This is a genomic window from Vasconcelosia minhoensis LEGE 07310 (assembly GCF_015207255.1).
In the GTDB taxonomy this organism is placed as follows: domain Bacteria; phylum Cyanobacteriota; class Cyanobacteriia; order Phormidesmidales; family Phormidesmidaceae; genus Vasconcelosia; species Vasconcelosia minhoensis.
Map to the genome: position 1 here is coordinate 1 of NZ_JADEXG010000023.1, position 55,010 is coordinate 55,010.

58 protein-coding genes and 4 pseudogenes are annotated in these 55,010 nt (G+C 55.7%); 36 read left to right on the forward strand and 26 right to left on the reverse strand.

What is annotated here, in order from left to right; all coding sequences use genetic code 11:
• The first annotated feature begins 160 nt into the window (after positions 1-160).
• The 3 genes and pseudogenes from IQ241_RS11255 to IQ241_RS26495 all read left to right on the forward strand — a co-directional run.
• Entirely contained in the window at positions 161-1,534 is a 1,374-nt protein-coding gene (locus IQ241_RS11255) for a WD40 repeat domain-containing protein (RefSeq protein ID WP_193907098.1), read from the forward strand.
• 131 nt (positions 1,535-1,665) lie between these two features.
• On the forward strand, positions 1,666-1,932 hold the full coding sequence (locus IQ241_RS26490; protein ID WP_193907100.1) for a WD40 repeat domain-containing protein: 267 nt from the start codon (positions 1,666-1,668) through the stop codon (positions 1,930-1,932).
• Positions 1,933-2,056: 124 nt separating this feature from the next.
• Positions 2,057-2,386 (forward strand): annotated as a pseudogene (locus tag IQ241_RS26495) (GNAT family N-acetyltransferase); the annotation flags it as partial.
• Positions 2,387-2,430: 44 nt separating this feature from the next.
• Here the strand turns inward: IQ241_RS26495 and IQ241_RS26500 are convergent.
• The 3 genes and pseudogenes from IQ241_RS26500 to IQ241_RS11275 all read right to left on the reverse strand — a co-directional run.
• Positions 2,431-2,700: pseudogene (locus IQ241_RS26500) on the reverse strand (ACP S-malonyltransferase); the annotation flags it as partial.
• A complete protein-coding gene (locus tag IQ241_RS11270) occupies positions 2,697-3,074 on the reverse strand; it encodes a DUF433 domain-containing protein (RefSeq protein WP_193907104.1) in 378 nt (125 codons plus the stop codon). The gene IQ241_RS11270 and the pseudogene IQ241_RS26500, both read right to left, overlap by 4 nt.
• Positions 3,075-3,100: 26 nt before the next feature.
• On the reverse strand, positions 3,101-3,853 hold the full coding sequence (locus tag IQ241_RS11275; RefSeq protein WP_193907106.1) for a DUF4336 domain-containing protein: 753 nt from the start codon (positions 3,851-3,853) through the stop codon (positions 3,101-3,103).
• A gap of 127 nt (positions 3,854-3,980) precedes the next feature.
• Between IQ241_RS11275 and IQ241_RS11280 the strand changes: the two genes are divergently transcribed.
• The gene (locus IQ241_RS11280; RefSeq protein WP_193907108.1) at positions 3,981-4,301 is read left to right on the forward strand and encodes a hypothetical protein; all 321 of its coding nucleotides are present in this window, start codon (positions 3,981-3,983) and stop codon (positions 4,299-4,301) included.
• A gap of 72 nt (positions 4,302-4,373) precedes the next feature.
• On the opposite strand, the gene IQ241_RS11285 is transcribed toward IQ241_RS11280, so the two are convergent.
• Complete coding sequence (locus tag IQ241_RS11285; RefSeq protein WP_193907110.1) at positions 4,374-4,742, reverse strand: winged helix-turn-helix transcriptional regulator; 369 nt, start codon at positions 4,740-4,742, stop codon at positions 4,374-4,376.
• Between the two features lie 122 nt (positions 4,743-4,864).
• Here IQ241_RS11285 and IQ241_RS11290 point away from each other — a divergent pair, with 122 nt between their 5' ends.
• Positions 4,865-5,776 carry an NAD-dependent epimerase/dehydratase family protein gene (locus IQ241_RS11290; RefSeq protein ID WP_193907112.1) on the forward strand — a complete coding sequence of 304 codons (912 nt, stop codon included), beginning with the start codon at positions 4,865-4,867 and terminating at the stop codon, positions 5,774-5,776.
• Positions 5,777-5,786: 10 nt separating this feature from the next.
• On the opposite strand, the gene pdxR is transcribed toward IQ241_RS11290, so the two are convergent.
• Positions 5,787-7,253 carry a MocR-like pyridoxine biosynthesis transcription factor PdxR gene (gene pdxR / locus IQ241_RS11295; RefSeq protein WP_193907114.1) on the reverse strand — a complete coding sequence of 489 codons (1,467 nt, stop codon included), beginning with the start codon at positions 7,251-7,253 and terminating at the stop codon, positions 5,787-5,789.
• A gap of 196 nt (positions 7,254-7,449) precedes the next feature.
• Between pdxR and IQ241_RS11300 the strand changes: the two genes are divergently transcribed.
• From IQ241_RS11300 to IQ241_RS11330, 7 genes are all read left to right on the forward strand, one after another.
• The gene (locus IQ241_RS11300) at positions 7,450-7,848 is read left to right on the forward strand and encodes a GNAT family N-acetyltransferase (RefSeq protein WP_228021605.1); all 399 of its coding nucleotides are present in this window, start codon (positions 7,450-7,452) and stop codon (positions 7,846-7,848) included.
• Between the two features lie 9 nt (positions 7,849-7,857).
• Positions 7,858-8,484: a transglutaminase-like domain-containing protein gene (locus IQ241_RS11305; protein WP_193907118.1), complete on the forward strand. Its 627-nt coding sequence runs from the start codon at positions 7,858-7,860 to the stop codon at positions 8,482-8,484.
• Between the two features lie 21 nt (positions 8,485-8,505).
• Entirely contained in the window at positions 8,506-9,213 is a 708-nt protein-coding gene (locus tag IQ241_RS11310; RefSeq protein ID WP_193907120.1) for a pyridoxamine 5'-phosphate oxidase family protein, read from the forward strand.
• Positions 9,214-9,332: 119 nt separating this feature from the next.
• The gene (locus IQ241_RS11315) at positions 9,333-9,725 is read left to right on the forward strand and encodes a hypothetical protein (protein ID WP_193907122.1); all 393 of its coding nucleotides are present in this window, start codon (positions 9,333-9,335) and stop codon (positions 9,723-9,725) included.
• Between the two features lie 114 nt (positions 9,726-9,839).
• Entirely contained in the window at positions 9,840-11,936 is a 2,097-nt protein-coding gene (argZ, locus tag IQ241_RS11320) for a bifunctional arginine dihydrolase/ornithine cyclodeaminase (protein WP_193907124.1), read from the forward strand.
• A 155-nt stretch (positions 11,937-12,091) separates the two neighbouring features.
• Entirely contained in the window at positions 12,092-12,937 is an 846-nt protein-coding gene (locus IQ241_RS11325) for a FecR family protein (protein ID WP_228021606.1), read from the forward strand.
• A complete protein-coding gene (locus tag IQ241_RS11330; protein ID WP_193907126.1) occupies positions 12,918-15,605 on the forward strand; it encodes a CHASE2 domain-containing protein in 2,688 nt (895 codons plus the stop codon). The genes IQ241_RS11325 and IQ241_RS11330 overlap by 20 nt, the downstream gene beginning before the upstream one ends.
• A 32-nt stretch (positions 15,606-15,637) precedes the next feature.
• On the opposite strand, the gene IQ241_RS11335 is transcribed toward IQ241_RS11330, so the two are convergent.
• From IQ241_RS11335 to IQ241_RS11345, 3 genes are all read right to left on the reverse strand, one after another.
• Positions 15,638-16,687, reverse strand: coding sequence for a M42 family metallopeptidase (locus IQ241_RS11335; RefSeq protein WP_193907128.1), 1,050 nt, complete (start codon positions 16,685-16,687; stop codon positions 15,638-15,640).
• 15 nt (positions 16,688-16,702) lie between these two features.
• Positions 16,703-17,056 (reverse strand): hypothetical protein, encoded by a 354-nt coding sequence (locus tag IQ241_RS25520; RefSeq protein WP_228021607.1) that lies wholly within the window; start codon positions 17,054-17,056, stop codon positions 16,703-16,705.
• Positions 17,057-17,148: 92 nt separating this feature from the next.
• Positions 17,149-17,295, reverse strand: a complete 147-nt coding sequence (locus tag IQ241_RS11345; RefSeq protein ID WP_193907130.1) for a hypothetical protein — start codon at positions 17,293-17,295, stop codon at positions 17,149-17,151.
• 310 nt (positions 17,296-17,605) lie between these two features.
• Between IQ241_RS11345 and IQ241_RS11350 the strand changes: the two genes are divergently transcribed.
• From IQ241_RS11350 to IQ241_RS26505, 5 genes and pseudogenes are all read left to right on the forward strand, one after another.
• On the forward strand, positions 17,606-18,241 hold the full coding sequence (locus IQ241_RS11350; protein ID WP_193907132.1) for a transposase: 636 nt from the start codon (positions 17,606-17,608) through the stop codon (positions 18,239-18,241).
• A 41-nt stretch (positions 18,242-18,282) separates the two neighbouring features.
• A pseudogene (locus tag IQ241_RS11355) lies at positions 18,283-18,480 on the forward strand (ParA family protein); the annotation flags it as partial.
• Between the two features lie 219 nt (positions 18,481-18,699).
• Positions 18,700-19,161 (forward strand): DUF29 domain-containing protein, encoded by a 462-nt coding sequence (locus IQ241_RS11360; RefSeq protein ID WP_193907134.1) that lies wholly within the window; start codon positions 18,700-18,702, stop codon positions 19,159-19,161.
• Positions 19,162-19,193: 32 nt separating this feature from the next.
• Positions 19,194-20,432, forward strand: coding sequence for a BaiN/RdsA family NAD(P)/FAD-dependent oxidoreductase (locus IQ241_RS11365; RefSeq protein ID WP_193907136.1), 1,239 nt, complete (start codon positions 19,194-19,196; stop codon positions 20,430-20,432).
• A gap of 35 nt (positions 20,433-20,467) precedes the next feature.
• Complete coding sequence (locus IQ241_RS26505) at positions 20,468-20,734, forward strand: element excision factor XisI family protein (RefSeq protein ID WP_193907138.1); 267 nt, start codon at positions 20,468-20,470, stop codon at positions 20,732-20,734.
• Here the strand turns inward: IQ241_RS26505 and IQ241_RS11375 are convergent.
• Positions 20,671-21,504, reverse strand: coding sequence for a TylF/MycF/NovP-related O-methyltransferase (locus IQ241_RS11375; protein ID WP_193907140.1), 834 nt, complete (start codon positions 21,502-21,504; stop codon positions 20,671-20,673). The two genes, IQ241_RS26505 and IQ241_RS11375, sit on opposite strands and share 64 nt — an antisense overlap.
• A 197-nt stretch (positions 21,505-21,701) precedes the next feature.
• Here IQ241_RS11375 and IQ241_RS11380 point away from each other — a divergent pair, with 197 nt between their 5' ends.
• The gene (locus IQ241_RS11380; protein ID WP_193907141.1) at positions 21,702-23,465 is read left to right on the forward strand and encodes an ABC transporter ATP-binding protein; all 1,764 of its coding nucleotides are present in this window, start codon (positions 21,702-21,704) and stop codon (positions 23,463-23,465) included.
• A gap of 61 nt (positions 23,466-23,526) precedes the next feature.
• Here IQ241_RS11380 and IQ241_RS11385 read toward each other — a convergent pair whose 3' ends face one another.
• A complete protein-coding gene (locus IQ241_RS11385; RefSeq protein WP_193907143.1) occupies positions 23,527-24,219 on the reverse strand; it encodes a fasciclin domain-containing protein in 693 nt (230 codons plus the stop codon).
• 108 nt (positions 24,220-24,327) lie between these two features.
• On the opposite strand from IQ241_RS11385, the gene IQ241_RS11390 reads away from it, so the two are divergent.
• Positions 24,328-24,927, forward strand: coding sequence for a nucleotidyltransferase family protein (locus tag IQ241_RS11390; protein WP_193907145.1), 600 nt, complete (start codon positions 24,328-24,330; stop codon positions 24,925-24,927).
• A gap of 29 nt (positions 24,928-24,956) precedes the next feature.
• Complete coding sequence (gene uraH / locus IQ241_RS11395; RefSeq protein WP_193907153.1) at positions 24,957-25,319, forward strand: hydroxyisourate hydrolase; 363 nt, start codon at positions 24,957-24,959, stop codon at positions 25,317-25,319.
• Here the strand turns inward: uraH and IQ241_RS11400 are convergent.
• On the reverse strand, positions 25,316-26,983 hold the full coding sequence (locus IQ241_RS11400; RefSeq protein WP_193907155.1) for a glycosyltransferase family 39 protein: 1,668 nt from the start codon (positions 26,981-26,983) through the stop codon (positions 25,316-25,318). The two genes, uraH and IQ241_RS11400, sit on opposite strands and share 4 nt — an antisense overlap.
• Before the next feature lie 119 nt (positions 26,984-27,102).
• Here IQ241_RS11400 and IQ241_RS11405 point away from each other — a divergent pair, with 119 nt between their 5' ends.
• The 5 genes and pseudogenes from IQ241_RS11405 (at position 27,103) to IQ241_RS11425 (ending at position 31,503) form a co-directional block, all read left to right on the forward strand.
• Positions 27,103-28,968 (forward strand): PAS domain S-box protein, encoded by a 1,866-nt coding sequence (locus tag IQ241_RS11405; protein WP_193907157.1) that lies wholly within the window; start codon positions 27,103-27,105, stop codon positions 28,966-28,968.
• A 24-nt stretch (positions 28,969-28,992) separates the two neighbouring features.
• A pseudogene (locus IQ241_RS26510) lies at positions 28,993-29,286 on the forward strand (BrnT family toxin).
• Positions 29,283-29,477, forward strand: coding sequence for a hypothetical protein (locus IQ241_RS11415; protein WP_193907159.1), 195 nt, complete (start codon positions 29,283-29,285; stop codon positions 29,475-29,477). The pseudogene IQ241_RS26510 and the gene IQ241_RS11415 overlap by 4 nt, the downstream one beginning before the upstream one ends.
• A gap of 22 nt (positions 29,478-29,499) precedes the next feature.
• Positions 29,500-30,510: a tryptophan--tRNA ligase gene (gene trpS, locus IQ241_RS11420; protein WP_193907162.1), complete on the forward strand. Its 1,011-nt coding sequence runs from the start codon at positions 29,500-29,502 to the stop codon at positions 30,508-30,510.
• Between the two features lie 78 nt (positions 30,511-30,588).
• The gene (locus IQ241_RS11425; RefSeq protein WP_193907164.1) at positions 30,589-31,503 is read left to right on the forward strand and encodes a methylenetetrahydrofolate reductase; all 915 of its coding nucleotides are present in this window, start codon (positions 30,589-30,591) and stop codon (positions 31,501-31,503) included.
• 47 nt (positions 31,504-31,550) lie between these two features.
• On the opposite strand, the gene IQ241_RS11430 is transcribed toward IQ241_RS11425, so the two are convergent.
• Together IQ241_RS11430 and IQ241_RS11435 are read right to left on the reverse strand one after the other, a co-directional pair.
• Positions 31,551-32,135: a hypothetical protein gene (locus tag IQ241_RS11430; protein WP_193907166.1), complete on the reverse strand. Its 585-nt coding sequence runs from the start codon at positions 32,133-32,135 to the stop codon at positions 31,551-31,553.
• Positions 32,136-32,286: 151 nt separating this feature from the next.
• Positions 32,287-32,946, reverse strand: coding sequence for a rhomboid family intramembrane serine protease (locus IQ241_RS11435; protein ID WP_193907174.1), 660 nt, complete (start codon positions 32,944-32,946; stop codon positions 32,287-32,289).
• Positions 32,947-33,052: 106 nt separating this feature from the next.
• Between IQ241_RS11435 and IQ241_RS11440 the strand changes: the two genes are divergently transcribed.
• Complete coding sequence (locus IQ241_RS11440) at positions 33,053-33,616, forward strand: pentapeptide repeat-containing protein (protein ID WP_193907176.1); 564 nt, start codon at positions 33,053-33,055, stop codon at positions 33,614-33,616.
• A 31-nt stretch (positions 33,617-33,647) separates the two neighbouring features.
• Here IQ241_RS11440 and IQ241_RS11445 read toward each other — a convergent pair whose 3' ends face one another.
• A complete protein-coding gene (locus IQ241_RS11445; protein WP_193907243.1) occupies positions 33,648-34,460 on the reverse strand; it encodes a cyanophycinase in 813 nt (270 codons plus the stop codon).
• A gap of 194 nt (positions 34,461-34,654) precedes the next feature.
• On the reverse strand, positions 34,655-35,686 hold the full coding sequence (locus tag IQ241_RS11450) for an RNA polymerase sigma factor, RpoD/SigA family (RefSeq protein ID WP_193907178.1): 1,032 nt from the start codon (positions 35,684-35,686) through the stop codon (positions 34,655-34,657).
• 988 nt (positions 35,687-36,674) lie between these two features.
• Here IQ241_RS11450 and IQ241_RS11455 point away from each other — a divergent pair.
• Both IQ241_RS11455 and IQ241_RS11460 read left to right on the forward strand, forming a co-directional pair.
• Complete coding sequence (locus tag IQ241_RS11455; RefSeq protein ID WP_193907180.1) at positions 36,675-36,872, forward strand: hypothetical protein; 198 nt, start codon at positions 36,675-36,677, stop codon at positions 36,870-36,872.
• A gap of 99 nt (positions 36,873-36,971) precedes the next feature.
• Positions 36,972-37,547, forward strand: a complete 576-nt coding sequence (locus tag IQ241_RS11460) for a GAF domain-containing protein (RefSeq protein ID WP_193907182.1) — start codon at positions 36,972-36,974, stop codon at positions 37,545-37,547.
• Between the two features lie 33 nt (positions 37,548-37,580).
• On the opposite strand, the gene IQ241_RS11465 is transcribed toward IQ241_RS11460, so the two are convergent.
• Positions 37,581-39,107 carry a TrkH family potassium uptake protein gene (locus IQ241_RS11465; RefSeq protein WP_322743633.1) on the reverse strand — a complete coding sequence of 509 codons (1,527 nt, stop codon included), beginning with the start codon at positions 39,105-39,107 and terminating at the stop codon, positions 37,581-37,583.
• Positions 39,108-39,150: 43 nt separating this feature from the next.
• Positions 39,151-39,579, reverse strand: a complete 429-nt coding sequence (locus IQ241_RS11470) for a potassium channel family protein (protein WP_193907184.1) — start codon at positions 39,577-39,579, stop codon at positions 39,151-39,153.
• A 190-nt stretch (positions 39,580-39,769) separates the two neighbouring features.
• Between IQ241_RS11470 and IQ241_RS11475 the strand changes: the two genes are divergently transcribed.
• Entirely contained in the window at positions 39,770-40,639 is an 870-nt protein-coding gene (locus tag IQ241_RS11475) for an SDR family oxidoreductase (RefSeq protein WP_193907186.1), read from the forward strand.
• Positions 40,640-40,776: 137 nt separating this feature from the next.
• Positions 40,777-41,259, forward strand: a complete 483-nt coding sequence (locus tag IQ241_RS11480) for an orange carotenoid protein N-terminal domain-containing protein (RefSeq protein WP_193907188.1) — start codon at positions 40,777-40,779, stop codon at positions 41,257-41,259.
• 68 nt (positions 41,260-41,327) lie between these two features.
• On the opposite strand, the gene psb35 is transcribed toward IQ241_RS11480, so the two are convergent.
• A complete protein-coding gene (gene psb35, locus IQ241_RS11485; protein ID WP_193907190.1) occupies positions 41,328-41,516 on the reverse strand; it encodes a photosystem II assembly protein Psb35 in 189 nt (62 codons plus the stop codon).
• A 296-nt stretch (positions 41,517-41,812) separates the two neighbouring features.
• Here psb35 and IQ241_RS11490 point away from each other — a divergent pair, with 296 nt between their 5' ends.
• Complete coding sequence (locus tag IQ241_RS11490; protein ID WP_193907192.1) at positions 41,813-42,142, forward strand: hypothetical protein; 330 nt, start codon at positions 41,813-41,815, stop codon at positions 42,140-42,142.
• A 31-nt stretch (positions 42,143-42,173) separates the two neighbouring features.
• Here the strand turns inward: IQ241_RS11490 and IQ241_RS11495 are convergent, their stop codons facing one another.
• Complete coding sequence (locus tag IQ241_RS11495) at positions 42,174-42,848, reverse strand: cyclase family protein (RefSeq protein WP_193907194.1); 675 nt, start codon at positions 42,846-42,848, stop codon at positions 42,174-42,176.
• 245 nt (positions 42,849-43,093) lie between these two features.
• On the opposite strand from IQ241_RS11495, the gene IQ241_RS11500 reads away from it, so the two are divergent.
• Together IQ241_RS11500 and rpmF are read left to right on the forward strand one after the other, a co-directional pair.
• Complete coding sequence (locus IQ241_RS11500) at positions 43,094-44,095, forward strand: DNA topoisomerase IB (RefSeq protein WP_390622455.1); 1,002 nt, start codon at positions 43,094-43,096, stop codon at positions 44,093-44,095.
• Between the two features lie 87 nt (positions 44,096-44,182).
• The gene (rpmF, locus tag IQ241_RS11505) at positions 44,183-44,359 is read left to right on the forward strand and encodes a 50S ribosomal protein L32 (protein ID WP_193907196.1); all 177 of its coding nucleotides are present in this window, start codon (positions 44,183-44,185) and stop codon (positions 44,357-44,359) included.
• Positions 44,360-44,602: 243 nt separating this feature from the next.
• Here the strand turns inward: rpmF and IQ241_RS11510 are convergent, their stop codons facing one another.
• Entirely contained in the window at positions 44,603-44,959 is a 357-nt protein-coding gene (locus tag IQ241_RS11510; protein ID WP_193907197.1) for an STAS domain-containing protein, read from the reverse strand.
• Between the two features lie 132 nt (positions 44,960-45,091).
• Entirely contained in the window at positions 45,092-46,120 is a 1,029-nt protein-coding gene (gene hemF, locus IQ241_RS11515) for an oxygen-dependent coproporphyrinogen oxidase (RefSeq protein WP_193907199.1), read from the reverse strand.
• Positions 46,121-46,398: 278 nt separating this feature from the next.
• On the opposite strand from hemF, the gene IQ241_RS11520 reads away from it, so the two are divergent.
• The 3 genes from IQ241_RS11520 (at position 46,399) to rodA (ending at position 49,485) form a co-directional block, all read left to right on the forward strand.
• Entirely contained in the window at positions 46,399-46,998 is a 600-nt protein-coding gene (locus IQ241_RS11520; RefSeq protein ID WP_193907201.1) for an SRPBCC family protein, read from the forward strand.
• Between the two features lie 99 nt (positions 46,999-47,097).
• A complete protein-coding gene (locus IQ241_RS11525) occupies positions 47,098-48,168 on the forward strand; it encodes an Mrp/NBP35 family ATP-binding protein (RefSeq protein WP_193907203.1) in 1,071 nt (356 codons plus the stop codon).
• 36 nt (positions 48,169-48,204) lie between these two features.
• Positions 48,205-49,485, forward strand: a complete 1,281-nt coding sequence (gene rodA, locus IQ241_RS11530; RefSeq protein ID WP_228021610.1) for a rod shape-determining protein RodA — start codon at positions 48,205-48,207, stop codon at positions 49,483-49,485.
• A gap of 47 nt (positions 49,486-49,532) precedes the next feature.
• Here the strand turns inward: rodA and IQ241_RS11535 are convergent, their stop codons facing one another.
• The 5 genes from IQ241_RS11535 to IQ241_RS11555 form a co-directional block, all read right to left on the reverse strand.
• Positions 49,533-50,666 (reverse strand): cob(I)yrinic acid a,c-diamide adenosyltransferase, encoded by a 1,134-nt coding sequence (locus tag IQ241_RS11535; protein ID WP_193907207.1) that lies wholly within the window; start codon positions 50,664-50,666, stop codon positions 49,533-49,535.
• A 161-nt stretch (positions 50,667-50,827) separates the two neighbouring features.
• Positions 50,828-52,048, reverse strand: coding sequence for an esterase-like activity of phytase family protein (locus IQ241_RS11540; RefSeq protein ID WP_228021611.1), 1,221 nt, complete (start codon positions 52,046-52,048; stop codon positions 50,828-50,830).
• Positions 52,026-52,880 (reverse strand): Crp/Fnr family transcriptional regulator, encoded by an 855-nt coding sequence (locus IQ241_RS11545; protein ID WP_193907209.1) that lies wholly within the window; start codon positions 52,878-52,880, stop codon positions 52,026-52,028. The genes IQ241_RS11540 and IQ241_RS11545 overlap by 23 nt, the downstream gene beginning before the upstream one ends.
• A 161-nt stretch (positions 52,881-53,041) precedes the next feature.
• Complete coding sequence (locus IQ241_RS11550; RefSeq protein ID WP_193907212.1) at positions 53,042-53,854, reverse strand: SDR family NAD(P)-dependent oxidoreductase; 813 nt, start codon at positions 53,852-53,854, stop codon at positions 53,042-53,044.
• A 937-nt stretch (positions 53,855-54,791) separates the two neighbouring features.
• Positions 54,792-54,947, reverse strand: coding sequence for a hypothetical protein (locus IQ241_RS11555; RefSeq protein WP_193907214.1), 156 nt, complete (start codon positions 54,945-54,947; stop codon positions 54,792-54,794).
• Between the last annotated feature and the right edge of the window lie 63 nt (positions 54,948-55,010).

Sequence of the window (55,010 nt, forward strand, 5' to 3'; positions counted from 1 at the left end):
GGGGATGTACCGACTCAAAACCGTTTTCACAGGTGAGGTGTGTGCCAGAAAGATAGCAGCTCAAACCACCGAGTTGATGATTGAATGTAAGGCGCTCAACCGGATGACGCAGCTCGGAATGCCTGATAGCTACCGCGTTGCAGCCTAGAAAACGACCGAGATGGGAAACCCCTGTCCCTTTCTCAATTCATGCAACAAAGCCGTTCGCTCTATTACCTTTACGCCTGACGGGAAAACCGTGGTGAGCGGCGGAGACGATCAGCTGCTCAAACTGTGGGACGTGCAAACGGGACAGTGCCGTCGCCAGCTACATAACCCCGATGGCACTGTTTGGGCCGTCACCGTGAGCCCTAATGGCGAAACTATTGCTATGACAGATGGCACCATTAAGCTCTGGCATCTCCTCACCGACGAATATCTTCCATTAGTAGATTATCTGGACTGGACCACTACGGTTCGCTTCAGTCCCGATGACCAGCTGCTTGCGGCGAGCTGTAATGACGGTACGATTAAGCTGTGGAACGTTCACACCCGCCAATGTTTCCATACCTTGTCTGCTCATCAGGCTCGGCCCTTAATATTTCTGCGCTTTAGCCCAGACGGACAAAGCCTGACCAGCGGTGCTATGGACAAACAGGTGAAGTGGTGGAATGTAAATACGGGGAAACTTGTGCGATCGCAGGTGCATCAGGGCTGGGTCTGGTGGGTTGATTGCAGCCCTGATGGGCAGATGGTCGCAAGCTGTAGCGCTGACCAAACGATTAAGCTGTGGGACTATCACACGGGTCAGTTAATCAAAACGTTTCAGGGCCATGAGTACGGGGTGCGAATTGTCTTATTTGGCTCAAATCATACTTTGGTCAGCAGTGACGAAGGCCAAACGATGAAGCTGTGGGATATTCCAACCGGGAGATGTCTGAAGACCTGGCGAGGATATGGCGGTAATATTTGGGCAATTGCTTTTAGCCCCGATGGTCGAACGTTGATTAGCAGTGGAGAAGAGCAAACGGCAAAGCTATGGGATGTGCAGACGGAGCGGTGCCTCAAGCTTTTGCGTGGGCATAGAGTGTGGGTGCGCTCGGTGGATTTTAGCCCAGATGGTGAAACTGTAGTTACCTGTGGTGTAGACTGCGTCGTCAAAATCTGGCAGGCTGCAACGGGTGAATGTTTGCGAACGATTCAGGGGCATACGAGCTTTGTCTGGTCAGTAGACTATAGCCCCGATAGCCGAACGATCGCGACCTGTAGCGTGGACTATACCGTACGGCTGTGGGACGTTGATACTGGATCATGCTTGAATATCTTAAATCACGGTAGTCCGGTGATTACCGTGATCTACAGTCCCAACGGTCAAACCCTAGCGAGCTATGGTGTTGATCAGAGCATTAAACTATGGAATGCCGCTACTGGCGACTGCCTCCAGTCTTTGCAAACCCATGGCGAATGGCATTTCTCAGCTACGTTTGATTGGGGCGGCGCGATCGCCTTTCATCCCAATGGGCAAACGCTCGCAAGCAACTGTGATACCGGCTAAATTCAGCTTTGGACTGTAGCCGATGGACAGCCGCTGCGAAAGTTTCAGGCCCACAGTAGCCCGGTAGTCGCGATCGCTTATAGCCAGATGGGCGACGATGGGTTACGGCTGGACTAGATCAGGCTATTAAAGTGTGGGATAGCGAAACAGGCGACTGTCTTGGCGTATTGCAGGGCCATGCTCAGTGGATCTATACTCTGACCTTCACCTATCTTCAGATAGAGAATTCATCAGAGAGTAAACTCGTGTTGGCCAGCAGCGGCGACGATCGCACCATTCGCTTCTGGGACATTGAAACGGGTAAATGCCTTAAAACTTTAAGGAGTGAACGCCCCTATGGAAGGCATGGACATCACGAATGCAAGAGGCTTGTCGGCGCTTCAAGTTTCTACACTTAAAGCATTAGGAGCAGTTGAGCATACCCCTTGAAGTTCAGCTTAGCAAGAAGGACAAATCATAAAGCCGGATGAGACTTTTAGCTCGTTTCCCCGCTTGGAAACGGCAAATTTGATCCTGCGAGAAATGGGACCAGCCGATGCAGAGGCGATATTTCGGATTTTCGCGGACGATCAGGTGACGCAGTATACCGACATGGATTCTGCCACTCAGCTGAGCCAGGTGGAATGGCTGATTCAGCGTCGGACTGAGCTGTTTCGGCAAAAAAAGCGGATCCGCTGGGGGATTGCCCGCAAGCAAGACAATGTCATCATTGGCTCCTGCGGCTACACCCAGTGGCATCAGCAGTCTCGCCGGGCTGAAATTGGCTATGAGCTAGCCAGGGCCTACTGGCACCAGGGGATCATGACCGAAGCCGCAAAAGCGGTGATTGACTTTGGCTTTCAGGCGATGGAGTTGAATCGAATTGAAGCCATGGTGATGCTAGAGAATCAGGCGTCGATGAAGCTGAACGAACCTGTCAGATTTTCCTTACGCAAAACCTGTTCTAGCGAGTCTTTGCCTTTCATACTTCGATTAGCTGTAAGCAGAGCCATCTGGCCTTCCTGGGCAATTTTCCAAACAGCGCGATCGCTAATATCGACTGATAAATTCATGTCTATGAAGGTTACAAACCGAATCGGTAGCAGCTCCAACCAACCTTGGTTAGCAATAGTACCCAATAAAATTTCTGCATGTCCCTCCAGATTGTGATCAACGAGAAGGATCATGCTTCTAATTCATGTTTGGCCTTTTGATCTTGGAGTTTTGCCCAAAGTAATTCTCGTCCTGGCATAGGTGGCATCGTTGCAATACGGGCAAAGTGCTCTCGATTACGCTCTTCCCAATACTGCTGACTTTCCTTAGCCTGCCTCAGAACAGTCTGATAGTCTGCCTCCACTTCAGTGCGATGAGTCTCAATGTAGGCAAGCGCTGCACTAATTTGTTCATCAGTGAGGTTAAAAAGTGCCTGAATAAACTTTGCCGGATATTGGGACACCACATAATCCATCACATCATAAAGCGTGATGCGTGTACCCGAAATGGTTAATCCCCGCTCTGTACGGATAATAGTCGTCTTCCCATTGGACATTGAAGTCGTCATGATATACAGTCTCCAAAACCTTAGAACTATTCTAACCAGCGAAAGGCGCGGCGTAGCTCAGCGGTTCCATTATTTTCGTACCAGCGACCGTGAGCCAAGATAACTTTTTCAGGGTTCCACTGAAGCATTTGTTTCAAACAGCTTTGGGACCGACGCTTTTGTCCCCAGAACGTCATTCGCAAATCTAGCGGGGCTTTGCCATCGGGGTCGGCACTCCCTGCTAGCTTCAGCAGCCAGCGAAACCACCTGCTCACCTTGTCGGGTTCAAAGTTTTCAATCAGGTCGGCAAGAATAAGAGTGGCACTTTTACGATGGAAAAAGACAACTTCATCCATGAAACGGCTGCCGCGAAAGATCAGCTGATCTAGGTCTGCGGCCCACTGAGACGGTGGGTTGTCTTCTAAATCAGCATCGAAGCTCACAGCGATCTTTTGCTGTGCTGAGCGATCGCGCACACCTGGTGAAGCCCATGCCATCGCTTCTGGATAAGCCCTGGCCCAGGTACCGATATGAGCATAGTGAATTTTGTTGGGCGAAATCAGGTAACGGAGCGGGCCAAGCGAATTAATTTGAGCTTTCAATTCTGGGGTCAGTTCTGTTGGTGAGTGGCACCATAGCTCGCCGCTGCTCAGGCGCACTATGGTCATGCGAGTTGGAAAAGGAATCTCTGTCCCATACATGGCCATAGAGACGATTGGGCCATCGACAATCCAGATATCTTCATCTACCGGCTTGAGGGTATTGATGGGTTCGTATAGCGCGATCGCAGCGTTACTCATAGCTCTATGTCTAGGTAATAGCCCGCTCCCACAATATTAGCGTCAGACCTTAGGAGCTGGGCCAATCTAACGTCCGATATAGATACTACCTCGTCATAAAGGTTTACATTGAATTTCAGTCGTATCTTTGGCAGGGCAGATATCTCAATCAAATGAGCTAGAGGCGAAGGAAGCCACATTATTTGATCGCACCTTTCGCGACAGTGAAGGCAATATCGTGATTGCCCAACCGCCTAACCTGCCGGTTTTAGTTGGAGTCGCGGCGACCTTCCTACAGTTTGTCCTCCCAAGTGGCAACATCCAGACCGCAGCGGGTTTAATTGCATTCGGTGCTTTATTCACCTGGGCCTGGCAGGAGCTGTTTGAGGGAGTCAACTACTTCCGTCGATCGCTGGGCCTAATTGGGCTGATGAGCCTGATCGGGTTGGGGCTTGTTTTCGTGAAGTAAATGGGTTTAATTGTTTCCAACTAGGCGTTGCTTAGTTTTGATTTTTAAATTATTTGAAATTATCGAAAAAACTTACTGTTCGACTGCTTTCTCGGAAACAATTTTTGAACGTTTTGTTACTTCAACACATTTTAGTCCCCAGTCTTCAAGCGATTCCAATGTTGGCTTCAGTAATTCGCCTAAATCTGTCAATGAATACTCGACTTTTGGCGGTATCTCGGGATAAACTTTTCGATTGATTACTCCATCGCCTTCTAACTCCCTTAACTGTCTTGTCAGAATTCGCTGCGACAGTTCAGGGAACGTACGCTTAAGCTGGTTAAATCTCTTAGGCCCATCAAGCAAGTGATAAAGAATCACGCCTTTCCATTTATCTGAAATTGCATCTAAGGCTGCTTCAACGTAGCAGCCTTTCGTTCCATCGTAAGATACGTGTCTCATCGGCCTCATCATTGACTCCTTTCTGAAATAGCGGTTAGTGACATATTTGTTACTAACGCACAAAAATATCCGTTCTTACATAATTCTAACTAATTTTGCATAATCGGAATGTAATTTGAGGCATGGATCAGCAAATGAAAATTTTTCTAACAGGGACATCCGGTTATATCGGTGGTTCAATTGCTGCTGCATTGGTGGCTTCTGAACATACAGTATCAGGCCTATGTCGTTCAGCAGAAAAGGCTAAGTTACTGAAGCAACGGGGAATTGAGCCTGTTATTGGGACTCTGAGCGATGAGAAGCTACTCTTTGAAGCCGCTAAATCAGCAGATGCCGTTGTAAATGCCGCAGATGCTGATGATCCCTTTGCCGCTGAGATATTGCTTCAGGCACTTGAAGGTTCAGAAAAAAAACTGATTCACACCAGTGGATCGAGTATCGTTGGCGATCGAGCGGCGGGTGAATATAGTTCTCGTACTTTTCAGGAAGATATTCCACGCCCAATTCGATTTGAAAAAATTGGGCGGGTGGCAGTTGATACCCACGTAATCGAAGGGGTTAATCGGGGTGTTCACTCTGTGGTTATGTGTCCCTGCCTTATCTACGGATATGGAGCGGGATTGCATAGAGAAAGTATTCAGGTTCCTTGGATGATTGCAGTTGCCAAGAAATATCAACAAGCGAGGTACATTGGCAAAGGAGAAAACATCTGGTCAACCGTTCATATTGATGATCTCGTAAATGCTTACCTGCTTGCACTTGAGAAAGCGCCTGCAGAATCATTCTTTTTTCTAGAAAACGGTGAAGCCAGCCTCAAAGCGTTATCTGAGACAATCCATCGTGAACTTAATTTTAATGGCACACCACAAACCTGGACGATTGAGGAAGCGGTTCAAGAATGGGGGCAAGAGGCAGCACATTTCGCTTTTGGTTCCAACAGCCGCGTTCGTTCAGATAAGGCTAAAAATTTGCTTAGATGGATACCCAATCACCCATCAGTGATTGATTGGTTGAAGAAGACACTGAATTTATAGAAGGTATGGCTTACAATCTAGCAGGTTTTAGAAAGTAAGCAATTCGCTCGATGCCTGTTTGGATTTTTTCCTCACTGAGTTCGCTGTAGCTGAAGATAAATTCGTGCCCTTCGCCTCCAGCCAGATAGTGAGACTGCGCTGAGATCAGGCCCACACCAGCCTGGGCGGCGCGGGCAATCAGCTCTGCATCCTGTAGCTCGGTTTGGAAGCGCACCATCAGATGCAGGCCGGCGTTTTCACCCAGGATAGTGACGCGATCGCAAAAAACTTCCTTTAGCGCCGCAACCAAGGTCTGACGTCGCTGATCATAGCGCGATCGCATTCGCCGAATATGCCGCTCCAGATGTCCCTCGGCGATGAAATCTGCCAGCACTGCCTGCTCTAGCGCCGGCGTCTGCCGATCGGCTAGCCATTTGGCTCGGCTGAAAACCTCTACCAGAGCAAGCGGCAGCACGATATAGCCAATCCGCAGCGCTGGAAACAACACCTTTGAGAAGGTGCCCATATACAGCACCGACTGGCCCAGTCCTAAGCCTTGTAATGCCGGAATAGGCCGTCCCTCATAGCGATATTCGCTGTCATAGTCGTCTTCTACAATCAGGCTGCCCGTCCGCTCTGCCCAAGCCAGGAGAGCTAGCCGACGGGCCAAAGACAGCACGGCTCCGGTCGGAAACTGGTGGGAGGGCGTGACGTAGACCAGCCGGACCGCTTCTGAAACTTCTTCCAGATGACTCACTTGAAAACCTGCCCCATCGACTGTAATGGGTAGCAGCCGAGCTCCCTGAGATTCAAAAATGCGGCGGGCGCTGAGATAGCCCGGATCTTCAAAGGCGACCCGCTCCCCTGGTTCCAGCAGCAGCCGAGCTGTCAGATAAATGGCCTGCTGCGTCCCGTTGGTAATCAGGATTTGCTCGGGATTGCAGTGAACAGCGCGAGCTTGGGAGAGGTAATGCGCGATCGCGCTTCTCAGCGGTCCATACCCCATCGGGTCGGCGGCATAGTCCAACCAGTCATGATGGCGGCAATGGAGAGATAGCAGCTTGCGCCACTGCTCCAGGGGAAACTGGTCGAGGGCCGGACGGCCATAGCGAAAGCTAATTTCAGCTGCTGGCTCGGCTGTAGCCGGATGGGCCAGATCGGCCAGGCTTGCGCCGTAGGAAGATAGTTGAATGGAAGTAGGGGCGGGCTTGGAAGCTGTCGGGACGGACTGCGATCGCAGTAAATCATCCGGCAGCTGGTCACACACGTAGGTGCCTGAACCGACTACCGTTTGCAGATAGCCCTCGCTCAGCAGCTGCTCGTAGCTCTGAGTCACGGTGGAGCGGGCAATGCTCAACGCTTTTGCTAGGGCGCGGGTAGACGGCAGCCGCTGTTGGGGGGCCAGACGTCCCGTCAGAATGGCCTGCCGCAGGGCATCGTAGAGCTGTCGGTGGAGGGAAGTTGAGCTGTGGGGGGTGAGCGCGATCGCAAATTCCATCGGCCAGTGGGGGCAAAGTGGACTGGCAGAGTTAATTAAAATTGGCTCTTGCAGGAGTCCATTGTTAAGCCTATGCTAAGCGAATAGAGGTTCTTCTGTCCAAGCTTTATCAATTCCAATGGTGACCCAAATATCCATTCAATTTAGAGCTGCCTATGCACAAGAAGGTGTTCTCGTTGCGGAACATTTCTATCGCATGTGGCGAGACATTGGCGTTGCTGAAAAAGATATTCAGCCGGACTGGCAGAAGATTACACAAGCGTTTATGCAGCAGGCTCGTCAAGGCTTGGGCTATCAGGCGTTTGTCGCAGAGGTCGAAGGCGCAGTCGTCGGCTCAGCCAGCTGTCAGCTCTACGCCGGGCTCTATCCCGCAATTCTATCGGAACAGTATCGAAAGTATGGCTACATCTGGGGCGTCTATGTCGAACCTGCCGATCGAAAACGGGGCATTGCCACTCGGCTCACTCAGATGAGCGTGGATTACTTGAAGTCGCTTGGCTGCACGCGAGTTTTGTTGAATGCGGCTCCCAAAGGACGTTCGGTCTATCAAAATTTGGGATTCGCTGATGGCAATACGATGGGGTTAGACCTTTAGGAGAATATTATGGTTGCCGCTGCTCCCGCTATTTTTTTGCCTGAAACTCAGGATGTGAGAGCTTTTCTAACCGCTTCTGAGATTGTTGATTTCGAACATCCGGCGATCCAGACGGTTTCTAAGACATTTCATGAGCGTTCTCAAACTGAAGTAAAACGAGCCCAGGTTATTTATGACTGGGTGCGCGATCGCATTCCCCATTCTTTTGACATCGAAGGCAAAATTGTGACTTGCAAAGCTTCGGAAGTCCTCCAGCATAGGGAAGGCATTTGCTTTGCTAAAGCTCATCTGCTAGCAGCCCTGCTCCGCAGTGTTGGCATACCTGCGGGCTTTTGCTATCAGCGACTGGTTTTTGACGATGCCCAGCCCGGCTATCTGACCCTGCATGGTCTAAACGCCGTTTATCTACGAGACTTGCAGCGCTGGATCCGGCTAGACGCTCGTGGCAACAAACCGGGTGTTCAGTCAGAGTTCAATCCACCGAAAGAACAGCTGGCCTATCCCGTCCGGCCAGAACTACGCGAATTGGACTATCCCACTATCTACGCTCAGCCTAGCGCCAGCGTCGTCAGGTCATTACAAACTAGCCCAACCCCGAGCCAGCTTGCAGCCCACCTGCCAGTTGAACTGCCCTAACCTATTCAAAAAGCGAATCCCATGAATCAGATTAACCCACAAGCTCAACCAGAGCCTCCCCACTCAGAGCCCCTGCTCAAAACGTCGCGCAGCAAGGTCAGACGAGTTCCCAAGCGGGGCCATTATGACCGTCAGCAGGTCTATCAGATTCTTGATGAAGGACTGGTTTGTCACGTTGGCTTTGTTGTAGACGGTCAGCCCTTCGTGATTCCCACCGCCTATGGTCGGGTCGAAGACCAGTTCTATATTCATGGCTCTCCGGCCAGCCGGATGCTCAGAAATTTGCAGCAGGGCATTCCGGTTTGCATCACCGTTACCCTGATAGATGGGCTGGTGCTGGCCCGTTCGGCCTTTCACCATTCGATGAACTACCGCTCGGTGGTCCTGTTTGGCACGGCGACGCCGGTACTGGAGCCCGACTTGAAACTGGCAGCCCTCAAAGCCTTTACCGAAAATATCATCCCTGGCCGATGGAATGATATCCGGCTACCCAGTCGCCAAGAAATGGCGGCGACTCTGGTGCTGGCTCTACCCATTGCAGAAGCCTCAGCCAAGGTTCGCACTGGCCCGCCCAAAGATGATGAGGCGGACTATGCCCTACCGATTTGGGCCGGAGAAATCCCCCTGAGACATAGCCCGGCCCCAGCTATTCCAGACCCTGTACTGTCCGACGACATCGCAATACCAGCATACGTGGCTGGCTATAACCCGGTCGGGGACGCGATGTGATTTAAACAACTTGACTCTGGTATGGTAAAGCAATACCTAATTTTAGATTGGGCTTTAGCTTGAGTTTGAGCAGCCCATGACGCTGTAGCGTTCTGTGACGTTATCTAGGATCTGAGCCCGTGTCTGCTGAAGCTCCTCAAGAAGATTCGCTTTCTGTCTGCCACCTCGCCTACTTACAGATTCAGCGCTGCTGGCGGCGGACAGTCAGGCAGCTGGGATTAGGGTTGGCGGCTTTGGGACTGATTTTAGGTCTAACCGGGCATTCAACGGAACCGGCGATCGCGGCGGAAGCGCAGTCTTCTGCATCGGCTCAAACTGCACAGCTGTCTCCTCAGACTGCATCGGGGGCAGAGTCGCCGCAGGTCGCCAGGCAGGGTTTAGGAGCGCACCCACATTTGCTGCGATCGCGCATGACCCAGCATCAGCTGACCACCGCTCGCCTATCCCCGACCCCAGTAGAGCCGCGGCTCTCTGCCCAGGCTGAGATGGAAACCGACGATAGCCAGTCGTAATTTGCGTGGCGAGTTGTCGGGTCAAGCGGTCATAACATGGGGCCGGCCTGATTGTTCTCGGTTTCCTTCGCCTTATACAATAGGAGGCTGCACGCATATTTGACGGGTATCCCCATGACCGCTTCGATTCGCTTTTTGATGTGTTCTCCCCACCACTACGAGGTGGACTATGTGATCAACCCGTGGATGAAGGGCAACGTGCATCGGTCTTCGCGGGAAACGGCGCAGACCCAGTGGCAGGCCCTTTATCAGCTAATTACTGAACGCGCCCAGGTCGATCTGATTAAGCCCCAGCCCGGCTGGCCCGATTTGGTCTTTACCGCCAACGCCGGTTTGGTTTTAGGCAAAAAGGTCGTCCTTAGCCGCTTTTTACACCCCGAGCGTCAGGGCGAAGAGCCTTTTTTTAAAGAATGGTTTGAGCAGCAGGGCTATACCGTCTACGAGCTGCCGCCAGAGCTGCCCTTTGAAGGCGCTGGGGATGCGCTGCTCAGCCGGGAGGGCAATCTGCTCTGGGCCGGCTATGGCTTTCGCACCGAGCTCGATACCCATGCCTACGTGGCAAAGTGGCTCGATATCGAAGTCCTATCGCTGCGGCTGATGGATGAACGTTTCTATCACCTCGATACCTGCTTCTGCCCGCTCACCGATGGCTATCTGCTCTACTATCCGCCTGCCTTCGATGCCTACTCTAACCGGCTGATTGAACTGCGAGTTCCGGCGGAAAAGCGGATTGCGGTAGAGGAAAAAGACGCGGCTAACTTCGCCTGCAATGCGGTCAATATCGACCGCACCATCGTGATGAATACGATCAGCGCCGAGCTGCGGCAGCGGCTAAATCAGGTCGGGTTTGAGGTAGTGGAGACGCCGCTAACTGAGTTTTTGAAGGCGGGCGGGGCGGCTAAATGTCTGACCCTGCGGGTGACTGAGCCGCTGCGGCCAGACCTGCACGCGGAGACCAAGCTGGAGAGCGCTACCATCCAGATGCAGGGCCACTTGCTCGATTCTGGGCTGGTCAACCGGGCGCTGGATCTGATTGTCGAAGGCGGCGGCAGCTTCCAGGTGCTGAAGTTTGACCTGGGCGAACAGCGCCAGAGCCTTTCCTCGGCTGAGATTAGGGTGTCTGCCCCCGACCATGCCGTGATGGAAGCGCTGATGGGGCAGCTGATCGACCTGGGCGCGATCGCGTTCACCCCCGCTGCCGCAGACGCCCACCTGGAGACCATCCAGAAAGCAGGCGTCGTTCCCGACGATTTCTACAGCACGACAATTTACCCGACTGAAGTTCAGGTCAATGGGGCATGGGTGCGGGTGCAGGGCCAGCGGATGGACGGCGTGGTCGTCGTCAACCCAGCTCAACCGGCGGCCAACTGCCGACTGCTGCGCGATGTGCAGGCTGGGGAGCAGGTCGTGGTCGGCTTCGAGGGCATTCGTACGGTGCGTAAGCCGGCCAGCCGCGATCGCAAAACCGAAGAGTTCAGCTTCATGGGGGCGGGCGTTTCCAGCGAGCGCCGGGTGGAGCTCGTGGTCGAGCAGGTGGCTTGGGAAATGCGCAAGCTGCGCGACCAGGGCGGTAAAGTTGTCGTCGTCGCCGGTCCGGTAGTCGTCCACACCGGCGGCGTCGAGCACCTCGGCCAGCTGATCCGCGAAGGCTATGTGCAGGCGCTGCTGGGGGGGAACGCGATCGCGGTGCACGACATTGAGCAGGCCCTGATGGGCACCTCCCTCGGCGTTGATATGAACCGGGGCGTCTCGGTGCGGGGCGGCCACCGCCATCACCTGCGGGCGATTAATACCATTCGCCGCTGTGGCAGCATTGCCCAAGCGGTTGAGCAGGGCGTGCTGCAGCGCGGCATTATGTACGAGTGCGTCCGCCACCAGGTGCCCTATTCCCTAGCCGGGTCGATTCGCGATGACGGGCCGCTGCCCGACACCGAGATGGATTTGCTTAAGGCCCAGGCTGACTATTCCCGGCTGGTCCAGGATGCTGACATGATCCTGATGCTCTCGACGATGCTGCATTCCATCGGCGTCGGCAATATGACGCCTGCCGGGGTGAAGATGGTCTGCGTTGATATCAACCCGGCGGTGGTGACCAAGCTTAGCGATCGCGGCTCGATCGAATCGACTGGCGTCGTGACGGATGTCGGACTGTTTCTGAGCCTGCTCGTAAAACAGCTGGAGCGGCTGACTCAGGTCTATGCCGTTGGCTAGCGCCGGGGGCAAATCCTTAGGAAGGGTGTTAGGAAAGCTAGATCGGGAGGGTCTGCATCTGTATGATACTATGAACGGCTATTTTCGCAGCTTGGCCCACAGCTTGGCTAGCAGTCTGGCCAATATTCTGGTCTGCAGATTGTAGGGAGTCTAGTTTGAATCAGTATCGTCGGTGGTTTCTCCTAGTAGCGGCCTCAGGGCTGCTGCTGAATGCGGTACGAGCGGTGGCACGTCCGCTGACGGTCCGGGTCGAACGCTGGCTGGAGCTTCAGCGGATGACTGGTAGCGTCCAGTTTATTAACAGCGGTGGGCAAAACCGCCCGGCCACGCTCGGGACTCGACTCCAGTCGGTGGGCGAGGGCGTACAAACCGGAACGCGGTCATCGGCGGTGCTGGCAGTCGATACGCAGATCGGTTTTGTCTTGGTCGAGCAGAATACGGCGCTGCGCATCGTTCAGATGCGGACGACCAGCAGTGGCGGTCGCATCACTCGGCTGAGCGTCGATCGGGGGCAGGCCCGGCTCCGGGTGCGCCCTTTCAATAATCCCGACAGTCAGCTCGAAATCATTACCCCAGCGGGCGTCAGCGGCGTCCGGGGGACCGAATTTGGCGTATCGGTGCAGCCCAACGGCAAAACCGGGGTTGCCACCCTAGAAGGGCGGGTCGTCGCCAGTGCTCAAGGCGAATCGATAGCGCTGACCGATGCGACTCAAAGCCTGATTATTCCGGGTGAGGCACCGCTGCCTCCGAGTCCGCTGACCGATGACCCTAGCCTCGTGATTGCAGTGCTCAGGATTGGGCCGCGCACCGACGGCGATCGCATCGTTCAACTGGTTGGTCAGACCGACCCGGTCAACCTGCTGGTTGTCAACGGCGAAATTCAGCCCACTGACCGGGCGGGCGCATTTGACCTGCGCCTGCAAATTTCGGGTCGGCGGCTACGGGCTAACGTCATTACTCCTTTGGGCACAGAGGAAGCGTATGATTTGGTGGCTCGGTGAAAAAATGAAGTCGCTCCATCGGCTGCTGCCGCTCCTACCAGGGCTCATGGTCAGCCTGGTCGTGGTGAGCCTGCTCAAGGCAGGGGCCTGGAAGCCGCTGGAAAATTTCATTGATATTCGACTGGCCCGCCTGCGGCTGGCGACTGCCTGGGATAACCGCATTCTCATCGTCGGGATCGATGACCAAACGCTGCGGCAGCTGGGTCGCTTTCCGCTGCCGCGAGCCTACTATACGCGCCTATTAGAAAAGCTCACTGCGGCAGACACCAGCGTTGTCGCCTTTGATCTGCTCCTATCTGAGCCGACCGAGGAGGATGCGGCCCTGGCCTTTGCGATGTCTTTGCAGGGCCGCGTGGTGCTGGGCCAGACCTGGGGCAGCGACGGTTTACCGATCGTGCCAACGCCCGTGCTGCTGGAGCAGGCGATCGCGGTGGGCCATCTGCGCCAGCTGGTCGATCCCGACGGCATCACCCGCCATGTTGAAATTATGGTGGCCGATGTGCCCGCCTTTGGCGTTGCGGTAGCTCAGGCTTACAGTCTGGTGAATCAGCTCGTTCCAATTCCTCAGGAGTCAGAGCTGATGCGGATCAGCTGGCCCGGGCCGGTGGCGACCCTGGACTATGTCAGCCTAATCGATGTGCTCGAAGAACGGGTCCCGCCCGAGCGGTTTCAGGACAAAATCGTCTTAGTCGGCTCGACGGCGACGACCGGGCTGAATCAGCTGCGCACCCCGTTTAATCCCCAGCCGGTATCAGGGGTATACCTCCACGCCGCCGTGCTGCACAACCTGCTCCAGCAAAGCTGGTTCCACAGCTATAGCGAAAATGGATTGGCGATCGCGCTGCTGCTAATCGGGCCACCGCTGGGATGGATGTTATACCGTCGCCGCCTAACCACCCAGCTCGCCTGTTGCTTAGGGCTCTCAATATCCTGGACTGGGGGCTGCCTGCTGGCGCTGTTCTATAGCTATAACCTGCCCTTAGTTGCCCCGCTACTGCTGGTTGGGCTAACGGAGGGTACCGTTGCCCTGCTCGATCGGCTGCGGTCGTCCGCGCTACTCCAAGCCCGCAGTGAGTTTCTCGACACCATGAGTCATGAAATGCGGACGCCGCTGAATGCCATCATTGGCCTGTCAGAGATGCTGCAAGAGACGCCGCTTTTACCCAAGCAGCGCGAATATGCTGAAACCGTCCACAACAGCAGCCAGACGCTGCTGGCGCTGATCAACGATGTTCTAGACTTTTCTAAAATTGAGTCCGGCAGGCTGGACTTAGAGCGACAGCCGATCGACCTGCGCAGCTGTATTGAGCGTAGCTTCGACATCATCGCCCCCCGCACTGCGGCCAAGTCGCTCGAACTGGCCTATGTGATGATGCCGTCAGTTCCCCCAATGGTGATTGGCGACCCAACTCGAATTCAGCAAATTTTGCTGAATCTGCTGAGTAATGCCGTCAAATTTACCGCGGCGGGCGAAGTCACCCTGCAGGTGAAAGCAGCTCGACTCGACCCGACGGCGCCGACCCGGCTGCCGCTACCGTTGCCGCTACGGCGGATTGCCGCTATCGCCCGGCTGTACGGTGGCGACAGTCCCTACGAAATTCAGTTTGCCGTACGCGATTCGGGAATTGGAATTGCGCCCGAGCAAATGGATAAACTGTTTAGGCCCTTTAGCCAGGTGAGCGCTTCGACCACGCGACAGTACGGCGGCACGGGGCTAGGACTGGCAATCTGTAAGCGGCTGACGGAACGCATGGGCGGTCGGCTCTGGGTTGAAAGCCAGGTCGGTCAGGGCAGCTGCTTTTACTTTACGATTCAGACCATGCCCGCTGCGACGCCCGCTCCGGCTAATTCACTCGCCGCCTGGGCCGGCCGCCAGCTGCTGCTGATAGACGGCTGTGAAACCCGCTATGCTAGCTTTTCGTGGCAGCTCCAGACGTTTAATATTCGTCTGTTTAGGACACGTACCCTATCCGCTGCGATCGCGCTAATTCAGCAGGGACTCAGCCTAGACGGCGTCATTTTGGATGTGGCAGTCCCTAAAACAAACCTTGCTAGTGCGATTGCGACCCTGCGGCAGATTGCCAGTCAGCCGCAGCTGCCGGTGATTCTGCTGGCTCCGCTCAACGCTGGACCCTATCCAGACCTATCTGCTAAAACAGCAGTCCTTTGGAAGCCGGTGAAACAAGTCGCCCTCTATCAGACGCTGCTCCAGTTTGACCAGGCTGCCAATGAACCGGGGCTAGCTCCGGTCGTTCGGGATACCCTAGCGGTGCCGGTGCCAACTGATTCTGATTGCCTGATTCTGATTGCTGAGGACAATCGGGTGAATCAGCGGGTAGCGCTGCGAATGCTTGAGCGGTCAGGCTATACCGCCGATATTGCGGCAACGGGGCGCGAAGTCCTAGCTGCCGTGCGACAACAGCCCTATGAGGTGATCCTGATGGATATGCGGATGCCAGATATGGATGGCCTAGAAGCCACCCGCCGCATTCGCCAGATGAATCTATCCCGACAGCCCTGGATTATCGCGATGACGGCCAATACGATGGCCGAAGATCGGCAGCGCTGTATGGCTGTCGGCATGAACGAGTATGTCAGTAAACCTGTGCATCGAGAAGCGCTGCTGCGGGCGTTAGAAAGCCGCCCGCCGGCTCGTCCTAGCCTATGAGCGGAAGTCATGAGCGGGATACGAGTAAGCCGCTAGTCCTTTAGATACCGCACCAGCAGCTGCAAGCAGCTCGCGATCGCGCCTAGATGAGCGATTTCAAACCCGTGGGTATTCTCCGTCGGAAAGGACAGGCAGGCGGCTTTCGCCACATGGCCAAACTTCATGGCGATCGAGGCATCGCTGCCAAAGCCGCTGATGGTCGCTACCTGCACCGGCAGGTTAGCTCGGTCTGCCGCCGCCAGCAGCGCCTGGTTGAGGCCCTCATCGTAAAGGCCATAGCCGTCCTGGGAAAGCAGCACCGGCGCTGGCCCTGGCTGAATCGGATATTCTGCCGATAGCGGGCAGATTTCCAGAGCAATCAGCTGGCTAAGCCGCTGCCGCTGGCTGAAAAAGAGCGCGCCGATGGCGCCAACTTCTTCTTTGGCAGACGCCACCAGATAGACATCAACCGGGGGAGCCGTGACCTGCTCGGCCAGCCCTAGTAGGATGGCGACTGAGGCTTTATTGTCCAACGTGTAGCTGGCGATATAGTCGCCCATCCGCAGCGGTTGTTTGCGATGCTTGCCCACTACCATACGAGTGCCAGGACGAATCCCGGCGGCGGTGAGTGCGGCGGCAGACTGCTTAGTCTCCACCCAGGCGTCTTCCCAGCGGACGGCCTGGCCGTCCTGCTGGAGCTTTTGGGGCGATTCGTGGGAAACATGGCGCGAGCCAAAGCTGAGAATGCCGCTGACGGTTTCGCGATCGCCCAGCAGATCCACCACGCCTTCACCATAGACCCAGGGAAAAGCCCCGCCCAAGCGGCGAACGCTGACTCGCCCGACCTCGCCGACGGCTTTGACGATGCCGCCAATTTCATCCTTGTGGCCGGTGATCGCAACTGCGCCCGCCGCCGCATCAGGTCTTGTCCCCGGAATCCGCACGATGATGTTATCGGCCTCATCCTGCCAGTGCTCCACCCCTAGCGCTGCCAGTTGCTCCAGCAGATAGCGATTGATTTCCGCCTCCATGCCGCTCGGCGAATGCTGCATCACTAGCGCTTCGATGGTAGAAAAGAGGCGATCGTGGGTCCAAAGCTGCATGGGGACTGCATGGGGCTAGCGTCGCCGGGTCAGGTTCAACCCTAGCCCAGACAGCATGATTAGGCCAAACGCCATACCGGGTTCTGTGACGCTCTCGCCGGGCTGATCGGGGTGGAGCGCAGCCAGGGCAACATCTGCCAGACCTTCGATCCACAGCGGCCCGTTAGAAAATCGCCCGTTGGCGTAGGGTGGGCTTTGCGGCACCCCGAGCGGTAAGACAGCCTGAGTCAGCTCAAATAAGTTTCCAGTATCAACCAGGCTGTCACCAAACCCATAAAGCTGGCTAAAGGCCGCCGCCTGGGCTTCAGGGGCAACGAGTAGGGGAGCAAGGGCAAAGCCCACAGACCAGGCATAGAGCTTTATCTTCATCGCTTTAAACGGCTCTCGTCAGGAACTGGGCGATGCTAAGTCGCTATTGTCCTCAGCATAAAGGAGTCGCGCCAGCAAGCAAAGCATTTGCATCACAAAGTCCGCTGATCCTTGCTTTTCTTAATGTGCTCCATAATCCGCATTTTTTTGGCCTCGCTGCCCTTGGCCTGATTGGCCACATTGAGGTCAACGTTAGAACTCATAGAGAGGTGCTTGCGAATCTGATCTTTGTCTGCCATGGCGGAAGTTTAAGAATGTTAAATAACTACTCTAAACAAAAGTAAAGGAGAAATGGGCTGCGCCAAACCACCGAAAGGCAGAGGTAGCAGGGGTTCATTGTCAATTACGCCAGCCCCCAAGGCGTTAGCTTATCGCCTTGGAAGTTTAGCTTTCTTAATATAGCGCAGCGAAGGGCAGAACCCGATTTTATCAGGCAGGTCTCGCTAAGGATTCTGGGGCAATTGGGATTAGGCCTGGGCAGGCGATAGCTGGAAGCGCGATCGCGGCATACTGAGGCTGCAAACAGCGATCGCTAGGTAACAAGATCGGATGAAATATGACCCCGCTAAGCACCATCGGCGCTCAATTCGATTAAGTGGATACGACTATAGCCAATCTGGCTTCTACTTCGTTACCCTTTGCGTTCAGCATCGGGCCTGCCTATTTGGTCATATTCAGGATGGGCAAATGCATTTGAATAGTGCTGGCCTCATGATCGATCGATGGTGGCGCAAAATCCCCGATAAGTTTCCCCACGTGACCATCGATGCCCAAATCGTTATGCCCAACCATTACCACGCCATCATCACCATCCCCGTTGGGGCAGACCCAAGTGTCTGCCCCAATCCAGAATTGACGCCCCCCACCGACCCCATCCATCCAATCGCGGGGATTATTGCATTGGGCGAACGTACTGCATCGGGCGAACACGTGGGTTCGCCCCTACTGGCGGTGTCTTTGGGGCGGATGGTGCAATGGGCTAAAACGATGACGACGAATGAATATATCCGTGGGGTAAAACGCGGTGAATGGCAGCCGTTTCATAAACGATTATGGCAGCGGAATTATTATGAGCACATCATTCGCGACGAAAAAGCCCTGACAAATATTCGAAACTACATAGCAGACAACCCAGCACGATGGAACCGGGATCAGCTGCATCCTCAAAATCCATCAAAATACTAGGAATAGTCACGTCTGCAGGAGGTTAGGTCGTATTTTCAGTTGATAACCTCAAGGGTGGCGTTGGTAAAACCACCGCAGCGGTCAACGTGGCGGCAACCCTGGCGCATTCCTGCAAAGTTAAAACAGGCAGTACGACAAAACCTATGCGGGTGCTGCTAATCGACCTCGACCCGCGAAGTAACGCTTCGCTAACGCTGCTAGGCTCAAGGAATAATACGACGCCAGTAAAACCACATTAGCCTGCTCAAGCACGAGCTGACTCGAAACGATCGGCAAGAATGGGTCAAGCTCACCGGCAAAATTCTAGACCGGATCAAGCTACTGGGCTGAAGCAAGCGCCGCTGCAATTGAGAAAAAATTGGCAAGGCCATTTTGCCGCGATCGCAGTTCAGTAGCTCCGACAAATATTCCGCAGGGTTAAAATAGGGCAAAAGCCTGCATAGCGTCAGGACTGCGAAATGATTTCATCTCAGGTGCGTCAGCGCCAACTTGCCGAACTGTATGAACGGGATTTTTGCCAATGGGCAGAGCAAACCGCTCAGCAACTTCGTGACGGCAATTTTTCCGACCTAGACCTGGCAAACCTGATCGAAGAAATGGAGGATATGAGCCGCAGTCAGAAACGGGCATTACTCAGTAACCTCCGGGTGCTGCTGCTGCACCTCCTGAAACTCCAGCATCAGCCTGAAAAGCGCTCTTCCAGCTGGCGTAGCATTATTATCGAACATCGCATCCGCATTCAGGACGCCTTCGAAGAGAGCCCTAGCCTAAAACCCTATCTTCAATCAAGCTTCAACAAGACCTACCAGAAAGCTAGAAAGCAGGCAGCCGCGGAAACAGAGCTTCCCATCACTACGTTTCCTGAACAGCCGAATTTCACAATGGAAGACGCTCTGAACGACGAGTTTATTCCCAACTAGGGTGTCTACGGATACTTTTCTACCCATAGCCTATGCTCGTTTCACCATCTCCATCTATTGCAGTCATTGGCGGTGGGGCCGCCGGTTTTTTTGCCGCGATCGCAGCTGCCGAATCCTCAAATAGCGCTGTCAGCCTCTACGAAGCCGGACCCGAGCCGCTGGCCAAAGTTCGCATCTCCGGCGGCGGACGCTGCAACGTCACCCACCACTGCTTTGACCCGGCCCAGCTGGTGCAGCACTACCCCCGCGGCGGTCGAGCCCTGCGCGGGGCCTTCAGCCGGTTTCAGCCCAAAGATACGGTGGCATGGTTTACCCAGCGCGGCGTGCGGCTCAAGACAGAGCCAGACGGGCGGATGTTTCCCGTCACGGATGCCTCGGAGACGATTGTAGACTGTCTGACGCAGGCAGCTCGGTCGGTGGGGGTGCAGCTGAAAACGCGATCGCCCCTGAAATCAGCCGAGCGCATCACCGATGGATTCAAGCTGCGGTTTCGGACGGGGGAAGTGACGTGCGATCGCCTCTTGCTCGCCACCGGCAGCAGCCCTATCGGCCACCGGGTAGCTCAGTCCCTCGGCCATACGGTCACGGCTCCCGTCCCCTCACTGTTCACCCTCAACATCGCCGACCCGCTGCTGCACCAGCTCAGCGGCGTTGCGATTGAAACCGTTGACCTCAAGCTCAAGTTGGAAGGCGCTAAACCCCTGAGCCAGACCGGGCCGCTGCTGATTACCCATTGGGGCCTGAGTGGACCAGCCGTGCTGAAGCTGTCGGCCTGGGGGGCTAGAGCGTTGCATCAGCAACGGTATCGGGGGCAGGTGCAGATTGGCTGGCTGCCTGCAATGACTCAGGATCAGGTGCGGCAGCAGCTTTTGGCGATTAAGGGAGACTGGGCAAAACGCGCGATCGCACCCCACAATCCCTTCCCCCTACCCAAGCGGCTCTGGCAGTACCTCACTCAGCGAGCCGGACTCGACCCCACCCTCACCTGGGCCAACCTGTCCAAAAAAGCCCTCCATCAGCTCGTTCTGGAACTCTCCCAGGGCCAGTACGATATCGGCGGCAAAGGCATCTTCAAAGAAGAATTCGTCACCTGCGGCGGCGTCCAGCTCAAGGAAGTTAACTTTCAAACCATGGAAAGCCGCCTCTGCCCCGGACTCTACTTCGCTGGCGAAATCTTAGACATCGACGGCGTCACCGGCGGCTTCAATTTCCAAAGCGCCTGGACGACAGGCTGGCTAGCGGGACGGGCTATGGGTGAGGTGAGCGATTAGAAAAGAACGGTGTGATCTGGCAAATGTGACAGATCTTGAGGGTAGGTTGGGAAGGCGACAGACGAATTAATTATGCAGTCTTTCACTTTGACATGAGGGGCGAGAATTTTTGGATTCCGGAAAACAATACCGATGTTGAAATTGATTTCGAGTTTCGCTACTACTTCTGTCAGCGGGAAGCCGTTGAACCACTGATTTACCTCAAAGAAGTACGCGGATTGAACCCCCTGTGCTCCAGTCACGATGAAGCACGATATACGCGAAATACCTTACCGTGCAAATCACCAGGTTGCCAGCTGTAGTCGCCGATAGCTTCGGCCTCAAGGTCAGGGGTCGCCTGAAGAAACTCATCGAAGGCTCGCTTCTCGCCCTTATTCTCCCTAGCCAATGGGTTCCAGTCATCAAAGAATATGATCGCTTCGCTACGGATGAGGGGTCCGCAGAATTCCAGTGCCTCCTTCGCCGACGAATACAGGTCGCAGTCCATCATAATCAAGCTTGCTTGACGAAGGTTGTGCTTCGCTATCAGGGCGCTGGTGAGCGTATCAGCGAAGAATCCCTTGATCAGGGTAACGCGTCTCCAATCGACGTTGCGCCGGTTCAGGGACTGCACAACCCTGTCGTAGTCGGCATAGAAGGCGCCTTCTTGCCAGTGACCATCGCTGTCGCTTGGCAGGCCGGCAAATGAATCAAACCCGAAAAGGCGAACGTGGCTAAGCTCGGCGCGTAAGAGCTCGTCGTACATCAGCAGCAAGGAACTCCCACCGTAGACGCCGAACTCGATATAGTCGCCGATGCCTTCCGGCCCTAACTTCTGTTGGAGGTAGCCCAGCGCATTGCGGAACTGCAGGCGGAGTTCGTCCTCATTAACATAACCGCCTACAGGGAGCGGATAGCCCCAGCGGCGGTGAGAGAGCCTCCAACGGACCAGCAGCAGCCATTCCAATGTCCGCTTTAACGGTATCTCCAGCGGCTTCAGTGCCCGTCGTAACCGCGTGCGCAGACCTAACCGCATGCGCAGCGAGGCAATCGCATTGCGAGCAGAGTCTCGAAAATGAGTGATGATTGGCATTTCGTCAGTCCGCTGGGTAAGGGAGCAGATTTTAGATATTATTGCCTGCTCTCTTCCTTGAAACTGTTCATACAATTTGTACTGTATACGGCTAATAACTTCAAGCTCGGCATGCGCCCTATCTATCGCGTTATGCATTTCGCTTGCCTTATATCCCTTCCCCAGCACTCTGAGACAGTCTTGCTCAGCTTGACCCTATGACCCAATCGCATCCCCTTAGCCGCCTGCTGTCCTATCGCGATCGCTACCGTCGGCAGGTCTGGCTAGCCAGTCTTTGCTCTGTCCTGAATAAGGTCTTTGACCTGGCTCCGCCGGCGCTGATTGGCTTGGCTCTGGACGTGGTAGTGCAGCAGCAGGATTCGCTGATTGCCCGCTGGGGGATTCCCAGCATTCGCGGTCAGTTTATTGCGCTGGCGATTTTGACTTTTGTGATCTGGGGGCTGGAGTCGGTTTTTGAATATTTCTATAAGACCCTGTGGCGCAACCTGGCCCAGTCCCTGCAGCATCATCTGCGGCTGGATGCCTACGGACATTTGCAGGGACTGGATTTGGCCTACTTTGAGAATCGCAGCAGCGGCAGCCTGATGGCCGTGCTGAATGACGATATTAACCAGCTAGAGCGCTTTTTGGACCATGGCGCAAACCAGCTCCTGCAGCTGGCGACCACGGCGCTGATCATTGGGGCTGCCTTCTTTATCCTGGCACCGAGCATGGCCTGGATGGCGATTTTGCCGATGCCGTTTGTGGTGTGGGGCGCGATCGCGTTCCAAAAGCGGCTGGCCCCGCGCTATGCCGAAGTACGCGAGCGGGTGAGCCTGCTGAACAGCCGCCTGTCGAATAATATCTCTGGCATTACCACGATCAAAAGCTTTACGGCGGAGACCTATGAAACCGAGCGCATCCGGCAGGAAAGCGAAGCCTACCGCCAGAGCAACCGCCACGCGATCGCGTTGAGCGCCGCCTTCATTCCCCTGATTCGGATTATTATCCTGATTGGCTTTACAGCAATTCTGCTCTATGGCGGGCTCGCCGCCGTCGCCGGGGAGCTGGCTGTGAGCACCTATAGCGTGCTGGTGTTTCTCACCCAGCGGCTGCTCTGGCCCCTGACCAGCCTAGGAGAAACGCTGGATGAATATCAGCGAGCGATGGCTTCGACCCAGCGAGTAATGAACCTGCTGGAAACGTCCGCTTCGATTTCAGCAGGAACGCAGCCGCTGCCGAAGGGAAAGGTGCGGGGCGAAATTTGGTTTGAAGACATCACCTTTGCCTACGAAGCGCGGCATCCGGTGGTACAGCACCTGACGCTGAAAGTGCCCGCCGGTAAAACGGTGGCCCTAGTCGGCGCGACCGGGTCGGGCAAAAGCACGCTAGTGAAGCTGCTGATGCAGTTCTACCAGGCTCAGCAGGGGCGAATTTTGCTCGATGGTCAGGATTTGCGATCGCTCGATCCCACCGACCTGCGCCAGGCCATCGGCTGGGTCAGTCAGGACGTCTTTCTCTTCCATGGTACCGTCGCCGAAAACATTGCCTACGGCAGCTTTGACGCTACGCTTGCAGAGATTCAGCAGGCCGCCCAGATGGCTGAGGCCGACGAGTTTATCCAGCAGCTCCCGGCAGGCTACGACACGCTAGTAGGCGAACGCGGCCAGAAGCTCTCCGGCGGCCAGCGGCAGCGACTGGCGATCGCCCGGGCCATCCTCAAAGACCCGCCGATTTTGATTTTGGATGAAGCGACTTCGGCGGTGGATAACGAAACCGAAGCGGCGATCCAGCGAGCGTTAGAGAAGATTACGCAGAACCGGACAACAATCGCGATCGCCCACCGCCTTTCTACCGTCCGCAATACCGATCGGATCTACGTGATGGCTCAGGGCCAGCTGATTGAATGGGGCACCCACGCTGAGCTTCTGGCCAGACAAGGCGTCTATGCCGGATTCTGGAAAATCCAAATGGGTGAATAGGGTAAATAAAAACGGTGCTGAGCCATCGCCCAGCACCGTGAAATCCATTACAGAGCGTTGATTAGCCTTGAGCCTCAAGCGCTGAAACGAGCTGAGCCCGCAGCGCGCTAGGCAGCAGCACGCGATTTACGGCATGAATCACGCCGTTGCTGGCCTGAACGTCAGCCTGAACGACGCTGCCGTTGTTGACGATGACTCGGTCAGGTGCCACGCGAATCGCCAATCCGCCGCCCAGGGCATCGATGCTGCCGGTCGAGAGGTCGCTCGCCATGACTTCGCCAGGTACGACGTGATAGGTCAGCACCTGCTGAAGCAGCGCCTTATTTTCTGGCTGGAGGAGAAACGCTAGCGCGCCGTCGGGCAGCTCGGCAAAGGCTTCGTCGGTGGGGGCGAAGACGGTGTAGGGACCCGGGCCAGACAGCGTACCGGCAAGGTCAGCCGCCTGAACTGCTTGGACTAGGGTATCAAACGAGTCGTTGCCTGAGGCCACTTCTACGATTGACATGATCGAAGTATCGGCAGCCGGGGTGGTCATCTCTTCTGGAGACATGCCCTCTTCCTGAGACATGCCCTCAGGGGACATCTCCTCAGAGCCCATCTCGCCGGCTTCCATCTCTTCAGACATGCCCTCGCCATGATTATCTGCCACGAGCACCTCGGCCCTGGCAGACAGGCCGGGTAAAAGACTGAGGCCAACAATTCCTGAGGCTAGGGCCAGCTTTTGAGTCAGTCGAATAAAGTTATGAAGGGCCATAAATAGTTTCTTGGTGTGAGCATGAACATTACAAAATGTAACGACCTATGAAAGGGAAAATCCTCCTGCTAAAGGAATAGCTCGACCCGGTGCCCGGCATAGAACAGCATGAATCGTCAAAACTATGCCGTCATTCTCGCTGCCGGTTTCTCCCAGCGAATGGGGAGCGACAAGGCGGCTTTGCCCTGGCTAGGCGGTTCGCTGCTGTCCTACCAGGTGAGCCAGTGGCTGGCGCTGGGCGTGACTCCGGTGGTGGTGCTGGGCTCTCATAACTCGGCGCTGCAACAGCAATGCCCGGGGGACTGCGTCTGCGTGGTCAATCCGCTGCCGGAGGCGGGTAAGGCTGGGACGCTGCTGCGGGGACTGGCGGCGGTGGGAGATTGGGACGGGGGATTCTGCGCGATCGCGGCGGTTGATCAGCCCCGTCCGGCAGCGGTTTATCAGAGGCTAATCGCGGCGTATGAGCGCGATCTCGCCTTAATTACGGCTCCCACCCATCAGGGGCGACTGGGCCATCCGCTGCTATTTGCTGCGGCGATGCGGCCCCAGCTCATGGCTATTCGCGAAGAAACCTTAGGACTGCGACAGGTGATCCAGAACTGGGACCATGCGATCCATCGCTGCCCCTGCCCCGAGCCGATTGTCCTGGCCGACCTGAATACGCCTGAGCGCTATCAAACCTGGTTTGCTCAGGCGTCGGGCTGGTAATTTGGGAGTTACTTTTATCCCCGAGTTCTATGAGCACCGGCAAACTGACGACCCACGTTTTAGATACCGCCCACGGCTGCCCGGCGGCCAACTTGCAGATTGACCTCTGGCAGGTTTACTCCAGCAGCGATCGCACCCATCTCAAAACTGTCAAAACCAATGCCGATGGCCGCACCGAGAGCCCGCTACTGCTGGAAGACGCTTTTCAGCCTGGGATCTATGAGCTGGTCTTTGCGGTCGGGGATTATTTTGCTGGTCTCGATGTTCCCCTCGACAGCCCAATGTTTCTCGACCAGATTCCCCTCCGCTTTGGCATCGCCGACGCTGACAGCCACTACCATGTGCCGCTGCTGGTCTCGCCCTGGGCCTACAGCACCTATCGCGGCAGCTAGCCCGCGGCGCTTTCGCACCGGTACTGCTGCTGCCGGGTGCCCTCGGTCACAATCAGCTCGCCGACCGGTAAACACTTTTGCCCCGGCAGGTCTACCCCCGTCGGGAAGGAGATCAGCCGATGGGCCTCTAGCAGCCAGAGGGTCAGCGGCGGCGGGGGCAGCTGGTCTAAACCGGCTAAAGTCGGCTGCCAGTCTGCGGCTTCTGGGAAATACTCGGTGAAGCCCAGCAGCGCGGTAGACTGCGGCGGCATGGCCAGGGCATAGCTCAGCCCGAGCATCCGCTGCTGGGGCGCGGGGGCCGCCATCAGTACGGCGAGCGGTTCGCCTGAATTTACCCAGCGCTGGCTGACCTTTTCAGGCAGGTAGGGTTTGAACAGGGTCAGATTCCAGCCGACGAGTAAAGCGCTGACAATCCCAGCGCTCAGAACTACCGCCGGAACCCTAGAAGCGCATTTTGAGAGTCCAGCGGCCATCACCGCGCTGAGGGCGGCGTAAAGGATAAAAAAGTAGCGCGGAGCTACCGTAATATCTTTGCCCAGGCCGTAGGCAATGGCTAAAATTTCCAGCACAGTCAGGCCGATATAGCCGACCAATAGCCAGAATGAGAGGCTTGGCCCCGCCGTGAAGCTGCGCCAGCCCCGACGCAGATGGACGAAGACCCAAACCCAGATCACCAGCATTAGCGCTCCGGCAGGTAGCGTTACCCATTCGGGCATTTGCTCAACCGGCAGCAGAATGACCATCATCACCCAGGCCACCCACGATCGCACCGGCGGCAGCAGGATTGCCTGCCACAGGGGCTGCTCGGTGCTGAGCCAGCCTGTGCCACCTTCGCTTTGAAAATGCTGGAGTATGGTGGGAAGCCAGGGCAGATAGCAGAGTCCGGTCAGCCCCATCAAAAGGACCATTCGGCCCCAAGCTCGTCCCGACAGCCGCTGCCTGAACAAAAATAGCACCGTGGTCAGCCACTGGGCAAAGACGCCCAAGAGATAAAAGTAGTGGGTATAGAAGCCCAGGCCGTTGAGCAATACCCAGGCGACCTGGCTGGTTAGGTTGGGGGTCTGGCCGCGAGTTAGCGATCGCAGTATCCGCAGCCAGGCCATCAGCGCTAGGGTGCTGATCAGCAGCGGTAGGGTATAGTGCCGCGCTTCCTGAGAGAGATATACGCCGAAGGGAGATACGGCCATCAGCGCCGCTGTCAGCAGCGCGACCTTTGGCCCGCCGACCATTCGTCCGAGGAAAAATCCGGCCAGCACGGTAGCAACCCCGCAACCGGCGGCGAGCGATCGCAGTCCGTACACCGAAGCTCCGACGGCCTTGATCCAGCCCCACATCAGCATAAAAAACAGCGGCGGGTGGTTGCTGTACAGGGTCACTGCCCGGGCGGCGCTCCAGACGGTGCTATCGGGCGGCAGACTGAGTAGAGTGCGGTAGGCTGCCAGCGGCTGAAGTTCCCCAAAGGGTACCTCGGCTGGATTTTTGCCCAGGCTGTAAAAGGCGGTGTAGAGTTCGTCAATCCAAAGCGGCTTGGCGTCCAGGTGCCAAAAGCGCAGCGCGATCGCCAGCAGCAAAACTCCGGCCAGGAGGGGGACAACGTTTTGCCGGACCGATCGCTGGGATAGTAGCTGTTTGGATCGCCGTGGGTTTAGGGACTTAGGAATCATCCGGTGCCTACAGGGTAAAGTGGGCCAAAATAGCGAAACTTAAATACTGATACGGACCGTTGAGCCCACTCTGAGGCCGACCCTAAAATAGTGACATGCCCTGACCCGTATGCTCTGTTTTGAACAAGCTGCAATCTGTTTTATCACGCTATGGTGTTGCGACGGCAGCGGTCGCGATCGCGCTGCTGATTGAAATTGCGCAGCCCTGGACTCAGGCACAGAGCCCTTTTTTGCTCTTTCTAGTCGCTGTCCTAGTCAGCGTTTGGTACGGTGGGCGGAATGCTGGGCTGTGGGCGACAGGACTGGCAGCGGTGCTAAAAACGGTGCTGCTCTCGCTAGCTGAGCCGGTTGACAATTGGCTATCGGTCCCTGTCGGTCTGGGGCTTTTCCTGATTATTGGTGGGCTGGTCAGCGTCATCGCCAGTCCGCAAGGACGAGGGTTGAGCTCGGTTGAGGCCGACTTGAAAGAAAGCGACGAGCGGTTTCGGGTCACGTTTGAGCAGGCCGCGGTAGGATTGGCCCACGTTGGGTTAGACGGTTCTTGGCTGCGGGTCAATCGCAGGCTGTGCGACATCGTCGGCTATTCTGCTGCAGAGCTTCAGCAGAGGACGTTTCAGGACATTACATTTGCTGACGATTTAGCCACTGATTTGACCTATTTACAGCAGCTGCTCGACGGCCAGCGCTCGACCTACGCGATGGAAAAGCGCTATGTCCACGAAGCAGGTCATCTGGTTTGGATCAATCTGACGGTGTCGCTGGTGCGCGATCGCAGAGGCCAGCCCAAGTACTTTATTTCGGTGATTGAGGATATTCGCGATCGCAAGCAGGCCCAGGCCGAGCTGATTGAAAGCGAAGCCCGATTCCGCCGAGCCTTTGTTGGCGCCCCCTTTCCCATCATCATCTACGCAGAAGACGGAGAAGTGCTGCAAATCAGCCATGGTTGGACGGACCTTTCCGGATATGCGCTGGCCGAGATTCCAACCATCGACGACTGGACAGAGAAAGCCTACGGTAGCCGCAAAGGTCTGGTTCGAGAGCACATCAGGCAGCTTTTTGAAGCCGATCAGGCCGTTGATGAGGGCGAATTTGTGATTCAAACCCGGGACGGATCGACTCGCACCTGGCAGTTTAGCTCGGCTCCCCTGGGTCAGCTGGGCGACGGTCGTAAGCTGGTGATTTCAATGGCGTCGGATGTGACTGCGCTAAAGCGAGCCGGGCTCAAGATGCAGCGGTTTAACGAAGTGCTAGAGCAGCGCGTCACCGAGCGAACGGCCCTGTTTAAAACGGCAAACCAAGAGCTTCAGGCATTTTCCTATTCGGTTTCGCACGATCTGCGAGCGCCGCTGCGGGCCATGCAGGGATTTTCTCAGGCGCTGCTAGAAGACTACGCCGCGCAGCTGGACGATCTAGGGCAGGACTATGCCAAGCGGATCTTCAAAGCAGCAGCCCAGATGGACCAGCTGATTTCTGACCTGCTGGCCTATGGCCGCCTGGGCCGGGCTCAGGTCAAGCTACAGCCGCTCAACCTCGAAGCCTTAGTTCAAGAGGTGATTCAGTCGCTAGGACTGTCGGCACATTCCAGCCAGGCCCAAGTCGAGATGCAGTCACCGCTGCCGACGGTGCAGGGCAACTACCGGATTGCTTATCAGGTGATGACGAACCTGATTGATAACGGGGTCAAGTTTGTCTCGCCGGGGGTGCAGCCTAAGCTGCAAATTTGGGCCGAAGAAAAGCCCGACTGCGTTCGCCTGTGGATAGCTGATAACGGTATTGGTATTTTGCCTGAGCACCGACAGCGAATTTTTGACGTGTTTGAGCGGCTGCACGGGGTCGAAGCCTATCCGGGGACGGGCATTGGCCTGGCCATTGTGCGACGAGGCGTCAGGCGAATGGGTGGCAACGTCGGCGTCGAGCTCAACCCAGAGCAAGGCAGTCGGTTTTGGGTCGAGTTTCCCCGCAGCACGATCGCCAAAATCGAGTGATTTCTTAGGACAGATGAATGAGCGATGGAGTACCGTTTTCAGTGGGATCCGCTTAAGGCTCAGACCAACCTTAAAAAACATAGGGTTAGTTTTCGAGAGGCTGAGCGCGTTTTTGAGGATCCGATAGCGCTAACGCTTTTTGATTAAGAGCATAGCTTGGTTGAGGAGCGCTGGATTACACTGGGGATAGTGCCAAGAGGTCAGCATTTGCTAGTGGTTCACACGGTTGAGGAATATAGGAACATGATCAATGTGCGAATCCTTTCGGCAAGACGCGCTACCAGGCAGGAAATCCGTCGCTATGAGGAAGAACTATGAAAGCTGAATATGATTTTTCCAAAGCTGAGCGGGGCAAATTTTACCATCCCAATGCCACTTTCAGGTCTCCTATTTATCTCGATGACCAGGTTCAGGGGTTTGTCATGCAAAAGGCGAAGGAGCAGGGAATTGATCTCAGCGATGTGGTCAATCAGCTCTTGAAAGAAATAATGCTTTCCAAATCCCAATAGCAGAAGGGCCACAATCATACCGATGGGTAAACCACGTATTCTCTCAGGTATCCAACCAACTGGGAACCTCCACCTGGGCAACTATCTGGGCGCTATTCGCAACTGGGTTGAGCTTCAAGCTGAGTATGACTGCTTCCTGGTTGTGGTTGACCTGCACGCCATTACGGTGCCCCATGACCCGGCTCAGCTGGCGGAGAACAGCTACAAAATTGCAGCGACCTATCTGGCCTGCGGTATTGACCCAGAGCGGTCAACGATTTTCATCCAGTCGCATCTGCCGGCGCATAGCGAGCTGGCCTGGCTGTTCAACTGCATTACGCCGCTCAACTGGCTGGAGCGAATGATTCAGTTCAAGGAAAAGGCGGTGAAGCAGGGCGAAAACGTCAGCATTGGGCTGCTCGACTATCCCGTGCTACAGGCCGCTGATATTCTGCTATACGAGCCCGATGTCGTCCCGGTTGGTGAAGACCAAAAGCAGCACATCGAGTTAACCCGCGACATCGCCGCTCGGCTCAATTTTCAGTTTGGGAGTGAAGACAAGCCGGTTCTAAAAGTGCCTGAACCGCTGATTCGCAAGGCCGGGGCTCGGGTGATGAGCCTAACCGACGGCACTCAGAAAATGTCCAAATCCGACCCGTCTGACCAAAGCCGAATTGACCTCACAGACCCGCCAGCGGTCATCACCAAGAAGATCAAGCGGGCCAAGACTGACCCCATGCGCGGCCTGGAATTCAATAACCCCGACCGGCCCGAATGTAATAATCTACTCGGTCTCTATCAGCTCTTTTCGAATCAAACCAAGGCAGCCGTCGCTGAAGAATGTCGCGAGATGGGCTGGGGGCAGTTTAAGCCGCTGCTGGCGGAGACCATCGTTGCAGCGCTAGAGCCGATTCAGCAGCGATATCACGAGCTGATGCGAGATCGCGCCTACCTCGAAGCCGTCCTCAGGCAGGGGCAGGAAAAGGCTGAACAGGTTGCCCTGCCCACCCTGGATAAGGTAAAAACCGCGTTGGGATTTGCCCCTAAAGGGTAAAAAACTATAAGCGCGCCGCCAAACCAAGTCGTTCTAGGCCACACTGGATGGATGGCCATTGTTTAACCCAGGATACGGATGAGCCCAAGACCCGGACAGCCCGCCGCTGAGGGGCAGTTTCGCTCGGCAGTCAAGGCCGGAGAGTTTTTGATTACGGCTGAGGTGATGCCGCCTAAGGGGGGTGACCCCAGCCACATGCTGGCGATGGCCGCTGACCTGAAAGACTGGGTGCATGCGGTCAACGTCACCGACGGCAGCCGGGCGGTACTGCGGATGTCGTCCCTAGCCTGCTCAGCGCTGCTACATCAGGCCGGGATTGAGCCAATCTGTCAGGTGGCCTGCCGCGATCGCAACCAGATTGCCATTCAGGCCGACCTGATGGGGGCCTATGCGCTAGGCATTCGCAATGTCCTGGCGCTGACCGGCGACCCGACCAAAGCGGGCGATCACCCCAAAGCCAAGTCTGTCTACGACCTGGAATCGATCCGGCTGCTGCGGGTGATCCAGCAGCTCAATCGGGGCGTTGACCTGAATCAAAAGGCGCTGCCCGATCAGCCGCTGGACCTGTTCCCCGGGGCCGCTATAGATCCCCAATCGCCTAGCTGGTCAGGCTTACAGCGCCGATTTGAGCGCAAGCTGACCAGCGGCGCACAGTTTTTTCAAAGTCAGCTGATTTCAGACTTTAACCGGCTCGAAAAGTTTATGGATCAGATTGCCGCGGGCTGCGATCGACCTGTTTTAGCCGGCATTTTTCTGCTCAAATCAGCTAAAAATGCCGCCTTTATCAACCGCTGCGTCCCCGGTGTCCAGATTCCCCAGTCGATTATCGACCGACTCGCCGCCGCCCCGGAACCGCTGCAAGAGGGGATGACAATCGCGGCTGAACAGGTCAAAATGGCCCAGCAAATTTGCCAGGGCGTCCATATGATGGCCGTTCGACGCGAAGACCTGATTCCTAAAATTTTAGAAATGGCCGGCGTTTCACCCCGCTAATGCCCGGGCGGCTGCCCGAGCGGTTGGCAGGGTGAGTTCTTCAGAATCTAGCGGCTGTACAGCGTCAGCGGTTCGTCGGGTTTGATCACCACCACCCGGGGCGCAGTCACATTGCCCACGGTTGCCCCAGCCGCTGCACCACCCAGCACTTCCAAAAGGTCCGGACGACCGAGTATCTCGCCGATGGCATAGCCGCCCGCCGCACCGATCGCGGCGTCGGTCAGAATGTTGCCGACGCGGGTCTCACGCGGGTCTTTGACATCATGCAGTACGTCTGAGGCCGCATTCAGGTTGTAGATGCGATCGCCAATTTCCACTGAGTCAGCTACGTACCGCAGGCCGCCCTCGATGGGCTCAAAGCGGCCCCGAACAATCGTGCCCACGGGCAGATTACGGCCATTCATTGAGGTGGCGGTTTGCAGCCGCAGGTTTTGCGGGTAAGCGGTGTTGCGGTTGAGATAGAGGGTCTCTTCACCCAAAATCCTAGCGCTGAGCGGACGGCCCGTTTGCGCCCGCTGCTTGGTTTGGGTGTTAGTCGGCGCGACCGCGCCAACCTCTGACACTGCCATTGCCGGGACTTTTGCAGCGACTACGACTAGAGCAGATAGACCACCAATAAAGATAGTTTTCATAGCAAATCCCCCAACTTGGGTTGGGAATAACGAAGTGAATATGCCAGGCTGGGCATTGTCACAAGCTTTGCAAGCTGTTTGGGTCCCAGTTCAGGCCAGACTACCAGATCTCAGAGCTTAAATAGTAGGAGGCTCGGTAGATACTCAGCGCCTACAGTAGGTCTCTTAATAAATTGGCCACCTGGGTCAGTAGGTCAGGATACATCGCTGCCATCACGCCGCCCAAAAAGCCGAACAAATGGCCTTCCCAAGAAATCGGCCCCTTGGTTGCCCCCGGCAGCAGCGTCAGCAGCTGTCCGCCGTATAGCAGGATCACCATGACCGCCAGCCCCACTGCCAGAATCGTCGGTCCCAGATAGCCCCGCAGCACCAGATAGCCCATATAGCCAAAAATCAGCCCGCTGGCACCCAGATGGACGGCATCTCGGCCAAATAGCCAGGTGCCAATCCCACCGATTAACAGGATGGTCGCCGTGACGGTGTAGAAGCTGTCCTGCCCTTGCAGCAGCATCAGCCAGCCCAGCACCGCAAATGGCAGGGTATTCGCGATTAAATGCCCCAAATTGCGATGAAACAGCGGCGACAGCGGAATTCCCAGCAGTCCCAGGGGCCGCCGCGGACGAATGCCAAATAGCCGACCCAGCCCGCCGTTGAGGAAAAAAATATTGACCAGGCTCAATCCCCAAGCCAGCAGAATGCAGTCGCGTAGCGTCTCGGTCTGGTTGCGCCAGTCAATTGGCATGACCCGGGATAAAATGATTGTTCCCAAGACGAAATAGACCAGGATAAACTGCTGCTTAGCGCCGGGCATAGCGATGATTCCCCCCAAAGGATATCGACTGGGGCATTGGACTTGGGGGTTCGTTCGAATTCAGTTTTGATGAGAGAATAGAAATCGTTGCTTACCCACCTGCCTGATGAAGTTCAAGATTCTAACCGTTTTCTGCCTGATCTGTATTGGGTTTTTTGGTTTTGCGCGACCGAGCTGGGCCTACATTGAAGACGACCTAGATATGCTGATGATGAATAACGAATGCCCCGTGTGCATTTTGACCGAAGCACCGCTCAGCGGTGCCCAGCTCCATCAGGCCAACCTCAAGGTCGCAGCGATGACGGGAGCTGATCTAACCGGAGCCGACCTCACCAACACCGACCTAATCCTAACCGAGTTGCAGTCTGCCGACCTCAGCGGAGCCGACCTCACAGGCGCAGAGATGAACGGTGCTAGGTTGCAAAAGGCGCGACTAGTCGGGGCTAATCTGACCGGAGCTGTGCTGACCCAGGCCAATCTCAACGAGGCCAATCTGCAAGATGCCAATCTCACCGATGCCGAACTGACGGCGGCGATTATTGGCGTTGCCGATCTGACCGGGGCCGATCTGACCGGGGCCAACCTGCGGGGCGTCAACCGCAGCCGGGCAATTCTCTGCCATACGATTATGCCCGACGGCGCGGAAGAAAATCGCGACTGCAACAGCTGACTCAGGGCGATGATGTTTTCGGCAGGCCGTCCTACCCGTCTGGGGCAATCGGCTGGCGCTGCTTTAGGTTAAACCGGTAGCCCTCTGGCAGAATATGCAGGGCAATTCCGAACACAGCCAATGCCTCGTCTTTTAGCAGCTGGTCCAAGTTGTTATGAGTGCTGGCGGTTTCGTCAACTACCGTCACCGCCCCACTGCCAATCACAGAAAACTCGTCGCTTTCAACCACGACAGCCGTATTTTCATCAATCCCCAGCCCCAGAACGCTCGGCTCAATGACTAAAGCCGCGAGGAGTCGGCCCAGCCGGCCCCGTTGGGCAAAGTGCTGGTCGATAATGACGTCGGGCAGAAAGGCTAAACCCGGTCCCATTTTGACAATTTCAGGCCGAGGATGGGTCTGGGCATCGCCTTCGACAATCATCATGTCGGGCATCATCGCCGCCCCGGCACTGGTTCCTGCGATTGTGCTGCCGCTGGCGTACTGCTGGCGAACCGCTTTGTGAAGGGGCGTATCGGCCAGCATATCGACCAGCCGCTGCTGATCGCCGCCGGTAAAAAAGATGCCGGTAGACTGCTCAATCGTAGCAATATTATCAGCGTCTTCGGTATCTCGCGCTGACTCGGTATGGACGATACGAACATCTTCGGCCCCCAGCCGGTGGAAGACTTCAATATATTCATCAGCCACTTCTCCAGGCATGGTGGTGGCCGCAGTCAGCACGGCGATTCGAGCCTTGACGCCGCCAGCATGGCGCACAAACTCACGCAGCACTCGGCAGTCCTGTTCCTTATCTTCAGCTCCGCCAATAATAATCAGAGTTCCAGACTGATGCTCAGAGGTCATATAGGCCGGCGATGGGGTCATCGCTAATAGGTAACTTTCAATACAATACAGCCCCCCGTTCTGGGATGAATCATTCCCGCGCTTGAGTGACAGCTGCTCGAACCCCTGAAGCTAAACGCTGAGGAACTCATAAAAAAGGGGACTGATGATTCAGTCCCCTCAGTGCGGATTTCCGAATGCTGACGCCAGCGATACTAGCTCGCGGCCAGATAGCCATTCATGTTCGCCTTGCGCCGACGCAGATGCTTCAGCGCCTGCTGCTCAAGCTGCCGCACCCGCTCGCGGCTGATGCTCATCCGCTGTCCGACTTTAGCCAAAGAGAGCTGATTGCCATCGTCCAGACCAAAGCGCAGGGTGATCACTTCCTGCTGCTGGGGCGTCAGCTCAGACAGCATCTTGAACAGGTCCTGCCGCAGCGACTGCTGCACGGTGAAATCTTCCGGTGACTCGGCGTCATCTTCGAGCAGGTCTTGCAGCTCAGTGTCCTGATTATCGCCAATCTTGACATCCAGCGAAACTGGCTGCCGCGCAATCGTCAGATATTCGCGCACCTGCTTCGGCTCCAGGTCTAAGGAAGCGCCAATTTCAGCGGCGTTAGGACTGCGCCCCAGCTGCTGCGACAGCTCCCGCTGTACCCGCTTAATTTTGTTGAGCTTTTCGGTGATGTGGATCGGCAGCCGAATCGTGCGGGCCTGCTGCGCGATCGCGCGGGTAATGGCCTGCCGGATCCACCAGTAGGCATAGGTCGAGAACTTATAGCCCTTGGTCGGATCAAACTTTTCTACGCCGCGCTCTAGGCCCAGCGTTCCTTCCTGAATCAGATCTAGGAACTCCAAGTTGCGTTTCTGGTACTTTTTAGCAACTGCGACGACCAGCCGCAGGTTGGCTTCGATCATTTTTCGCTTGGCTCGCTGGCCGTGACGCAGCTGGCGATTGAGTTCGGCCAGGCTGATTCCTCCAGCCTCGGCCCAGGCCTGCTGAGAAGGTTCTTCCGGACCATCGCCGTTATCGGCAGCGTTGCTGGCAAGCCGATCGCGCAGCTCATCGCGTATTTCTAGAAGCGCCATCATCTGCTGCACCTGCTTGCCCAGAACAATTTCATCTTCGTGGGTGAGCAGCGGTACACGGCCAATCTCGTGTAAGTAGGTCCGCACAGCATCGGTGGTGTAGAGCGGCTTGGCGCTTCGCTTGCCGCCTTTGGTTTTACCAGTCTGGACTTTAGGCATGGGTTTATTGGAACTCCGCTGAAGAATTTTTAAGGTGATGGACTATTAGGTGATGGACAGATGTCATGGGGTCTGCCGAAGAGGTGGGGGTGATGTGACAAATTAGGACGTCGGGTCTGGAGGGTGGGGACAAGCAAAATCTGAAATTGAATTATGTCATTATGTCGAATTCGTTATGAGTTTATTTTAGCATGGTATTGACCCCCCTGCCTGAGCCTTTTGGCAGAGCAGCCGAGACAGTTAACCCTTGAATGCCAGAGCTTTCTAAGCATTGTCGGCAAAGCTGAAACTCAGATGAGAAACAGCTAAAAAATGCCCTCTCAAACGTCCAAACTTAGTTCAACTTATGATGCTTTAGTAAGGTCAGGCGCTGGGGTAGTAATCACCCATCGCAATGACCGAACTTTCGATCACCTGGCGCTAATACGGGACCTCTGACTGGTCTTTGAACACAATCGCTTCGTAGCTCAGGTGAAACAGACTGAAGCAAAGCAGCGCTACTTGCCATGCGAGGGCTTGTAGAACAGCACGATTACCCCTGATAAAACTTGACGAGCAGTGGTAGGAGTGATTCCGAATCTGAACCATTGTGACCAAGGATGCTAACACAGATTTTTTATTGTGGCAAGTGATAGAGCGCTTTTAGTGATTTCTCCGGTCAGCCGCCCGCCGGCTGCGTCGCCGATTGTATCGTAGGTAGCCTTACTGAGGCGGGCTCTGGCGCTTTTCACGGCTGCCCGCAAAAATGCGCCTCTTTTTGCCTACACCGTTGAGCTCACACCCGACCTCAAGCGCGTGGTCTCAACCTTTGCTCCGGGATGGGTATAGGCGCGATATCAGCTCTAGGTTAGGGAAGAGGTCTAACCCCTGATAGATCCTCCAATTTAAGCAGACGAATATGATCAAGTCATTCAAACCTGCCCAAGCCTTTCAGTCCGTTGGATTGAGTTGCACAGCAGGAATTACATTACGTTTAGAGGAAACTATTATGGCTTCAGCAAACAATCCCGAGCAGGAATCTACGCCGACTGCCTCAGGCGGCAAGCAGACCCGTTTAGAAGGCGGTTCTCGCCAGACTGGGCAGGGATCTAACACCGAAACCCGCCCAGGCGCAGAGGCAGAAGCCCCGGGTAATGACAACCCTGACAAAGCAGGCGATCCCAATCAGGGCACCGAAGCTCGCTAGAGTAGTCCTGACTTTGATCGGCTTTAAATTCAGAACGCCTTTAGACTGAGTCTATGGGCGTTTTTTAATGGCCATAAGTTCTGAAGGGAGCCCGTTGACATGAGCGATTCTACGCCTAAGCTATCGGTTTATAACCCTTCATTTCCTCGCAACCTGGAGCGGCTGTTTCAAGATCTGCGTACCCCAGAAGAACTTTTCCCGAAGCTACTGCCGGTGCTAGGCGACCTGATTAAGTGCGATCGCTGCTATCTCTATGTACGGCATCCTGATAGTCGCCAGGGCCGAGTTGTCCAATGCTGGCGGCAGACGCCCGATCGCCCAGACCTTACTGATGACCAGTGGCAGGTTGAGCAGCCCGCTACCCTAGAGGAGCAAGATCCGACCTTTGCGGCGGCTCTGCGGGATGAGCACGCCCTGTTCGTCGAAGACATCACAGCGGCCGATGCTGATTGGATTAACCCAGCGCTGGAGCGGTCCCGGGGAGCTCAGGCTTTCATCCAGGGGCATATTCTCAAAGACCATCAGCTCTGGGGCATAATCCGGGCCGAAGTGTTTGATAAGCCGCGACCTTGGATGCAGTTTGACCGCTCAATCATGATTCATACGACCCAGCGGCTCGTGCCCGACGTAGTGAACTATGTCATTGACCACGCGCCTTCATCGGAGTCGCTCTAATAGGCTCAATATTTTGGACTCAATATTCTGGACTCAATATTTTGAGCGAGTCTTTTTGCGGCGACCCCAAATCAGTCGCCATACCTGCTGCACCGGCATCGTCAGCAGCAGCAGGACGGGAAAAATCTCCAGCCGACCCATCCACATCATGGCAGTTAGGGTGATTTTGGCAGTCAAGTTCATCTCTGGCCCGGTGATGCCAGTAGACAGTCCCGCACTGCCCAGGGCCGATGCCACCTCAAAGAAGATATCGCTGAGCGTGTATTCGCTGGGGACGACGTGAATTAGCAGAAATATGCCGACGGCGATGCTGCCCAGCCAGAGCATCAGCAGTACGGCGGCAGACTCAATCCAGCGATAGGCTGTCTCTTGGCTCAGTACCTGGTTATCGAGCTGATAGCGCAGCATTTCATGCGGGCTCAGCGAGATCCGCCGAAACCGCCAGACCACGGCCTTGAACAGAATGCTGACCCGCCCTAGCTTGAGCCCACCGACGGTTGAGCCCGAAGCAGCCCCCATAATCATTCCCAAGCTCAGCAGCAGCTTGCCGCTGGGGCTCCAAAACTGAACGGGTTCGGTGCTGAAGCCGCAGGTGGTTAGGGCCGATACCCATTGAAAGCTGGTATCGAGCCAGCGAAAGGTGCCGCTAAACCAGTAGTTTTCGAGGAGGAGAATGCCGCAGCCAATGAGCAGCAAACACCACAGCAGCCAGTGCTGACTATCCTGCCAGAGCGTTCGGAAACGCCGACGATAGAGCCAGGCATAGTGGGTCGAAAAGCTGACCGCGCCGAAGATCATAATCAGGATCACGCCGAGCTTGGCCGCTGACCCGTAGCCGCCGATGCTGCTGTCGGTAACGCTGAAGCCACCGGTCGCGATCGCGCACATGGCATGATTGAGAGCTTCCCACCAGGTCATCCCAGCCACTCGCAGCAGCATCACCCCGGCTACGGTAAACAGGCCATAGATCCACCAGATCCGCTTAACGGTCTGGCCTATCGTCAGCCCAAGCCGGTCTTCCCGACCTTCGGCACTGTACAGCCGGTAAGCGTCGGTGCTAGGTTGCAGAACAGCCAGCATCAGTACGATCACGCCGACGCCGCCGATCCACTGCATAAAAGAGCGCCACCACTGGAGGCTATGGGGCAGCTGGCTAGGCCGAATCGCCATCGACAGGCCTGCGCTGGTAAAGCCCGAAACCGCCTCAAATAGGGCCGACCAAACGTCGCGAAAGTAGAGTATAGTCGGGGCGGTCTCGGCCAACGGGGCTAGACCATGGGCAATCATCAAAAACGGAATGGCTCCTAGCCAGGGAATCAGACCCCAGCTGAGGGCAACGACGATCATCGTCTGCTTCAGCTGGGCTTGCTCAGCTCCCTGGCCGAGCCAATAGAAAAGCTGACCCAATATTAGGGAGAGAAGGGCTGTGACCAAAAAGGCTGAGAGCGCAAAATATTCCTGCCACAGCAGACAGATCGGCACCGTCAGCAGCGCCATTGCGCCGGGTATGTGCAGAAATTGACCAACATCGCGGCTGATCGTTTTGAGGTATGAGAGCACGCAGTTTTACCGGTTGAGAGCAGTTTGCAGAGAGCAGTTTTACCTAGCTCTGTCCCTGAGTGCCGTTCTTCCGGTCTTCCAGGCAGAAATCAAACAGCTGCTGGGCAACGATGGCCGCCGCGTCGGGCAAAACTTTAACGCCCAGGCGCTCGAATAAGTGCTGATGGCTGCTGTCGTTGATGAGGCTAACCAATTTTTTAACGCCATAGTCTTGGCCCAAAAACATTGCCATTAGATTTGCCGCGTCATCATGGGTCGTGGCAATCAGCGCATCGGCCTTTTTTACCTCGGCCTCTTCTAAAATTTTCCCCGTGGCAATGCTGGCATTGAATACCTGGACGTCGTGATTCTGTAAAACCGTTCGGGCGTTTTCAGCCACTGGCTCGATCAGCGAAACGCGATGCCCCTGCTGAATTGCAATGTCAATCAGGTTTCGACCTTCTTGGCCGGCTCCAACCACAATCAAATACATAGAAATAGCTCTAAAAAACCACGTTTTTTGAGGTGACAACTATGCCTTAAGGAAGAAAGCTGAATAATGTCTTTCTCAAGATATAGCTATTATCTTACTTCCTCATTAGCATCAAAAAAAGCCTACATTCCTAGCTTGCCGGTAGGTCTTAAAGGTTATTTGCATTTACTATTGCGGGGAAAGAAGTCCCATGTCAAATCAAGAACGACGTCCGACGCCCGATGATATTCCCGAGCAGCAGCTGGCTTATCCAGCCAGTCAGGCCGATATGGTGCCAGCCCCAGATAGCGATCTGTCCAACTATCGGCCGGCAGATAAGCTCAAGGGTAAGGTTGCGATTATCACGGGCGGCGATTCCGGAATTGGCCGGGCAGTCGCGATCGCCTATGCCATGGAGGGAGCCAAGGTTGCCATTCTTTACAATGTGCATGACGATGACGCCAGCGTCACCCAGTCAATGGTCGAAGAGCGGGGCGGGCAGTGTCTGCCAATCAAAATGGACGTCCGCAAGCCAGAGGAATGTCGCGACGCGGTGAAGCAAACGGTCGATAAATTTGGCGGACTAAATGTTTTGGTCAATAATGCTGCCTTCCAAATGACTCAGAAGAAGCTGGAAGACCTGACCGAGGAGCAGTTCCGCCAGACCCTGGGAACTAACGTACTCGGCTACTTCCACATGGTTAAGGCGGCGCTGCCGCACCTAGAAGCGGGCGACGTGATCATTAACACCGGCAGCATTGTTGGCAAGCTCGGTAAAGGGATGCTAATCGACTACGCTACCAGCAAAGGCGCAGTTCACGCGATGACCAAATCCCTAGCGCAGAACCTGGTCGATCGGCAGATCCGGGTCAACTCGGTGGTGCCGGGGCCGGTTTGGACGCCCAATATCCCAGCGACTATGCCGGTTGAAAAGGTCGGAGAATATGACACCGACAACCAGATGGAGCGCGCCGGTCAGCCGGAAGAGCTCGCCCCGGCGTACGTTTTCTTTGCCGCAGAGGACAGCAGCTTTGTCACCGGGGCACTATTGGATGTGGCCGGTGGAATGATGTCGAGTTAGCGATCTCTTTCGCAAGCCAGATTATTTCCAGACTGAATCTCTCTAGGTTGAAATGGTGAATTTACGTTGACTCAAGCTGCTTTGAGACGAGTTTGAGTCCATGAATAGCGAAGACAAATTAATTCAGGAGAACATTTATGAGTACAGCAAGTCACAGCAGCGACGTTGACCAGGCACTGAGCAAATTTCAGGGTCTGTCTGTAGATGAGCAGCTGGCCTTTCTCTGGTATGTCTATGAAAAGATGGGTAGCTCGATTACCCCAGCTGCTCCCGGTACAGCCGCTTCAGAAGTGGCCCACGGCCTGTCTCAGCAGGTCGAGGCGCTGGAGATGGGAGAGCCTCAGCTCGAAGTGATGCGCGATATCGCCTCTGGCAAAGATACGCGCTTTAGCCGTTCCTACGGGTCGCTAGACGATAACACCAAGCTGGCCTTTTGGTATGCGCTGGCTCAGGGCATGGAAGGCGGCACCATCGTGCCAATGCCTGAGAACTACACCGCGTCTGAGGCTACCCATCAGCTGTTGGGATCTTTGGAGTCGATGGACCAGCAGCAGCAGATTACAATCCTGCGCGATGCGGTTCTGCCCATGGGGGCAGAGGCCAAGCAGGGCACCGTATAGTTTCGCAACGGCATGAAGAAGGGCGGCCTCAATAGCTGGGGCCGCCCTTTTCTTTAGAAAATAAATGACTACTTGTCAACCTTAGGAACGGCGTCGGGGCGCTCCTTATCTTCCCAACCGACGGGGCGCTTTGAGTTGTACCAGGCAATAGAACCAATCCCAGCCGCAGCAATAAATCCTATAATGCCAATGAGACCCAAAGAGATAGAGTAGGGAGCTGATTCAGCCGCAGCGGCGGCTTCCATAAGCAGGCTCATAAACATTACCTCACATATACTTATATCGTTTTATTAGCTTACCAGCATTTTTCGATAAAAAGTTCATCCCTAAAGGGTGGATTTTACTGACCAAACCGAATCTAGTAACGCATAGGCGCTATTGTCAATTTTTCATGGTCTTAAGAATTTTTTGGGTTCATCAGAATTTTCTCAAATTCTGCCAAGGTCTGATTAGCAATGGCTATCTTATCTACCCATTGGGTGAGGCTGCTTCACAGATTTTTCAGCTGCAATGGAACAGTAATCATTGTTGTGAGCATTGCTGTTTAATTACTATGAGCTGGCTAGATCAGGTTTGCGTTTTTCAGCAAACCTCTGAATCTCAATTACTTCAGCCCGTTGAGCGGGCACAGTCCGACTTGAAGACAGGCAATAGCAGCTTAGTCGAACGGGTTGCAAAAGCCCTTGACCGGGCCAGTGACTTTGAATACGTTGATACGCTCTACCTGATTCAACAGGTTGATACGGTTCGTTTGGGTGGAATTGCGCCGAGCGCAGATGTCGTAGAGCGGCTAGTCGCGATCGCTACCCAGGTCGAAGGCGTGAGTCAGATCGATACCAGTCGAGTGATTGTTGAAAACGGCTGGGTCTATAGCGGCCGATAGCGACGCTGATCGCCTGGCAAGCGTACCCTCGCTACAGGGAGCGAACTACTGCTCTGGCTAAGCCGCCATCCCCATGCTTTAGTTTGAGCGGCAGACAGATTAGCTCATAGCCTCCGGGCTGTGCTGCCGCTAAGTCGAGTCCTTCAATTACCCAAATGCCCTGACCCAGTAGAATTTTGTGAACCTCGACTACGTTTTTTTCATAGCCTCCCACTGAGAGATAGTCCACGCCAATCGTGCGAACCTGACGCTCGGCCAGATACTGAGCGGCTTCCGTAGAGAGGTAGATAAAGTCTTCGATAAAGCGATCGCCCGGATATTCTCGAGTAGAATTTTGAGTTTTAAACAGAATTCGCTCACCCGCCTGCAAGTTGTGGGGTTCGACCTGATCCAGCGGAATGTATTCGGGATGGGTAATTTCAATCAGCCGGGCTGGCCCTATCGTCGCCTCCAGCGGCATCTGATCGACGCCTACTCCACCCTTGATAAAGTGGTTGAGCCCATCTACGTGCGTCCCGGTATGACTGCCCAGCGTCAGCTTCGAGACATTGCAAATGTCTCCATCAGCTAGGCACTGTACCGGCTCAACCCGAACCGGCGGATTGTCGGGCCAGTAGGCCATACCGCTATAGATTGAACGCGAGATATCAATCCATCCAGACGGTTTTTTGGCTGAACAATCGGTGGGGGCTGCTAGCTGCTCCATAGGGCCATAGCTATCGGATTTTAGCTGTGGCTACAAACACATTTTAATTTTGACAAACAAAAATGGCCCAAACCGGCCCATTATCCTTCCAAAGGCTTAATCAAAAAGGCGGATGTCGCCTGTCGATGAGATTCTGAGTTTGCCAAAGTTTTAGAATATACGTCAGTACTGTTCTCGCAAGACATAGAGCGCTATTACCTCCGTTAGATCCCAATGACCCTCAGAAAGTAGCCCGCGCCGCAGGGCTGCGCTACGTTAGCGACCAACAGCCAGGAATCCAGCGGCAGCCCTGGGGCCAGGGATTTAGCTACATTGACTTGGACGGCAGTCGGATTCAGCCTTCCCCGGAGCGCGACCGGATCGAAGCCCTGGCGATCCCGCCGAGCTGGCAGGAGGTTTGGATTTGTAAGGATCCTAACGGTCACCTCCAGGCCACTGGGCGAGACCAGAAGGGTCGCAAGCAGTATCGCTACCATCCCAACTGGCGCCAGTTTCGTTCCCAGCTTAAGTTTAACCGGATGATTCCCTTTGGCCAGACGCTGCCCACCCTGCGGGAGCAGACCCAGGCCCATGCCCAACAGCGCTCGCTGACCCGCGAAAAAATCGTTGCGACGGTTGTCCAGCTGCTAGACAAAACCCTGATTCGCGTAGTCAATCCCGAATATGCTAAAAGCAATGGCTCCTTTGGCCTGACGACGCTGCGCGATCGCCATGTCAAAATTGCCAATGGCCGAGTCAAGTTTCACTTCCGGGGTAAGAGCGGCGTAGAGCACGAGGTAGAGCTCGCCGACCCGCGTCTGGCTAAGGTCGTGAAGCGCTGTAAAGAAATCCCGGGCTATGAGCTCTTTCAATACTTTGATGAAGATGGCGCGCGGCAAACGATTGATTCTGGCGACGTCAACGACTATTTGCATGCCGTTACTGGAGAAGACTTTACCGCCAAAGACTTCCGCACCTGGGCGGGGACTGTGGTGGCGACAGAAGCGCTGCTGCAGCTCGGGAACTGGGAAAAGGAAACCGACGCGAAGCGCAACGTCACCCAGGCGATCAAAATTGCCGCTAGTCGTTTAGGCAACCGTCCCGCTACCTGCCGTAAATACTATGTCCACCCTACAATTCCAGAAACCTACCTGGGTGGAGAGCTGCTGACGTTAATTGCTAAGACGCTAGACAAGGCTGACCTAGCTAAGATACGGCTAGATCGGCACGAGCATTCGGTGCTCTCGATTCTCAAATTAATAGAATAGGTCGCTTTCAACCCTGGGATACCTGGTGATTCTTCAAAACATGCTTTAGAATCAGTAGGTTGTCTTGCTTTTTAGCAGTTTAATCCCATGGCGGTTCCCAAGAAGAAAACATCCAAGTCGAAGCGCAACAAACGCCGGGCGACCTGGAAACACCAGGCAGCAGTCCAAGCTCAGAAAGCGCTGTCGCTCGGCAAATCCGTATTGACTAACCGCTCTAATAGCTTCGAATATCCGTCAGACGACGATGAGGATGACGAAGAGTAAGCGGTTGAGCTAGCGCCAGCCTATCGGTTCAACTGGCGAAAGGTTGGGGTTCAAAAGCTGGGCTTGGGCAGCCCTCTGATTAGAACCCCTATAAATTACGTTAATTAAATTAGCAGTTAAATTAGAAGTCAGACAGGTGAATAGCGCCCAGATCGTTTCGGACCGGGCGCTGTTTTTTATCATTAGCCCTAACTGAGTAGGGTCGGCAATTGAGAGCGGCCGGGCGTCACAGTTCAGGCTGTCTCACTGAGCGACGCCTTCAGCAGTGCCAATCGCCGCCTGCTCGGTATCAAAAATTTCAAAAACCGAGTCCATCATGGTGACTTCAAACACCAGCCGGGCCTCGGGATGGACATTGCAAAGCCGAAAGCTGCCCTTTTCCTTCTCCGCATCCCGCATCCCTGCGACTAGAGAAGTTAGCCCAGAACTGTCAATAAAGTTAACCTGACTCAGGTTAATTACGATGTGGGGCGTGATGCTGGAGATACATTCTTGCAGCTTCAGACGAAACTGCCAAGCGGTGGTGATATCCAGCCGACCCGTCGGTGCCAAGATTACAACGTTCTTACTGTCGGGGGTTTTGAGGATTTTCTGCTCCATATCGCCGCGCGCCGTTAGTGAGTACAATAAGTCGGAAAGCGTTCGCAAGTCTGCCCGCTGAAGAGCAGCTAAGGCTATTCTGCCCAAAATGACTACCAGAGTGGCGCTTTGATTACGTTTTTTTTTGCTGTGCTACCGCGAGCTCGATTTTGAGGCCCAGTCTTGAGGCTGAAGAAAAACATCGTATAGCTCGGCCTCGGGCGTGCCAGGGGTAGGCTGATAGTCATATTCCCAACGCACCAGCGGCGGCAGAGACATGAGAATGGATTCCGTCCGCCCGTTGGTTTGCAAACCGAAGAGGGTACCGCGATCATAAACCAGGTTGAACTCGACATAGCGACCCCGGCGGTAGAGCTGGAAATCGCGTTCGCGCTCACCGTAGGGCGTGGCGCTGCGCTTTTCGACAATGGGCACATAGGCCGGTAGAAAGGCCTCGCCGCAGCTTTTGACAAAGCTGAATAGCTCCTCCCAGCTCCGCTCGGTGAGCTCGCCCAGGGCTCGACTGTAGTCAGCGGCAGGTCCTTCAGCCTGCTGACCGTGGTAGAGTTCGCCCCGACCGTTCTGATAGTCGAAGAAAATGCCGCCGACGCCCCGCGGCTCCTGCCGATGCCTGAGGTAAAAGTATTCGTCGCACCACCGCTTAAAGGCCGGATAGTATTCTGCGTGATGCTGATCGCAGGCCTGCTTCAGCGTTTGATGAAAGTGGATCACATCGGCGGTACAGGTGTAGTAGGGCGTCAGGTCAATGCCGCCGCCAAACCACCAGACCGGCCCAGCCTCGAAGTAACGATAGTTGAGGTGAACGGTGGGGACGTAGGGATTGCGCGGGTGCAGCACCATCGAGGTGCCTGTGGCGTAGAAGCCATGGCCCGCTGCCTCAGGCCGCTTCACCAAGATTGAGGGCGGCAGGTTATCGCCCCACACCTCAGAAAAGCCAACGCCGCCCTGCTCAAAGATTTCGCCCTGCTTCATCACCCGCGATCGGCCGCCGCCGCCCTCGGGGCGCTCCCAGCTGTCTTCCTGAAAACTGCCACTGCCGTCTAGCGCCTCTAGCCGTCGGCAAATCTGATCTTGCAGCTGTTTGAAAGCCTGGCTCACTCGCTGGCGAGAGTCGTGAGGAGGATGAAGGGCATTGATGGCCTGGGGCGCGGAAGAAGTCATAGAGGACAGGTTGATACAGACTTAAATCAGCTTAAAATAAGTTCACAGTCTGCTCAATTTTAACAGACTGGCTTAGGGGGCTGGCTTAGGGGGCTGGCTTGGCTAGTCCCTCTGGTTGGACCCGCTATTGGTTGGACCCGCTATTTGACCAACTGTGAAGTTAGTTAAGATCCAAACACAATTTGCGGCCGTTTGCCCCATGCTTGAAACAGACTGTGACATTCGTTGACAAAATCAAAATTACTAATTAATCCCCGTATTTTTAACCGCGATCGCGTATGTTTACGACCTGTTTTAGATGGATCTGGGGCACCGTCTGGCATCCGGCCTCTCCAGCCCCGGTCAGCGTCAAACGGACGCTAGAGCGAACTTACCAGGTGGTTAGTACAGCATCGGTAGAAACCCTGTGGCAGACCGTAACCAACCTAGCTGAGATGGCGTCGTGGCATCCGCTGATTACGGCCACCAACGCCCCCAATGGGCTCAAGGCTAAGCCAGGGCTAATCTATCGCGTCTTCACCCGCTGGCTGCCCGTACCGGTCAAGATCTTCGTCGAGCGCGTCCTGCCTGGCGAGCTGCTGAGCGTCCGTATCTTTCCCGTACCAGGGCTGGAGGAGCGGGTGATCTACCGAATTGAGTCTACCGTCTGGGGTACCCAGGTCTCCTACTCGGTCACCCTGCGGGGCTGGCTTTCGCCCTTTGCCTGGTCTCTGCTCAAGCCCTATGCGGCCCAGGTCGCAGCGGCGTTAGCGGCGGCGGCGGAAGAGAGCACCCGGCCTACGCTGACAGGCACCCGAAAACTGCCCTATCAAGACCTCCTGAGCCTAATGATGGTAATGAGCGGTGGGCTAGCCGTGCTGCAAATCCGTAATTCGTAGGGGTGGGCCGCCGGTCGAACCCGTAGGCGTTAAGATCTTTAGAGCATTGAAAACCCATGTTACAGACATCGCCCTGAGCAGTAGGGCCATGAAAAAATAATGACGAAGACATTGGATACGGCCTCTGTTCTAGAGGTACTCAAGCCCGTCCAGGATCCAGAATTGCAGCAGAGCCTGGTCGCGCTCAATATGATCCGCAACGTGACGGTGGAGCGAGGCGAGGTTAGCTTTACGCTGGTGCTGACGACCCCAGCCTGCCCGCTGCGGGAGTTCATCGTCGAAGACTGTGAAAAAGCGGTGCGCACTCTGCCGGGGGTCGAGTCGGTTTCGGTAGACGTAACGGCGGAGACGCCGCAGCAAAAGTCGCTGCCTAACCGCACCGGCATCGCTGGCGTGAAAAACATCCTGGCGGTCTCCAGCGGTAAGGGCGGCGTTGGCAAAAGCACCGTCGCGATCAACCTGGCCGTAGCGCTGGCCCAGTCAGGAGCAGCTGTCGGCCTGATCGACGCCGACATCTATGGCCCCAACGCGCCGCTGATGATGGGCCTCAGCGAGGCTGGCGTCACCGTGCGGCAGGGCGAGCAGGGCGAGGAGTTAGAGCCGGCTTTTAACCACGGCGTCAGGATGGTGTCGATGGGTTTTTTGATCGACCGGGATCAGCCGGTGATCTGGCGCGGTCCGATGCTAAACGGCGTGATCCGTCAGTTTCTCTATCAGGTGCAGTGGGGCGAGCTAGATTACCTCGTCGTGGACATGCCGCCGGGGACCGGCGATGCTCAGCTGACCCTGGCCCAGGCCGTGCCAATGGCAGGGGTCGTGATCGTCACGACCCCTCAGGAAGTGGCTCTGGGCGACGCCCGCCGCGGCCTGAAGATGTTTGAGCAGCTGCAAGTGCCGGTGCTGGGGCTGGTCGAAAATATGAGCTACTTCATCCCGCCGGATAGGCCGGAGCAGCGATACGACCTGTTTGGTTCGGGCGGTGGGGAGCGAGCGGCGGCTGAGCTGGGCGTGCCGCTGCTGGGGACAGTGCCGCTAGAGATGCCGGTGCGGGAAGGCGGCGATCGCGGTTGGCCAATTGTCATTAGCCAACCCGACTCGGCTTCCGCCCAGGCGCTGACCCAGATTGCCCAGCAGGTTGCCGCCCGAATTTCGGTCGCGGCCCTGACCTAGCCGCTCCTGACCTGCCTTTACGATTTGCCTACTGCTATGTTTTCTCGCTCTCGACCGAGCTATGCTATGCCGCGACCGTCCCTGCGCAAGCGTTGGCGAGGGCTGTTTCAGGGCTGGCAATCGCTTGACTGGCTGCTGCTGCTGCTGCCGGTCGCCGTTACCATCTTCGGCAGCGTCGTCATCGGCAGCACTCAGCGTCATAATGGCGATCCGGGCTTTGCAATCAATCATCTGATATTGGGCGGGCTGAGTCTGCCGATTACGCTGTGGATTGCTCGCTGCCGCTATAGGATTTTCTTTCAATGGCGCTGGGTGATCTACGCGGTCACTAATCTATCGCTGATTGCGGTTATGGTCATGGGAACTAGCGGGCTCGGAGCGCAGCGCTGGATTCCGATCGCGGGCTTCAACGTGCAGCCGTCTGAATTTGCCAAGCTGGGGCTGATTATTACGCTGGCGGCAACGCTCAAAGATCGCGATGGCTCGACTTTGCCGGGCCTGTGCAAGGCTCTGGCGATTACGGCAGTGCCCTGGGCACTGGTCTTTCTTCAGCCTGATTTGGGGACATCCCTCGTGTTTGGGGCGATTACCCTGGGAATGCTCTATTGGAGTAATACCAACCCCGGCTGGCTAGTGCTGATGATGTCACCGCTAGTTGCTGCCATCCTGTTTCATCTTTCGCTGCCGACCTGGATGGCCTGGGTAGGGCTGATGGGGCTAGTGGCCTGGAGGACTCTGCCCTGGCCGCTCTTTAGCACGGTGGCTGCGGTCGGAGTCAACTTGGTTGCGGGTCAGTTAGGCAATCTGCTCTGGGGTCTGCTGAAGGACTATCAAAAGGACCGGCTGATTCTTTTTCTTGATCCAGACAAGGATCCCCTGGGCGGGGGCTATCATCTGATTCAATCGCGGATTGCTATTGGGGCCGGCGAACTATGGGGACGGGGCCTGTATCAGGGCACCCAGACGCAGCTCAGCTTTATCCCAGAGCAGCATACGGACTTTATCTTTTCCGCTGTGGGCGAAGAGCTGGGATTTATCGGCGCAATCGGGCTACTCACTGCTTTTTGGCTGATCTGTCTGCGGCTGATTGCGATTGCCCAGCGGGCTCAGGATAACTTTGGCTCGCTGCTGGCCATAGGCGTGCTGTCGATGATTGTCTTTCAGGTCGTGGTGAATATCTGCATGACGATTGGCCTAGCGCCGGTGACCGGCATTCCCTTGCCCTGGATGAGCTACGGCCGCTCGGCCCTGCTGACTAACTTCATCGCCCTTGGGCTGGTCGAGTCGGTGGCCAATCATCGGCCGCGCCGCCGATAGTCGCGCCGCCGGTCGCGCCGCCAAGGTTGAGCGGAGTCAGTGGCGAGCTAAAAATCGACCCCCCGCTTCAGCTCGACCCCTCGCTCAGCGTAGTGCTTATGGCAGAACACCTCGGAATGGGCGCTGGCCAGCTGAAAATAGGCGGGCGGATTTTTGCAGCGCCCGGTAATAATCACCTCTGTCCCCTTGGGCTTGCGCAGCAGGGCCTGAATAATCGGCTCCTCGGGCAGCAGCTCTAGGTCTACGGTGGGATTGAGCTCGTCCAGAATAATCGTTTTGTAAAGCCCCGAGGCGATCGCGGTGCCGGCAATTTCCCAGCCACGCTCAGCTTCGACGTAGTCAATTGGCTGCTGCTGTCCCCGCCAGACGATGGCGTCGCGGCCGCAGCGCTGATGGTCCACTAGATGGGGATAGATCTTGCGCAGGGCCGCGATCGCGGCATCTTCGGTATAGCCTTGCCCGCCCTTCAGCCACTGCACAATCATTACCCGATGGGACTGATCCTGGCTGATGCCTCGCCCAATGGCCTGTAGCGCTTTACCCAGGGCACTGGTCGATTTACCTTTGCCGTCGCCCGTGTAGATTTCGATCCCCTCAATGCCGGGCACCTCTGGTGTATCGTAAATCTGCGGCTTCATTTCGGAATGCAGGTCGGCAATTTCGACCAGCCCAGTCGGTGCGCCGCGGCCGGTAGCGATAATTTCTAGCGAATCGGGTTTTCGCTTCAGGGTTTGAACCACATCGTCAATTGGCAGCAGGCCCAGGTCGAGCACCGGATTGATTTCATCCAGCACCACAACGGAATAGAGGCCAGACGCGATCGCGCCCTTGGCCACGTCCCAGCCGCGCTGAGCCTCCTGCTGGTCAAACCGGGTGATCTCTTCCGGGCCAAAAAACTCGGCTCGTCCCGTCCGCACCTGGTCGATTAGGTGCGGAAAGCCGCGCTGTAGCGCCTCAATGGCGGCATCCTCATCGTAGGTGCGGCCCGGTCCCTTGAGAAACCGCAGCAGCAGCACCCGGCTTTCCATAAATCGCTGAATGCCCAGCCCAATCGAGCGCAGCACCACGCCCAGCGCCACCTGTGACTTGCCCTTGCCTTCCCCATCATAAATGTGGATCTGGCCGGCTAGGCGCTCTGAGGTTTGCTGCGCGGTGCGAATACCAATACCAGTTCGGGCCATAGGGTAAAGCAGACAATTGGGACATCCTGATTTTAGCAACAGGCATAACGCCTCAGCGTCGGGTCGCTCCAGTCGCCAAAGCCCTGCTTTCAACAGCAGCGGCGACGATGAATCGAGCCGCTAAGCGGGCTGGGGAATACTGACCATTTTTGGCGGCCTGGCTAATCGCTCACGTCTGTAAGCCGCAGCACCAGCAGCTCGGTTTGGCCATCCTGCTCAAAATTGTTATCGCTCACCAGGATCAGGCTCTGGCTGCCGTCGGATAGCCGCGGCCCCAGGGTCATGCCTTCAAAGTTATCGAGCGGTCGATCTAGGTCGGAGAAGTTGAGCAGCAGCTGCTTTTGAATTGGGTTGATGCTGTCGAGTGAGCCTTTGAGCGTCGCGATCGCGCTAATATCAGTGGCGCCGCCGGTGGCGAGCTGGTACAGCTTGATCGAGAACTCCTGGAGCCCAAATGCCCGCTCCAGTCCGAGAAAATGGCCGCTCTGGTCCACGACCAAGATTTCGGAGAGGCCGTTGAGCACGGCCCCCGACGGCGCGAAATCCATCGGGTAGAGGTGCTCAGAGAGTAGAGTGGACTGGTACTGGTCAACGTAATAGTGGAGGAAGCGATTTTTCAGCGGAATGTCGGGTTCGGGATCGAGGTCTTGTAGCAGCGGTGCTTCCGTCGCGACAAACAGGCGATAGGGTTCAAACAGGCCGCTGGCGCCAGAGGAGGCGTTGATCGCCAGCGCTTCAAAGCTGAGATTTTCTTGGACGCCCTTCGTTTGGCCAGCATTTGGCCCATCGTCGCGGTCGGGTAGATAGCGATCTGGAATCTGAAACTGCCGCTGCAGCTGGCCGATCTCCAAGTCATATTCCCCAATCAGCGGCTCGGTATTGGCGGCGGCAGAGCCTTCGCTGGCGATTAGCAGCGTCCGCAGCGGCGTCAGCGCTATTCCTTCGGGATCGAGCTGGTCGGCCTCGTAGGGATTGCCTTGAGCATCTTTGAGCAGGGTAACCGACTCGATTTCAACCGAGCCTATGCGGGGTCGCTGGGGCTCGGTCGCGTCAAACTCCACCCGAAGGACGTAAAAGCGAGGTGGGCCAAAGCGGCCGCGGTCATCGGAGAGGGCATAGTAGCGATCGCGCTGGATATCATAGGTGATTGCTGACAGCCCGCCCACCGGCACACCGTCCAAAGCTGATGAGGATAGCGCATAGGTATCGACAAAGTCGGCAGATAGACTCAGAAACAGTCGGTCTTCGGCCCTGACCCGCGGAATGGCACAGCCGCTCAGAAAAAGCAGCGCCGCTAGGCAGCAGCCGATCAGGCCCCGAGGCCAGTACCGGGGTAAATTGGGCAAATATTGAAGCCGCTTAAAATTGAGGATCGTGCTCATAGTCGTAGCATTTCTCATTTTGCCAGGTACTGCCGTACCGCTTGGCGCATTCCTCTGGCGAATTGACGTAGGGAATCACGGTGGGATAGGGAGCCTGGTCTGCCCGATAGCGAGAACCCAGCCAGGAAAACGTGCAGATGCTGAGGAAAGTCGCGATCGCGCCCACCGCAAAAATCAGTCTTTTGGGAATACGGCGGGGCGGCAGTTCTTCTGGCGCCGCTGTTGGGTAAAGCTCAGCCTGGACCTGAGCTTGGCTAAACTGGAGCTGAGTTGCTCGTTCAAGCAGCTGATTTTGCAGCATTTCGAGTTCTGTCCGAGCTGTCTTCAAATCGGCTGAATCCAGTGTTTCGAGCATTGCATCCTGCTCCCGCAGCCAGGCCACGACCCCTTCAATTAAGCTCCTCAATCGCAGCTCTAGACGCTGGGCTAAATGCTCAGCCAGAAACTGGCAGACATCCCCAAACCTGTCCAGCTCTTGAATAGCCGTGTCAGGCAGGATAAAAAAGTGGCTATCGCAGCGGACTTGAAAGCTCACAGGCAGCGTGAGCTCGCCGGTTAGAAAACCTAAATTGCCAAAGGGCTCACCGGCTTCAACCAAGCCGATCACCCGGTCTTCCCCCATCGACTCGGCTACTGCTGCAATTTGACCCGCGAGCAGTACCCGGAAGCCGCTGCACTGTGCTTCGGCAGCCAGTAAAACGGTGCCTGCTGCCACTGTCTCGACCTGACCAACCTGGGCCAACCAGTAGACCTCATCTGCCGTCAGCACCTCACCTACTGAGGTCTGGCTAAGCTGATCAGAGAGCGCTTGAAGCGATATTACATCGTCCACGGAGACTACAGGCTAGTACAACATTTAAGGGAAACTGCTGACTCTAGGATAGCCTTTTGCCTGTTTTTGCCTATGAAATATATAAAAAAAAATTCGCTTAAGCCGCTGGGCTCCTTTTCGTCAGATTTATGCCCAGATATGCGCCTTTATCAGGGCCTTTCTCAAAGTTTAGTAGGATGCAGCTCTAGGTAGCGGTCCGCTTTTAGGCGGGGTGGGGCCGCTAGCCGCAGCACCTTTTCCGTCAGCCAGGGGGCGACGCGATCGCACCACACCGCTAGATGTCCCTGCCAGCCCACGACAATCTCCGTCGAATTTTGCCGCAGCCCCCGCACTAACGCCCGAGCGACCTGCTGCGAGGAGACTGGCGCCACCCCCCGAAACCAGTCAAAGTCGCGGACCATATCGGTATCCGTCAGGGTCGGCAGCAGGGCCGAGACCTGGACATTGTAGTCGGCGAGTTCGCAGCGCAGGGCCTGGGTAAAGCCCAGAATCGCAAACTTAGTGGCTGAGTAGGTGGCCATCGTTGGGGCGGCAATCTTGCCCATCAGGCTAGAGACATTGACGATTTTGCCCTGCCGCTGCACCGCCATTCGGCGGGCGACTAGTCGGGTCACGCCGTATAGCCCCAGCAGGTTGGTATCAATTTCAGCTTGCACCTGGGAGAGCTGAGACCTTAGAAACGGGGCCTGATGGGCAACGCCTGCACAGTTAACCAGCAGATGGATGGGGCCGTAGCGCTTCCAGACCCGGGCGATGGCAATGCTGACCTGCTGCGACTGGGTCAGGTCGAGCGGCAGCAGCACCGCCTCTACTCCCAGGGCTTCAACCTCAGCGGCGACCTCCGCTAGCGCCGGATAGCTACGGGCGATCAGCACGATCCGCTGCATGCCCTGACGGGCGAGTTCGAGCGCGATCGCGCGCCCAATCCCCCGCGAGGCTCCGGTGACCAGAGCCGTCTTTCCTTGTATATGCACAGTAGAAACCTCCTGATTATGAGGTCTCACCCCTTCAGCCTTGCCAGGGACTGAGAATCATCCCTAGCTGAATTGCAGGTGAGTGAACCGGCTGAGCGGCAAGACGAAGACTGGCCCGTTAGAGCACTTTTGCCAGCCTTAAAATTAATTTGGAATGGAATGATGTAAATCTATGCTGCAATCGCCCGTTGCGACCGCGCTGTCCTCTCAGGCAAGTCATCAGCTCGACCAGACTTACCGAGTGATACAAATTAGCAGACTTGTCCTGTCTCAGCCTGACAAACCAGCTTGAGTTGCTGTAACCGATAGAACATAAGAGCCTCCTGATTAGGCCTATCAAAGCAACGTATACACAAGCTAGCAACGGGATCAATAAAGCGCAACACTTCTTTATGAAAGGTCGATTTCTTAACTTTTATTCACAAATTCTCTCAGCTCACCGATGACGCAAAAGGCTTTCAAACACTTTCATGGCCTTGCCATTCAGCCATCAGAGCCTAGATTTAAATCTTAAAGCTGGACAGATCGCAGCAGAAAATATGAGAAGCGCCAGTTCGCTAGCGCTGTAAACGGGTCACCGTAGCGGCATAGCGATTGCCCAAATACAGTGACATAGCCCAGCACCCAATCGTCGCTTAGCATCGACTCTTTACCCATCACGTCAGCCTGGGGATCATTCCTAGCTTTACCTATGCGGCGCTAGACCATAACGGGTTTTCGCTGGTTCGGGCTGAGGTTGCGATCGCGGGCACCTATGCTCCGCTAAAACTCGGAACTGAATTTAAATACGCCCTGGGTACGCCGCTGCTCGTCTGGCGCTATGGGGCGCTATGTGGCCTACAGCGCAGGCGACCGCCCCGCAGTTTCTGGGGAGACCTTTTCCTGCGCTGACCGAACGGCTTACTCCGTGACGCTAGAGAAAGCTGTATTTGCCGAGCTAGGGTAGCTGCTCTTCAGGCCGATAGGTGACGGTCCAGCACTGCTCTAGGTGGCGTACCTGCCGCTGCCGCTGAAACTTAATGGGACTGAAAATGGTGGACTGCTGAGCGCTGAAAACGGGTTGCCGAAGGTAGTGCCAAAGGGGAAATTTCATGATTCTCTCTTACTGTGCTTAACTGTGCATGAACCTGGTTTAGGTGGGTTCCTAGCATCAATG

Coding starts and splice junctions, on each gene's coding strand:
- IQ241_RS11255 (WP_193907098.1), top strand. CDS start 161: ATGGGAAACCCCTGTCCCTTTCTCAATTCATGCAACAAAGCCGTTCGC.
- IQ241_RS11270 (WP_193907104.1), bottom strand. CDS start 3,074: ATGACGACTTCAATGTCCAATGGGAAGACGACTATTATCCGTACAGAG.
- IQ241_RS11275 (WP_193907106.1), bottom strand. CDS start 3,853: ATGAGTAACGCTGCGATCGCGCTATACGAACCCATCAATACCCTCAAG.
- IQ241_RS11285 (WP_193907110.1), bottom strand. CDS start 4,742: ATGAGACACGTATCTTACGATGGAACGAAAGGCTGCTACGTTGAAGCA.
- IQ241_RS11290 (WP_193907112.1), top strand. CDS start 4,865: ATGGATCAGCAAATGAAAATTTTTCTAACAGGGACATCCGGTTATATC.
- pdxR (WP_193907114.1), bottom strand. CDS start 7,253: ATGGAATTTGCGATCGCGCTCACCCCCCACAGCTCAACTTCCCTCCAC.
- IQ241_RS11300 (WP_228021605.1), top strand. CDS start 7,450: ATGTGGCGAGACATTGGCGTTGCTGAAAAAGATATTCAGCCGGACTGG.
- IQ241_RS11305 (WP_193907118.1), top strand. CDS start 7,858: ATGGTTGCCGCTGCTCCCGCTATTTTTTTGCCTGAAACTCAGGATGTG.
- IQ241_RS11310 (WP_193907120.1), top strand. CDS start 8,506: ATGAATCAGATTAACCCACAAGCTCAACCAGAGCCTCCCCACTCAGAG.
- argZ (WP_193907124.1), top strand. CDS start 9,840: ATGACCGCTTCGATTCGCTTTTTGATGTGTTCTCCCCACCACTACGAG.
- IQ241_RS11330 (WP_193907126.1), top strand. CDS start 12,918: ATGATTTGGTGGCTCGGTGAAAAAATGAAGTCGCTCCATCGGCTGCTG.
- IQ241_RS11335 (WP_193907128.1), bottom strand. CDS start 16,687: ATGCAGCTTTGGACCCACGATCGCCTCTTTTCTACCATCGAAGCGCTA.
- IQ241_RS25520 (WP_228021607.1), bottom strand. CDS start 17,056: ATGAAGATAAAGCTCTATGCCTGGTCTGTGGGCTTTGCCCTTGCTCCC.
- IQ241_RS11345 (WP_193907130.1), bottom strand. CDS start 17,295: ATGGCAGACAAAGATCAGATTCGCAAGCACCTCTCTATGAGTTCTAAC.
- IQ241_RS11350 (WP_193907132.1), top strand. CDS start 17,606: ATGAAATATGACCCCGCTAAGCACCATCGGCGCTCAATTCGATTAAGT.
- IQ241_RS11360 (WP_193907134.1), top strand. CDS start 18,700: ATGATTTCATCTCAGGTGCGTCAGCGCCAACTTGCCGAACTGTATGAA.
- IQ241_RS11365 (WP_193907136.1), top strand. CDS start 19,194: ATGCTCGTTTCACCATCTCCATCTATTGCAGTCATTGGCGGTGGGGCC.
- IQ241_RS11375 (WP_193907140.1), bottom strand. CDS start 21,504: ATGCCAATCATCACTCATTTTCGAGACTCTGCTCGCAATGCGATTGCC.
- IQ241_RS11380 (WP_193907141.1), top strand. CDS start 21,702: ATGACCCAATCGCATCCCCTTAGCCGCCTGCTGTCCTATCGCGATCGC.
- IQ241_RS11385 (WP_193907143.1), bottom strand. CDS start 24,219: ATGGCCCTTCATAACTTTATTCGACTGACTCAAAAGCTGGCCCTAGCC.
- IQ241_RS11390 (WP_193907145.1), top strand. CDS start 24,328: ATGAATCGTCAAAACTATGCCGTCATTCTCGCTGCCGGTTTCTCCCAG.
- uraH (WP_193907153.1), top strand. CDS start 24,957: ATGAGCACCGGCAAACTGACGACCCACGTTTTAGATACCGCCCACGGC.
- IQ241_RS11400 (WP_193907155.1), bottom strand. CDS start 26,983: ATGATTCCTAAGTCCCTAAACCCACGGCGATCCAAACAGCTACTATCC.
- IQ241_RS11415 (WP_193907159.1), top strand. CDS start 29,283: ATGAAAGCTGAATATGATTTTTCCAAAGCTGAGCGGGGCAAATTTTAC.
- trpS (WP_193907162.1), top strand. CDS start 29,500: ATGGGTAAACCACGTATTCTCTCAGGTATCCAACCAACTGGGAACCTC.
- IQ241_RS11425 (WP_193907164.1), top strand. CDS start 30,589: ATGAGCCCAAGACCCGGACAGCCCGCCGCTGAGGGGCAGTTTCGCTCG.
- IQ241_RS11430 (WP_193907166.1), bottom strand. CDS start 32,135: ATGAAAACTATCTTTATTGGTGGTCTATCTGCTCTAGTCGTAGTCGCT.
- IQ241_RS11435 (WP_193907174.1), bottom strand. CDS start 32,946: ATGCCCGGCGCTAAGCAGCAGTTTATCCTGGTCTATTTCGTCTTGGGA.
- IQ241_RS11440 (WP_193907176.1), top strand. CDS start 33,053: ATGAAGTTCAAGATTCTAACCGTTTTCTGCCTGATCTGTATTGGGTTT.
- IQ241_RS11445 (WP_193907243.1), bottom strand. CDS start 34,460: ATGACCTCTGAGCATCAGTCTGGAACTCTGATTATTATTGGCGGAGCT.
- IQ241_RS11450 (WP_193907178.1), bottom strand. CDS start 35,686: ATGCCTAAAGTCCAGACTGGTAAAACCAAAGGCGGCAAGCGAAGCGCC.
- IQ241_RS11455 (WP_193907180.1), top strand. CDS start 36,675: ATGGCTTCAGCAAACAATCCCGAGCAGGAATCTACGCCGACTGCCTCA.
- IQ241_RS11460 (WP_193907182.1), top strand. CDS start 36,972: ATGAGCGATTCTACGCCTAAGCTATCGGTTTATAACCCTTCATTTCCT.
- IQ241_RS11470 (WP_193907184.1), bottom strand. CDS start 39,579: ATGTATTTGATTGTGGTTGGAGCCGGCCAAGAAGGTCGAAACCTGATT.
- IQ241_RS11475 (WP_193907186.1), top strand. CDS start 39,770: ATGTCAAATCAAGAACGACGTCCGACGCCCGATGATATTCCCGAGCAG.
- IQ241_RS11480 (WP_193907188.1), top strand. CDS start 40,777: ATGAGTACAGCAAGTCACAGCAGCGACGTTGACCAGGCACTGAGCAAA.
- psb35 (WP_193907190.1), bottom strand. CDS start 41,516: ATGAGCCTGCTTATGGAAGCCGCCGCTGCGGCTGAATCAGCTCCCTAC.
- IQ241_RS11490 (WP_193907192.1), top strand. CDS start 41,813: ATGAGCTGGCTAGATCAGGTTTGCGTTTTTCAGCAAACCTCTGAATCT.
- IQ241_RS11495 (WP_193907194.1), bottom strand. CDS start 42,848: ATGGAGCAGCTAGCAGCCCCCACCGATTGTTCAGCCAAAAAACCGTCT.
- rpmF (WP_193907196.1), top strand. CDS start 44,183: ATGGCGGTTCCCAAGAAGAAAACATCCAAGTCGAAGCGCAACAAACGC.
- IQ241_RS11510 (WP_193907197.1), bottom strand. CDS start 44,959: ATGGAGCAGAAAATCCTCAAAACCCCCGACAGTAAGAACGTTGTAATC.
- hemF (WP_193907199.1), bottom strand. CDS start 46,120: ATGACTTCTTCCGCGCCCCAGGCCATCAATGCCCTTCATCCTCCTCAC.
- IQ241_RS11520 (WP_193907201.1), top strand. CDS start 46,399: ATGTTTACGACCTGTTTTAGATGGATCTGGGGCACCGTCTGGCATCCG.
- IQ241_RS11525 (WP_193907203.1), top strand. CDS start 47,098: ATGACGAAGACATTGGATACGGCCTCTGTTCTAGAGGTACTCAAGCCC.
- rodA (WP_228021610.1), top strand. CDS start 48,205: ATGTTTTCTCGCTCTCGACCGAGCTATGCTATGCCGCGACCGTCCCTG.
- IQ241_RS11535 (WP_193907207.1), bottom strand. CDS start 50,666: ATGGCCCGAACTGGTATTGGTATTCGCACCGCGCAGCAAACCTCAGAG.
- IQ241_RS11540 (WP_228021611.1), bottom strand. CDS start 52,048: ATGAGCACGATCCTCAATTTTAAGCGGCTTCAATATTTGCCCAATTTA.
- IQ241_RS11555 (WP_193907214.1), bottom strand. CDS start 54,947: ATGAAATTTCCCCTTTGGCACTACCTTCGGCAACCCGTTTTCAGCGCT.